This is a genomic window from Streptomyces sp. CHD11, from assembly GCF_018638295.1.
Classification (GTDB): Bacteria; Actinomycetota; Actinomycetes; order Streptomycetales; family Streptomycetaceae; genus Streptomyces.
On record NZ_JABTTS010000042.1, the window covers coordinates 1 to 41,245 of the forward strand.

The window sequence follows — 41,245 nt, forward strand, 5'->3', positions numbered from 1 at the left end:
GTGCTGCCGGAGTACATGGTGCCGTCCGCGTTGGTGGTGCTGGATGTGTTGCCGTTGACGGTGAACGGCAAGCTGGACCGCGGGGCGTTGCCGGCTCCGGGGCGCGAGCCGTCCGGTGCCGGGCGGGGTCCGGCCACGGCGCGGGAGGAGATCCTCTGTTCGGTGTTCGCCGGGGTGCTGGGCGTACCCGGTGTCGGTGTGGAGGACAACTTCTTCGAGCTGGGGGGTCATTCGCTGTTGGCGACCCGGCTGGTGAGCCGTATCCGGTCGGTGTTCGGGGTGGAGGTGGAGATCCGGGCGCTGTTCGAGGCGCCCACTCCGGCCGCGTTCGCGGGCCGGCTGTCCACTTCGGCGGCGAGGCGTCGGCCGCTGGTGCCGGTCGAGCGGGCGGACCGGGTGCCGTTGTCGTTTGCGCAGCAACGGTTGTGGTTCCTGGGTGAGTTGGAGGGTCCGTCGGCGACCTACAACATTCCGGTGGCTCTGCGGCTGGCCGGTGACCTGGATGTCGGCGCGTTGCGGTCGGCGCTGGGTGANGAGTTGGAGGGTCCGTCGGCGACCTACAACATTCCGGTGGCTCTGCGGCTGGCCGGTGACCTGGATGTCGGCGCGTTGCGGTCGGCGCTGGGTGACGTGGTGGGCCGGCACGAGGTGTTGCGGACGGTGTTCGCCACGGTGGAGGGGCAGCCCTGTCAGCGAGTCCTTCCGGGTGAGGAGGTGTCGTTGTCCCTGGTCGCCGAGCGGGTGGCCGACCTCGAATCCGCGATCGAGGCGACCGCGGGGCACCACTTCGANGAGTTGGAGGGTCCGTCGGCGACCTACAACATTCCGGTGGCTCTGCGGCTGGCCGGTGACCTGGATGTCGGCGCGTTGCGGTCGGCGCTGGGTGATGTGGTGGGCCGGCACGAGGTGTTGCGGACGGTGTTCGCCACGGTGGAGGGGCAGCCCTGTCAGCGAGTCCTTCCGGGTGAGGAGGTGTCGTTGTCCCTGGTCGCCGAGCGGGTGGCCGACCTCGAATCCGCGATCGAGGCGACCGCGGGGCACCACTTCGACCTCGCCGACGAGATCCCGGTGCGGGCCCGGCTGTTCGAGACCGGACCCGGCCACCACGTCCTGGTCCTGGTGGTGCATCACATCGCGGGTGACGGGTGGTCGATGGTCCCGCTGGCGCGCGATCTGTCGGCCGCCTACACGGCACGCTCCACCGGCCGCGCGCCGACGTGGGAAACGTTGTCAGTGCAGTACGCCGATTACGCGTTGTGGCAGCGTGAGGTGCTCGGGGAGGAGGCTGCTGCGGGCAGTGTGCTGGGCGAGCAACTGGCGTTCTGGCGGGGGGTGTTGGATGGGGTGCCGGAGGAGTTGGTGCTGCCGTTCGACCGGCCGCGTCCGGCGGTGGCGTCGCATCGGGGCGGTCGGGTGGAGATCCGGGTGCCTGCCGGGGTGCATGCGCGGGTGGTGGAGCTGGCCCGTGCCGAGGGTGTGACGGTGTACATGGTGCTCCAGGCCGCGCTGGCGGTGTTGTTGTCCCGGGTGGGTGCGGGCACCGACATCCCGGTGGGTACTCCGGTGGCGGGGCGTACCGACGAGGCGCTGGACGACCTGGTGGGCTTTTTCGTCAACACGTTGGTGATGCGTACCGATCTGTCCGGTGACCCGACGTTCGCCGGTGTGCTGGAGCAGGTGCGGGAGAGTGGTCTGGCGGCGTTCGCGCATCAGGACGTCCCCTTCGAGCGGCTGGTCGAGGACCTCGCGCCGGCCCGGTCGATGGCCCGTCACCCGCTTTTCCAGGTCATGCTCGCCCTGCAGAACACCGCTCCCGCCGTCCTCGACCTCCCCGGCATCCACGCCGAACCCTTCCTGGTCGGCGATCCGGTGGCGAAGTTCGATCTCTCCTTCGTCCTGGCCGAGACCTTCGACACCGACACGATCGGTACGGGCGGCGGTGGAGGTGGCCGCCCCGCGGGCCTGCGGGGCGCTGTCGACTTCGCCCTCGACCTGTTCGACCACGCGACGGTGGAGGCCCTGGCGGAACGGTTCGTGCGCGTACTGGAGAGCGTGACCGCCGACCCCCGGGGACGCGTCGCCGCAATCGACGTGCTGGATCCGGCGGAGCGCAGGCGGGTCCTGGTCGAGTGGAACGACACCGCCCGTGAGGTGCCCGCCGCCACGCTGCCGGAGCTGTTCCAGGCGCAGGCCGCCCGCACGCCCGCTGCGACCGCGGTCGTGTTCGGGGAGGAGGAGCTGAGCTACGCGGAGCTCAACTCCCGTGCCAACCGCCTCGCCCGGCTGCTGGTCGAACGGGGTGTGGGTCCCGAGTCGCTGGTCGCGGTCATGCTGGAACGCTCCGTCGAGCGGGTCGTCGCCTTCCTCGCGGTGACGAAGGCGGGCGGGGCCTGTCTGCCCGTCGACCCTGACTACCCGGCCGAGCGGATCACCTACGTCCTCACCGACGCCCGGCCCGTCCTGGTCGTCACCAGCACGGGCCTGACGTCCCGCCGCACCGATGACCACCCGCCCCACATGGCCGTCGACGACCCCCTGACCACCGCCGCACTCGCTCCTCTCGCCGCCACCGACCTCACGGACGACGACCGTCGCAGCGCCCTGTTGCCCGCTCATACCGCCTACGTCATCTACACCTCCGGGTCCACGGGACGGCCGAAGGGTGTGGCCGTCACCCACCAGGGCCTGCCGAGCCTGGCCGCAGCGCAGGCGGAGCAACTCGCGCTCACGGCCGGCAGCCGGGTGCTTCAGTTCGCCTCGGCGAGTTTCGACGCGGCGGTGTGGGAGACGGTGATGGCCTTGTGCAACGGGGCCTGTCTCGTCTCGGCCCCGTCGCACGATCTCCTCCCGGGCCCGGCTCTGGTCCGCCTGGTCGCCGAGCGTTCCGTCACCCACGCCCTCCTGCCGCCCGCTGTGTTGGCGCTGCTCGATCCGGACAGCCTGCCGTCGATCACGACCCTCATCAGCGGTGGTGAAGCCCTCAGCCGTCGCCTCGCCGCCGACTGGTCGGACGGCCGTCGTCTCGTCAACGCCTACGGTCCGACGGAGTCCACGGTCTGCGCCACCGCCACCGGCACCCTGTCCGCGGACGCGGCCACCGCCCCGCCCATCGGCACGCCCGTCACCAACACCCGGGTGTACGTGCTGGATGCGGCGCTGCGGCCGGTCCCGCCGGGCGTGGCGGGGGAGTTGTACCTCGCCGGCGCGGGTCTGGCGCGCGGTTACCTGGGCCGGGCGGGGCTGACGGCGGAGCGCTTCGTCGCCGATCCGTTCGCCCCGGGGGAGCGGATGTACCGCACCGGCGACCTGGCCCGGTGGAACGCCGACGGGCAGCTCGAGTACCTGGGCCGCACGGACGACCAGGTGAAGGTCCGGGGTTTCCGGATCGAGCCGGGCGAGGTGGAGGCGGCGCTGGGCGCGCACCCGTCCGTGGCGCATGCCGCCGTGGTGGTGCGGGAGGACCGTCCCGGGGACAAGCGCCTGGTCGGCTACCTCGTTGTCGGCACCGGTCACACCGGTGTCGACACCACTGCCCTGCGCGCCCATGTCGGCGCGCTACTGCCGGAGTACATGGTGCCGTCCGCGCTGGTGGTCATGGACGCGCTGCCGTTGACGGCGCACGGCAAGCTGGACCGCACGGCGCTGCCCGCTCCCGAGCACCGGGCGTCCGAAGGCCACCGGCCGCCGGCGACGGTGCAGGAGGAACTCCTGTGCTCCGTGTTCGCCGAAGTGCTGGGCCTCCCCGCGGTCGGCGTGAACGACAACTTCTTCGAACTGGGCGGCCACTCATTGCTCGCGGTGCGGGTGATCGAGCTGCTGCGCGCCCGGGGGATGTCGGTCGACGTGCGGTCCCTGTTCGCGGCGCCCACGGTCGCCGCACTGGCGGCGTCGGGCGGCCGGGCCGAGGTGGTGGTACCGGAGAACCGCATCCCTGAGGGTGCCCTGACCCTCTCTCCCGACATGCTGCCCCTGGTGGACCTGACCCCCGGCGAGATCGACCGCATCGTGGCCCGCGTCCCCGGCGGGGCGGCCGGTGTGGCGGACGTCTACCCGCTGGCCCCGCTCCAGGAGGGCATCCTCTTCCACCATCTGATGGGCGACCCGGCCGGCGGAACCGACGTGTACGTATTGCCGGTGCTGCTGGGGTTCGACTCCCCGCAGCGGCTCGACGGGTTCGTGGCCGCGCTGCAGAAGGTTGTCGACCGGCACGACATCCTGCGGACCGCCGTCCTGTGGGAAGGACTGCGCGAACCCGTCCAGGTGGTGGTGCGCCGCGCCGCCATCCCGGTGGAGAGCGTCGACCTGCCCGACGGACCCGACGACGAGGCGGCCGACCGGATGTCGGCGGCGTGCCCGGGATCGATGGACGTCGGCCGGGCGCCCCTGATCCGCGTGTACACGGCCGCCGCCCCGGTCGACGGCCGGTGGCTCGCACTCGTTCAGGCCCACCACCTGGTCGCCGACCACACCACCCTGGACGTGCTGCTGGCGGAGGTGCGCGCGTTCACCACCGGCCGCGAGAACACCCTGCCCGCGCCCCTGCCGTTCCGGAACTTCGTCGCCCAGGCCCGCCTGCGCGTGGCGCGGGAGGAACACGAGAGGTACTTCGCCACCCTGCTGGGTGATGTCACCGAGCCGACCGCGCCGTTCGGCCTGTTCGACGTCCGCGGTGACGGCACCGGAGTGACGGAGTCCCGCCGCGTGATGGACGCGGAACTCGCGCGGCGGCTGCGGGACCGGTCACGACTGCTGGGCGTGAGCCCGGCCACGGTCCTGCACGTCGTGTGGGCGCGGGTGCTGGCCGCCACCTCGGGCCGGGACGACGTCGTCTTCGGCACGGTCCTCTTCGGCCGTATGGCCGCGGGCAGCGGAGCCGACCGTGTCCTGGGCCTGTTCATCAACTCCTTGCCTCTGCGGGTCAGGACACAGGGCGCACGGGTGATCGACACCGTCCGGTCGGTGCAGGATCAACTGGCGGACCTGCTGGTCCACGAACACGCCCCCCTGACACTCGCCCGGCAGGCCAGCGGCATCAAGGCGGACTCCCCGCTGTTCACCTCCCTGTTCAACTACCGGCACTCCGGGAGCGCCGGGCCGGCGGGCACGGACGACGGCCTCGACGGCGTCGAGGTGCTGTACGAGCAGGAGCGGACCAACTACCCGATCGCTCTGAGCGTCGACGACACCGGCGACGGGTTCGCGTTCACCGTGCAGGTCGCCGAACCCGTCCCGGGCGCCTTCCTGTGCTCCCTGGTCCACACCGCCACCGAAGGCGTCGTCACCGCACTGGAGACGGCACCGCATCAGCGGATCAGCACGGTGGACGTCCTCGGCCCCGCGGAACGGCACCGGGTCCTGGCCGAGTGGAACGACACCGCCCGTGAGGTGCCCGCCGCCACGCTGCCGGAGCTGTTCCAGGCGCAGGCCGCCCGCACGCCCGCTGCGACCGCGGTCGTGTTCGGGGAGGAGGAGCTGAGCTACGCGGAGCTCAACTCCCGTGCCAACCGCCTCGCCCGGCTGCTGGTCGAACGGGGTGCGGGTCCCGAGTCGCTGGTCGCGGTCATGCTGCACCGCTCGGCCGACCTCGTCGTCGCCTTCCTCGCGGTGACGAAGGCGGGCGGGGCCTGTCTGCCCGTCGACCCTGACTACCCGGCCGAGCGGATCACCTACGTCCTCACCGACGCCCGGCCCTCCCTGATCCTCACCGGCGAGGATCTGGCCTCCCGTCCCACCGGGGGAGAGGTGCCGCACCTGGTGGTCGACGATCCCCGGACCGTCGCCGCACTCGCGGGCGCCGAGGACACCGACCTCACGGACACCGATCGCCGTATCCCGTTACTGCCCGCTCATACCGCCTACGTCATCTACACCTCCGGGTCCACGGGACGGCCGAAGGGTGTGGCCGTCACCCACCAGGGCCTGCCGAGCCTGGCCGCAGCGCAGGCGGAGCAACTCGCGCTCACGGCCGGCAGCCGGGTGCTTCAGTTCGCCTCGGCGAGTTTCGACGCGGCGGTCTGGGAGACGGTGATGGCCTTGTGCAACGGGGCCTGTCTCGTCTCGGCCCCGTCGCACGACCTGCTCCCGGGCCCGGCGCTCGTCCGCCTGGTCGCCGAGCGTTCGGTCACGCACGCCACGTTGCCCCCCGCCGCACTGGCGCTCCTCGAACCGGAGAGCCTGCCGACGATCACGACCCTCGTCACCGCGGGAGAGGCCCTCAGCCGCAACCTGGCCGCCGACTGGTCGGACGGCCGTCGTCTCGTCAACGCCTACGGTCCGACGGAGTCCACGGTCTGCGCCACCACCAGCGCGCCCCTGTCCGCGGACGACCACGACACCCCGCCCATCGGCACGCCCGTCACCAACACCCGGGTGCATGTGCTGGATGCGGCGCTGCGGCCGGTCCCGCCGGGCGTGGCGGGGGAGTTGTACCTAGCCGGCGCGGGTCTGGCCCGCGGCTACCTGGGCCGGGCGGGGCTGACGGCGGAGCGCTTCGTCGCCGATCCGTTCGCCCCGGGGGAGCGGATGTACCGCACCGGCGACCTGGCGCGATGGCGGCCGGACGGCGTCCTGGACTTCCTGGGCCGCACGGACGATCAGGTGAAGGTCCGGGGTTTCCGGATCGAGCCGGGTGAGGTGGAGGCGGCGCTGGGCTGGCACCCGTCCGTGGCGCATGCCGCCGTGGTGGTGCGTGAGGACCGTCCGGGCGACAGGCGCCTGGTCGGTTATGTGGTCCCGGCGAGTGGCCCCGGCGACGTGGACGTCACCGCGGTGCGTGAGCACGTGCGGGAGGTGCTTCCGGAGTACATGGTGCCGTCCGCGCTGGTGGTGCTGGACGTGTTGCCGTTGACGGTGAACGGCAAGCTGGACCGCGGGGCGTTGCCGGCGCCGGGGCACGAGCCGTCCGGTGCCGGGCGGGGTCCGGCCACGGCGCGGGAGGAGATCCTCTGCTCGCTGTTCGCCGGGGTGCTGGGCCTGCCCGCGGTCGGTGTGGACGACGACTTCTTCGTGCTGGGCGGCCACTCCCTGCTCGCGGTGCAGCTGACCAACAGGATCCGGTCCGCTCTGGGTGTGGAAGTAGCGATGCGGGTGCTCTTCGAGGCACCGACCGTGGCCGGACTCGCCCAGCGTCTGACGGACTCCGGTACGGCACGCCCCCCTCTGGTGCCGATGGCACGGCCCGAGGCGCTCCCGGTCTCGTTCGCTCAGCAACGCCTCTGGTTCCTGGAGGAGTTGGAGGGTCCGTCGGCGACCTACAACATTCCGGTGGCTCTGCGGCTGGCCGGTGACCTGGATGTCGGCGCGTTGCGGTCGGCGCTGGGTGACGTGGTGGGCCGGCACGAGGTGTTGCGCACGGTGTTCACCGCCGATGAGGGCAGCCCGTACCAGCGGGTGCTCCCCTCGCCCGCCTCTTTCGACCTGAAGGTGGTCGAGGTGGACCGCGGCGATGTGGCGCACACGGTGGCCGAGCTGGCGGGGCGCCCGTTCGACCTGGCGGCCGAGATACCCATGCGGGCCTGGCTGCTGCGGGTGGAGCCAGGTGACTTCGTGCTCGTGCTGGTGGTGCATCACATCGCGGGCGACGGATGGTCGATGGGCCCGTTGGGGCGGGATGTGTCGGTGGCGTACCGGGCTCGTGTGGCGGGGCGGGAGCCGGAGTGGGTCCCGTTGTCAGTGCAGTACGCGGATTACGCGTTGTGGCAGCGTGAGGTGCTCGGGGAGGAGGCCGTTGCGGGCAGTGTGCTGGGCGAGCAACTGGCGTTTTGGCGGGGGGTGTTGGGTGGGGTGCCGGAGGAGTTGGTGCTGCCGTTCGACCGGCCGCGTCCGGCGGTGGCGTCGCATCGGGGCGGTCGGGTGGAGATCCGGGTGCCTGCCGGGGTGCATGCGCGGGTGGTGGAGCTGGCCCGTGCCGAGGGTGTGACGGTGTACATGGTGCTCCAGGCCGCGCTGGCGGTGTTGCTGTCCCGGGTGGGTGCGGGCACCGACATCCCGGTGGGTACTCCGGTGGCGGGGCGTACCGACGAGGCGCTGGACGACCTGGTGGGCTTTTTCGTCAACACGTTGGTGATGCGTACCGATCTGTCCGGTGACCCGACGTTCGCCGGTGTGCTGGAGCAGGTGCGGGAGAGTGGTCTGGCGGCGTTCGCGCATCAGGACGTCCCCTTCGAGCGGCTGGTCGAGGACCTCGCGCCGGCCCGGTCGATGGCCCGTCACCCGCTCTTCCAGGTCATGCTCGCCCTGCAGAACACCGCTCCCGCCGTCCTCGACCTCCCCGGCATCCACGCCGAACCCTTCCCCACCGGTGAACCACCCGCGAAGTTCGACCTGTTCTTCAGCCTGAGCGAAACCTTCGGCACCGTCATCGACGGCGATGGCGGTGGTGCCCGCCCCGCGGGCCTGTACGGAGGCGTCGACTACGCCCTCGACCTGTTCGACCACGCGACGGTGGAGGCGCTGGCCGAGCGGTTCGTCCGCGTCCTGGACACCGTCACCAGGCAGCCGCACCAGCGGGTCGGCGGTGTGCAGGTGCTGTCGGCGGCGGAGCGCAGGCGGATCCTGGCCGAGTGGAACGACACCGCCCGTGAGGTGCCCGCCGCCACGCTGCCGGAGCTGTTCCAGGCGCAGGCCGCCCGTACCCCTGATGCGACCGCGGTCGTGTACGGGGACGAGGAGCTGAGCTACGCGGAGCTCGACGGGCGGGCGAACCGCCTTGCCCGGTCGCTGATTCGCCGCGGTGCCGGTCCGGAGGGCATCGTCGCGCTGGCCCTGCCCCGCTCGGCGGACCTGGTCGTCGGTCTGCTGGCGGTGCTGAAGACGGGTGCCGGTTACCTGCCGGTCGACCTGGAGTATCCGGCCGAGCGGATCGCCTTCATGCTGGCCGATGCCGATCCCTCGCTGACGCTGACCACCCGGGAGGCCGCCGGGCTCGTGGCCACCGGGCCCGTACTGCTGCTGGACGACCCGGCGGTGGTCGCCGAACTGGACGCCCTGCCCGCCGACGCCCCGGGCGACGCGGAACGCACCTCCCCGCTACTGCCGCAGCACCCGGCGTACCTGATCTACACCTCGGGTTCGACCGGTCGGCCCAAGGGGGTGGTGATGCCCTGCGGCGCGCTGGTCAACCTGGTGTCCTGGCACGCCTCCGCCGTCCCCGCCGAGGCCGGCTCACGGGTCGCCCAGTTCACGGCGATCAGCTTCGACGTGTCGGCCCAGGAGATCCTCTCCGCCCTCCTGGACGGCAGGACGCTCGTGGTGCCGGACGCCAAGACCCGGCAGGACCCGGAAGCGTTCGTGGCCTGGCTGAGGGACCGGAGGGTCACTGAGCTGTACGCCCCCACCATGATGCTGGACGCTCTCGGTGAGGCCGTGGCGGAGCAGGACACGGACCTGCCGTGGCTCCGCCACGTCTCCCAGGCGGGCGAGGCCCTCGTGGTCGGCCACCGGGTCCGTGACCTGTGCCGGACGTCCGGGACGGTGCTGCACAACCACTACGGCCCGTCCGAGACCCATGTGGTCACCTCACACACCCTGCCGGCGGACCGGGAGGCATGGCCCACGGGCAGCGCCCCCATCGGCGGCCCGGTGGCGAACACCCGCGCCTACGTCCTGGACGCGGCTCTGCGGCCGGTGCCGGCGGGTGTCGCGGGCGAGCTGTACGTGTCCGGTGCCCAGCTGGCCCGCGGCTACCACGCCCGGCCCGGACTGACCGCGCAGCGGTTCGTCGCCGACCCGTTCACGCCGGGGGAGCGGATGTACCGCACCGGTGACCTGGCCCGCTGGAACACGGCGGGACAGCTGGAGTACCTGGGCCGTACGGACGACCAGGTGAAGGTGCGCGGGTTCCGGATCGAGCTCGGCGAGGTCGAGGCCGCGCTGACCACTCACCCGTCCGTGGCCCGGGCGGCGGTGACGGTGCGCGAGGACCGTCCCGGCGACAGGCGCCTGGTCGGCTACCTCGTGCCCGCCGCCGGCCACACCGGCGATGTCGGCACCACCGCCCTGCGCGCCCACCTCGGTGCGATGGTGCCGGAGCACATGGTGCCGTCCGCATTCGTGGTCCTGGCGGAACTGCCACTGACGGCCGGCGGGAAACTGGACCGACGCCGGCTCCCGGCACCCGAGCACACCGCCTCCGCGCCGAGCAGGGAACCGGCCTCGGTCCAGGAAGAGATCCTGTGCGGGATCTTCGCCGAAGAGCTGGGCGTGCCGCACATCGGCGTCGACGACAACTTCTTCGAACGCGGCGGCCATTCCCTCCTGGCGGTCAAGCTGGTGCGCCGCATCCGTACGGTCATGGGGGTCGGCGTGTCCCTCCAGACACTGATGGAAGCGCCCAGCGCCGCCGGACTCGCCCATCGGCTCAGCCTTCCCACGACGAAGGAGTCCCTCCGCACGCTCCTCCCCATCAGGACCCACGGCAGCCGGCCACCTCTCTTCTGCGTCCACCCGCGCTCCGGACTGAGCTGGTGCTTCGCCCCGCTCGCCGCGGTCGTCGACCCTGACATCCCCCTGTACGGCCTTCAGGCACGGGACACCGACGGAGCGGGGACGCTGCCCGCGTCCATCCGGGACATGGCGGCCGAGTACGTCGAAGAACTGCGCACCGTGCGGCCGTCGGGCCCCTACCACCTGCTGGGGTGGTCGATGGGAGGCCGTGTGGCGCAGGAGATGGCCGTGCAGCTCCAGGAGAGCGGCCATCAGGTGGCACTCGTCATCATGGGAGGCTACGCACCCGCCCCGGTCGAAAGCCTCGATCCGGACGGGTCCGGCCGGGAATCCGCCGACGCCCTCCGCCGGGCGATGCTGGAACGCGCAGGGCGCGGCGGTGAGGGCGACACGAACGTCTCGGACGACCTCGACGAGGCGCCCGCCCTCCGTGATCTTGCCGGACTGCCGCACTACTTCCGCAGCGAGATCACGGACGCGGAGGCCGAAGCGCGGGCGAGGATCATCGCCAACAACACACGCGTCTATGTGAGCCACCAGCCCCGCAGATTCCACGGCGACGTCCTCTTCATCTCGTCGGACGAACTCGAGGACGGGTGGGGACGCGCCATGTGGCAGCCCTATGTCTCCGGCGACCTGACCGAGTCACGGCTGCCCTGCTCCCACGACGACATGGCCGATCCCCCCATGCTCGCACTGCTCTGGAACGCCGTCGCGGACTGGCTTTCCAGGACACACGGCGGAGATACCCCCGCCTGAACCGCAGTCGGCGCCCGGATCGCCCGGCCCCGGCTGACTCCACCAGGAACGACGACAGACAGGAGTGAATGATGACGAACCCATTCGAGGACGAGGGTGCCGCCTTCCTGGTCCTGAAGAACGAGGAAGACCAGTTCTCGCTCTGGCCGGCCTTTGTGGACGTACCCGGAGGGTGGGAGACGGTCTTCGGGGAGGCCGCTCGCGCCGAGTGCCTCGACTTCATCGAGAAGACCTGGACGGACATGCGCCCCAAGAGCCTGGTGGACGCCATGAACGCGGCAACGGCTACCCGAACGCGGTGATGTCGGATGGGATTCCACCCGTCGGCTCCGCGCCCGGCCTCACGTTTTCACGAGGCGGGGGTGTCCGGGATGTGATCAGACAAGCGGAGAGTGCTCCCGGCCGGCCTCGTGACTGGTGCTGAAAGCGTCCGAGCGGGATACCCGTCAAGCAGAGGAGAACGGCGGGCAGCGGCGTGCACGGTATGAGGCGCCGCGTGGCCAGAGAGGCGAGGTGAGCGATGCGTGCACTGACCGTGCGGCCCGGCGAGAAGGATTCCCTGGAGGTACGGGAGGTGCCCGACGCCGTCCCTGCCGACGGCGAGCTGCTGGTACGGGGACTGGCGGTGGGGGTGTGCGGAACGGACAGGGAGATCGCCCGCGGCGAGTACGGCTGGGCCCCGCCGGGCCGTGATCGGCTGGTACTGGGGCACGAGTCCCTCGGGCGGGTGCGGCAGGCCCCGCCCGGCAGCGGCTTCTCGGCCGGTGACCTCGTCGCCGGGGTGGTGCGCCGGCCGGACCCCGAACCGTGCGGGGCCTGTGCCCGCGAGGAGTTCGACATGTGCCGCAACGGCCGCTACACCGAACGCGGTATCAAGGAGAGCGACGGTTACGGCGCACAGATGTGGTGCGTGGAAGCCGGCTACGCGGTGAAGCTGGAGTCGCGTCTGGAGCGCGTCGGTGCGCTCATGGAGCCGGCCACCGTGGTGGCGAAGGCATGGGAACAGGTCGAGCGTGTCGGTGGCCGTTCGTGGTTCGAGCCGCGTCGCGTCCTGGTGACGGGAGCGGGGCCCATCGGGCTGCTGGCCGCCCTGCTGGGGGCAGAGCGCGGGCTGGAGGTGCATGTCCTCGACCGGGTGACCGAAGGACTCAAACCCGCTCTGGTCCGGGCATTGGGCGCGACCTACCACGCGGAGGACGCCGAGCGGGTCGTCTCCGCCGTGTGCCCGGACATCGTCATCGAGGCCACGGGCGCGAACGAGCCCGTCCTCGCCTCCCTGACGGGCACCGCACCCTACGGAGTGGTCTGCCTGACCGGCGTGTCACCCGCCGGCCGCAGGATGACCGTGGACGCCGGCGCCCTCAACCGGGAGATCGTGCTGCAGAACGACGCGGTGGTGGGCTCGGTCAACGCCAACCTGCGTCACTACCGCCAGGCCGCCGAGGCGCTGGCACGGGCCGACGGGTCGTGGCTCGAGCGCCTGATCACCCGGCGGGTGCCGCTGGAGCGCGCGAAGGAGGCGTTCACGCCGCGACCCGACGACGTCAAAGTGGTCGTCGAGCTGTAGGCGCCACGGTACGGAGGAAGGGCTTCGGATGTCTCATCACACTCACACTGCTCCCCTGGTCGTCGTCATGGGCGTGTCGGGTTCGGGGAAGACCACGGTGGGCCGACTGCTGGCACGGCACCTCGGCGTCCCCTACACCGAGGGAGACGACTTCCACCCCGCGCCCAACGTGGCGAAGATGCGAGCGGGCCACCCGCTCGACGACGAGGACCGCCGCCCCTGGCTGGACGAGATCGCACGATGGCTGGCCGGCCATGCGGACGGCGGAGGCGTGGTGACGTGCTCGGCGCTCAAACGCCGCTACCGTGACCGGCTGGCCTCCGCCGCGCCGCGCGTCTTCTTCCTCCACCTCGACGGCTCGCCCGAGCTGATCGCCGCACGGATCACCGCACGACAGGGCCACTTCATGCCGCCCGAGCTGCTCCGTACACAGTTCGCCGACCTCGAACCACTGGGCGACGACGAAACCGGCGCGGCCGTCCCGGTCGACGGTACGCCGCGGGAGACGGCGGCTCTCGCGCGTGCCGCCGTCACCGCGACCTGACCCCTGTGCCATCGGCACACATCGCACCGGCGGCCTGCCCGGCGGCTTTTCCGCGGCCGTCGCGCAGCTTGCCGGTCGGGAACCCTTCCTGAGGTGTCAAGCCCCGGCTGAATCAATATCTGTTCCCGGGGGGTCAGATTTTGGGGGCCCGGGCAGCGGGGGTTTTTGCCGCGAAGAACAGAGTGGAATTATCCACCGCACGTGGGCCGTTCCGGCGTGCTACTGTCTATCTCAGTTGCAGTTGTGGTTCCCAAAACTTCAAGTGCCTCCACCAGGCTTTGCCGGTCGGGAGCACTTTTGTATTTCCGGTCATTTCCGGGCGGGGTAATCATCGCGGCGACACGGTGTCCGTGTGGTGCGGAGCCGATGTACTGCCCCAAAGGAGATATGACATGGCTGCTGGTACCGTGAAGTGGTTCAACGCGGAAAAGGGCTTCGGCTTCATCGAGCAGGACGGTGGCGGCGCCGACGTGTTCGCCCACTACTCGAACATTGCCGCGCAGGGCTTCCGTGAGCTGCTCGAGGGCCAGAAGGTGACCTTCGACATCGCGCAGGGCCAGAAGGGCCCCACGGCCGAGAACATCGTTCCGGCCTGACGCTCACGCGCAATCCGTAGCTGGGGCCCGTATCCCTCGGGGTGCGGGCCCCAGCTACATGCGTATCCCGCAGCGGATTTCACCTGCGGGACGCCCCGGAGGAATCCGCGGTACCGCCACAAGCGGCTCCCCCCCAGGACGCAGACGCATCCTGAAGCGCTGCACCGCAGCCGGCGCCCGGATCGCAAGGTCCCCGTCGCGCCCCTCCCATTTCAGCACCTGCGCCAGAGACGTTTCCGCCGGCCAGATCTGCTTTCTTTTCATCACCGGTCCATACTTGTAATTCTCCATGCCACTCATCGCAGCGGGAATTCCTTGATATGTGCCACATCGAGGAAGGTTCCGCATGAACCGCACGTACACGAACGACCGCCCCGCCCGCTCCCGTGACGGCCGTGCCGACACCGGAAGGCGCGGCGGCTACGGCTCGCAGGCACGCCGTACCGGCGGGCCCGTCCGCTCCGGCGGTTACGGCCGTCGGCCCGCCGCAGTGCAGGGTGAGTTCGCGCTGCCCAGGACGATCACTCCCGCGCTGCCGGCAGTGGAGGGCTTCGCCGATCTCGACATGCCCGAGCAGCTGCTGGCCGAACTCGGCAGGCAGGGGGTGACCGTGCCGTTCCCGATCCAGGGAGCGACGCTGCCGAACTCGCTGGCGGGCCGTGACGTGCTGGGCCGCGGACGCACGGGCTCGGGCAAGACGCTGGCCTTCGGCCTCGCTCTGCTCGCCCGGACCGCTGGTCAGCGTGCTGAGCCCCGCCGGCCGCTGGGGCTGATTCTCGTACCGACGCGTGAGCTGGCACAGCAGGTGACCGACGCGCTGACCCCGTACGCCCGATCCGTGCGGCTGCGGCTGGTCACCGTGGTCGGCGGCGTGTCGATCGGCAGGCAGGCCGGCGCGCTGCGCGGTGGAGCCGAAATCGTCGTCGCGACGCCGGGGAGGCTCAAGGACCTCATCGACCGCGGCGAATGCGGGCTGGACCACGTGGCCGTCACGGTGCTGGACGAGGCCGACCAGATGGCCGACATGGGCTTCATGCCCCAGGTCACCGCGCTGCTCGACCAGGTGCGCCCGGAGGGGCAGCGGATGCTGTTCTCCGCCACCCTGGACCGCAACGTCGACCTGCTGGTGCGACGCTACCTGACCGACCCCGTCGTGCACTCCGTCGACCCGTCGGCCGGTGCGGTCACGACGATGGAACACCACGTCCTGCACGTCCACGGCGCCGACAAGCACGCCGCCACGACCGAGATCGCCGCCCGCGACGGCCGCGTGATCATGTTCCTGGACACCAAGCACGCCGTCGACCGGCTGACCCGGGACCTGCTCGACAGCGGGGTGCGGGCCGCCGCGCTGCACGGCGGCAAGTCGCAGCCCCAGCGCACCCGCACACTGGCACAGTTCAAGACGGGGCACGTCACCGTGCTGGTGGCGACCAACGTCGCGGCGCGCGGCATTCACGTCGACAACCTCGACCTGGTCGTCAACGTCGATCCGCCGACCGACCACAAGGACTACCTGCACCGCGGCGGCCGTACCGCTCGTGCCGGCGAGTCCGGCAGCGTCGTCACCCTGGTCATGCCCAACCAGCGCCGAAGCATGGTCCGCCTGATGTCGGACGCGGGAATCCGGCCGCAGACCACTCAGGTCCGCTCGGGTGACGAGGCCCTGAGCCGGATCACCGGAGCCCAGGCCCCGTCAGGCATCCCGGTCGTCATCACCGCACCGGTCGCGGAACGCCCCAGGCGCAGCGCCACCTCGCGTGGCCGCCGCCGCCCTGCTTCGGCGAGCCGGCGCGCCTCCGTACGCCAGTCCGCCCTCGGCGCGGCGGCCTAGACACGGACCGTGGCCGCCTGGGTGACATCCTCGGCGACCACGGCTCCTTCACCTCACCCGTGACCACGACGGCCGAAGCCGGGCACGCGATGCGTACCCGTCGGCTCGGTGTCCTGCCGGTGGCCGACGAGCAGGGCAGCGCCCTGGGCATCCTCGCCCTCTCCCGCTGAAACACCTCGCCCCTGGCCGGGCCGTTCTTCCCTCTTCTCTCTGTGAGGCCACATGCGTTGCGTCATCGCCCGCTTCCCCTTCGAACTCACCAAGGGGGGCGTGCTGGAATCGATGAAGGGCGTCAAGCCCGAGCCGGTCACCGGAGCATCGGTGATCATCGGGCGCCGTCACTACCCCGCCAAGCAGGTCGGCCAGGTCCTCACACGCCAGGACCGCCGTGACTTCAGCGCCGCCGAAGTCGTCCGGGCCATGGCTCAGCTCGGCTTCACCTGCCGCACCGGGCCCAAGGCAGCGCCGCTGGGCGTTCTGGAACCGATGCGGCACGCCTCCGCGATGCCAGGCACCCCCGTCGCGGTCTGACGGGGTGGACAGACACGCGCCGGCACCCGGCCGGCAGTGTGGGCCCGACCGGTAAGCCGGTCGGGCCCACACTGCGTGCAGCCGGTTCCCGCCGGCGTCGCCCAGTGGTCGTCACAGCTGAAGGCCCCCACGGTCCAGGTGCCGATGTCCTCGATCCCGGTCCCTCCGCGGGGCAGGCCGGCGGCGAAGAGCTCGGACACGACCGGGACCTCGGTGCGCCGTACGGGGCTTCGGAGCCGCTCGACCAGCCATGGACCGGCCGGAGGTGGGACCGGTCGAGGAGATTTACTTCACCTACGGGAGCCCGGAAATCTATGCCGGCGGGAGTAGACATTGGGTGGCGTCCTGGTTATGGTTTCCCGCGTAGCCGAGATCGAGCGAGCCCGGCAGAGACGAACTGCCGGGCGGTAGTACCGCAGGTGCAGTGCGCAGTACGGTGCGGTGGTGGAGTTCCGAAGCCAGAGCGGTTGCAGGACGGTGACGGGACTGACGACCGGACCGGGTGGCCCGCAGTGATCAGGGGCCGCCATGAGCAGTACCGCAGTGGCAGTACCCGCAAGGAATGGTTCGCAGTACCCAGCAGTACCCAGCAGTGAAGGCAGTGAGCGGTACCTCGGTGAAGGCGTCGGCTGCGGGCGCGCGCACCGGGGGTTCGGCAGTGGGGTTCCAGGCCGGAGCAGACGCAGGACGGGCCACGGAACCGGCTGCCGAGGAGTGGCGCTGTTCAAGGCCCCCAGCAGGGCCGGCAGACGGCGTAGCGGTTCCTTCGGGGCCCTGGTGCCGGTACGGCACCAGGGCCCTTCCCTGTGTCCGGCGGAGTGGAGCAAGGACAGCAGACGACACGTTCGGCCGTCCCGACGACGACCGTCCGCCCGCCCACACCATGGGCCGGGCCGCCGCACCGCTCGGCACCACACGGGGTTTTCGGACGCGCGGACAGCGTCGGCGGGCATCGCACGCACGGTCTCGGTGTGCGAACTGATCATTTCCTATGGTGACGCGGTGTGTAGGCGTGTAGCGTCTGTGTCAGCTGTCGTGGTTCGGAATCTCCTCTTGCTCACGCTTCTGGTGTGGGCGTTCTGCTGTGCTGTGCCGCAGGGACCAGGGCGATCACCTCCGTCTGCCACGAGGAGTGGCAGACGTTCATCGACTGGAAGGCATAAGACATGGCAACGGGAACTGTGAAGTGGTTCAACGCGGAAAAGGGCTTCGGTTTCATCGCGCAGGACGGCGGCGGCCCGGACGTCTTCGCGCACTACTCCGCGATCAACTCCACAGGCTTTCGTGAGCTCCAGGAGGGCCAGGCCGTGACGTTCGACGTCACCCAGGGCCAGAAGGGTCCGCAGGCCGAGAACATCAACCTGGCCTGACCTCACGGACGAGGGGCCGCGCAGCCGTTGCTGCGCGGCCCCGTTTCGCATGTTGGCCATCGGTGCGGTGGTTCCGGTCGCCGACTTCGTCCTCCCCGGCCCGCACCTGGCCCGCCGTCGCAGGGCCTGGAGGGCCCTTCAGCCGCGCGGCTCATCGGGGAGGAACGTCACCTGCGGGGCGCCCGTGCGCGGATGGGGGGCGACTTCCGCCGCCACTCCGTAGACCTCGGCCAGAAGCCGCGGGGTCAGGATCTCGGCGGGTGGGCCGGAGGCGGTGACCGCGCCGGCGTGCAGGACGTAGAGGCGGTCGCAGTAGTAGGCGGCCAGGTTGAGATCGTGCAGGGCGAGCAGCACGGTGGCGGGCAGGCGGCGCAGAGTACCGAGCACGGACAGTTGGTGCCGGATGTCGAGGTGGTTGGTGGGCTCGTCGAGGACGAGCAGGGTGGGTTGCTGGGCGAGGGCGCGCGCGATGAGGACCCGCTGGCGTTCGCCGCCGGAGAGCCGGTCGAAGGGTCGGTCGGCCAGGTGGTCGGCGTCGACCGCGAGGAGTGCGGAGTCGATGAGGTCGGCGTCCTCGGGGGTGTCACCGGCGAGGAGCCGTTTGTGCGGGGTGCGCCCCATGGCGACGACCTCGCGGACGGCGAGGTCGAAGTCGGCTGCCGAGTCCTGGACCACCGCCGCCACGGTGCGGGCCAGTTGCCGCGCCGGCAGCGACCAGGCGTCACCTCCGTCGACCCGGACCTGACCGGTGACGGGGCGCAGGACCCGGTAGACGGTGCGCAGGAGGCTGGACTTGCCGCTGCCGTTGGGGCCCACGAGCCCGATGGTCTCGCCCGGGCGGGCGGCCAGGGAGACGTCGCGCACCAGATGGCGGGCTCCGGCGGTGAGCGTGACGCCGTCGACGTCCAGTTCGGTCGCGGTCACGCCACTCCTCGGTCGGTGCCGCGCCGGGCGTCCCGGCGCATCAGCCACAGGAAGAACGGCCCGCCGCACAGGGCCGTGAGGACGCCGACGGGTATTTCCATCGGCGCGGCGATCGTCCGTGCGGCGATGTCGGCCCAGATGAGGAAGACCGCTCCGCCGAGTGCCGCCGTCGGCAGGACCCGGCGGTGGTCGCCGCCGACGAACAGGCGCACGATGTGGGGCATCATCAGGCCGACGAAACCGATCGGTCCGGCCGCCGCGACCAGTACGCCCGTGACGAGGGAGAGCAGCACGAACAGCTGGGCGCGGAACCGGGCCACGTCCAGCCCCATCGTGGCCGCCGCCTCCTCGCCGGCCAGCAGCAGGTTCAGGTTGCGGGCCTGCGCCATGAGGATGCCGACACCGAGCAGCAGGGCCGCGCTCGGCAGCCACAGGGTGCCCCAGTTGACACCCCCGAGGCCGCCGAGGGTCCAGGCGAGGACGGCGCGGGCCTCGTTGCCGCGGTCGGTGGTGAGCAGCAGCAGATCGAGGACCGCGGTGAGCACCGCCGCGATCGCCACCCCCGACAGCACCAGCCGCGATGAGGTGATGCGTCCGCCGGTGCGCGCGGTGGCGTACACGAGCAGGAGCGCGCCCAGGGCGCCCACGAAGGCGGTCACCGACAAGGAGACCGGCCCGAAGAGGGTGACCCCGAACACGATCACGGAGACCGCGCCGAGGGACGCACCGGAGGAGACGCCGAGCAGGTAGGGCTCGGCGAGCGGGTTGCGCACCAGGGCCTGCAGGGCGGTGCCGATCACCGCGAGGCCGGCGCCGGTGACAGCGCCGAGCAGCACCCGCGGCGCCCGCACGTCCACCACGATGGTCTCCCGGGCCCCCGACCAGTCCGGCTCCTGCCAGTCGGCACCCAGCGCGTGCGTCACGATGCCCCACACCTGGCCGGGTGGCACCCGGACGGAGCCGATCGCGAGGCCCGCCATGGCGGAGACCATGAGCAGGGCGGTGAGCACGAGCAGCGTGACGGTCAGCCGTGTGCGGCCCGCTTCCGCCTCCTCGGCCTTCCGCCGTCGGACCGTCCGCTCAGTGGGCGTGCCGGTGGCGGACTGGGTCACCGGAAGCTCTCGGGGTGCAGCCCGCGGGCCAGGTCCTCGACCGCGTAGGCCGAGCGGATGCCGATCAGGGTGGCGGTCAGCGGCAGGACGACGAACCGCTCGTTCCTGACGGCGGGTACGCCGGCGAGCGCCGGCTGGGAGAGCAGGAACCTCTTCTTCTCCTCGGCGCTTCCGGCGCCGGCGTAGTCGTAGAGGGCGATGACCTCCGGCCTGCGCTCGACGACCTGCTCCCAGGAGACGTCGCCGAAGACGTCGTCGAGGTCGGCGAAGACGTTCCTGCCGCCGGCCAGCCGGATCAGCTCGGTGCCCAGACTCTTGCCGCCCGCGGTGAAGGCGCTCCCGTCGCCGCTGTCGTAGACGAAGACGGGTGTCCCGGGCTCGCCTTCGACCTCGGCGGCGGCCTTGCCGACGCGGCTCTCGAGGTCGGCGACCAGCTTGTCGGCCCGGTCCGGGACACCGAAGATCCTGCCGATGGTGCGGATCTCGTCGTAGGTGTCCTTCATCGTCACCTGTTTCCTGCCGCAGTACTCACGGTTGAGGTAGGTGTCGATGCCGGCGTCGGCGAGCGCCTTGCGCGAGCGGCCCTCGCTCTCGGCGAAGGCGCTGCCGTAGCCGCCGTAGACGAGTTCGGGTCCGGCGTCCAGGATCTCCTCGAACGACGGCTCTCTCTCCGCCAGTTCGGGGATCGCCTCGTAGTCCTTCTTCAGCTCGGGCAGGACGGCGGAGTCGGGGAAGGCCGTGCCGACCATGCGGTCCTTCAGACCGAGGGCGAGCATGAGTTCCGCCGGGTGCTGATGGATGGTGACCACCCGCGACGGCGGCCTGTCGTACGTCGTCTTGACGCCGCAGTTGTCGATGGTGACCGGGAAGCCCGTGGGCACGGCCGCGGTGGCCTCCGCACCGCCGCCCTCGTCGGACGCACCGCAGCCGATGGTCAGCGGCAGCGACGAGAGAGCCACGGCGGCGGCCGTGGCACGAAGGAACCCGCGCGTGCGGGCAGGGGTGAACAAGGGGGACACGTGAAGCCTCCTGGAGTCCGCGCTCCTCGGATCGGGCCCGCGACGGACCAGTGTCCTGACTCCCGGATCGACGTTCCCTCCGCCTTCCCGCGCACAGCGCAGTGGCATGTCGGAGGGGCGCTCCCCGGTCACAGTGGCGGGACCGTGCCGGATTCGCACCGGCTTCCTGTCTCCCGTCGCGGCGATGACCAGGTGATCCTACGGTCCCCTGGGCCGACGGCAAAAGGGCGTGCGGACGCGGCCGTACGCCCCGCCTTCTCACGCTTCGCGGACAGCCCGGAGGACGAGCCGCTCGGAACGGGTTGCTTCTGGGTGACGTCGGTGCAGTGGACGTCCTTGTCCGGCAGGTGGCCGGTGGCCAGGAAGCCGGCGGTGGCCTTGTCGGCGCAGGGGGAGGCTTCGCCGTAGACGGAGTGCCCGCCGTTGTCGACGCCGGCGAAGGCGGAGCCGTCGCCGAGGGACTTGCGCGGCCCGAGGCCGCCTTCCGCCGCGGGATCAGGGTGTTGCGCGGGCCCGGAGGGACTGCCGGTCAAACAGCCGCCGTCGCCCCCGCGGGCTTCGCGCACCCGCCCGGGGCGGCTGCCGCAGCCTTCGGGCGGATCGGGCGGGACGCTGTGCCCCCGGACCACCCCGGCCGCCGGCTCCCGGTTTCCGGCACGCGGTGAGAGGGAGGCGGCGGCACATGTCGTACGGAGCCGTGGTTCGGACGGTCACGCGGTCCGTCGGCCGAGGGGACCACGGCTCCTGAAACCCGTTCCCGTCTTGCGTCCCAGATGCCCCATGCCGACCAGGCCGTTCAAGGAGCGGGCCGGCTCGAAGTCCTCGGTCCCGAAAGCCTCGTGCAGCCGCTGGAGAATGGCGAGCGAGACGTCCAGCCCCACCGTGTCCAGGAGGCCGAAGGGACCCAGCGGGAATCCCAGCAGCGACTCGACGGCGGTGTCGACCTCTTCCACGCCGAGGGACCCATCGAGTTCCAGCGCTCGGACAGCGTGGTTCAGATAGGGGAAGAGCAGGAAGTTGACGATGAATCCCGTCCGGTCGGCGCAGTCGACGGCGGTCTTGCCCAGGCGCTCGCAGAGGGCGTGGGCGGTGGCGTGGGCCGCGTCACTCGTCGCCCCGGTGCGCACGACCTCGACGAGACGCATCACCTGGGCCGGGTTGAAGAAGTGCATGCCGATCACGGCTTCGGGCCGGCTGGTGGCGGCTGCGCAGTCGGCGACGGAAAGACTGGACGTGCTGGTCGCGAACACCGCGCCCGGACGGCACACCTTGTCGAGTTGTTCGAAGACGGACCTCTTGACGGAGACGTCCTCGGCCACCGCCTCGATGACGAGGTCGCAGTCGGAGAGGGCCGTCAGGTCGTGGTCGCCCTGGATACGGGCGAGCGCCGTGTGCGCGGCGCCGGAGTCCAGCCGGCCCCGCTCGACGGCTCGTCGAAGAGACGAACCGATGGCCTCACGCGCCGAATCGGCCCGTTCGTCGGTACGGCCCACCATCGTGTTCTCCACACCGGCGAGAGCCAGGGTGTGCGCGATGCCACGTGCCATGGTGCCGGTGCCCACGATCCCCACGTGTCCGATGGCCGGAGCCTGGCCGGAGGGACGGTCCTGCGGCTCCGCCACGACGCGTCGGCCGGTCCCGTCGTAGGCGTGGTAGCCCTGTCCGCTCTTGCGCCCCAGCCGTCCGCTCGCGATCATCCGCTCCAGTGACGAGGGCGGGCGGTGGTACCCGCGGCCGGTACGCCGGTGCAGGTCGCCGAGTTCCCTGTGCACCGTGTCCACGCCGACGGCATCGAGCATCTCGAGAGGGCCGGCGGGCAGGGCGCACCCGAGCCGCATCGCGTTGTCGATGTCCTCGGAAGACGCGTAACCCTCCTCGTGCAGGGCGGCGGCGCGGCCCAGGTAGGGGAGGAGCAACCTCCGTGCGACGGGTGTGTCGACACCGGGCGGAGCAACCGCGGGTCCGAGCAGCGACAGCAGTTCCCCGGCTGCCCGCACCGCCTCGGGCGCGGTCATCGTCGTACGCACGAGTTCGGCTCCCGCCCGCGGGGACAGGGGCAGGGCGAAGCGCAGTCCCACGAGGTGGGCCGGACGGCCGGACGCGATGGCGAGCGAGGGAACCGACAGTGAGGCCGTCGTCGTCACCAGTGCCGTGACACCCGGGCACTCCGCACCCGAGCGGCGCAGCACGTCTTCCTTGACGCCGGCGTGCTCGGACACGGCTTCGATGATCACGTCGGCCGCGCGCAGACGCTCGAACCGGCCGCTCACATCCGCCGTACCGGAACGCGTGCGCGCTCTTTCGACGACGGCCGGATCGCTGTCGACACCGATCACGCGCGTACCGCTCGCGTCGAGGGCGTGCAGCAGTGCCTGCCCCGTCGAGCCCAAGCCGACTATGCCGACCACCATGTGTTGCTGAACCACGTCTTCAGTCCCCTCGAGTCGAGTGCGGGAATCGATCGGCATACGGGCGGCGGTGACGCACGGGACCGGCGGGGACGCTTCTGTCGCGTCAGGCCGGCGTTCGCGCGGCCCGGGTCCCGCCGCCGCGTACGGTCAGTTCCCGCCGGTCGCCGTCCCGGCCGCGCTGCCGTCGGTCCCGGGAGAGGCGCGAAAGCGGTTGATGGCGTCGAGGTTCCCGGCCCGCAGGGCGTGGTCGCGGACCCCCGTGCCTTCGGCGGGGGCGAGGGCGAGAACACCGATCTTGCCCTGGTGCACGTTGTGGTGGACGTCCCACGCCGCCTGGCCGGTGTCGTCGAGGCGGTACGTCCTGGACAGGGTCGGGTGGATCCTGCCCTTGGTGATGAGACGGTTGGCCTCCCATGCCTCGCGGTAGTTGGCGAAGTGCGAGCCGACTATGCGCTTGAGGGACATCCACAGGTACCGGTTGTCGTACTCGTGCAGGTACCCGGAGGTGGACGCGCAGGTGACGATGGTGCCGCCCTTGCGCGTGACGTAGACGCTGGCGCCGAAGGTCTCGCGGCCGGGGTGCTCGAACACCACGTCGACGTCTTCACCGCCGGTGAGTTCGCGGATGCGCGAGCCGAACCGTTTCCACTCCTTGGGGTCCTGCGTCCGCTCGTCCTTCCAGAACCGGAAGCCCTCCGCAACGCGGTCGATGACGGCGGTGGCACCCATGGCCCTGCACAGCTCGGCCTTGCGCGCACTGGACACCACGCAGATCGGGTTGGCACCCCCGGCCAGTACCAACTGTGTCGCGTACGACCCCAGGCCGCCGCTCGCTCCCCAGACGAGGACGTTGTCGCCCTGCTTCATGCCCGCGCCGTTGCGGGAGATCAGCTGGCGGTAGGCAGTGGAGTGGACCAGCCCGGAACTCGCGGCCTCTTCCCAGGTCAAGTGCTCGGGTTTCGGCATCAGTTGGTTCGACCTGACGAGCGAGAGCTCGGCGAGGCCGCCGAAGTTGGTCTCGTAGCCCCAGATCCGCTGCTCGGGATCGAGCATCGTGTCGTTGTGGCCGTCCGAGCCCTCCAGGTCGACGGAAAGGCAGTGCGCCACCACCCGGTCACCGGGGTGCCACCGTCGCACGCCGGGGCCGGTGCGCAGGACGACGCCGGCGACATCGGAACCGATGGCGTGGTAGTCCCGGTCGTGCCGTGCGGCCGAACCGCCGGTCCGTGCGTAGCGTTCCAGCAGCGCGAAGGTGGACACGGGACTGGCGAGTGCGCTCCACACGGTGTTGTAGTTGATGGCACTCGCCATGACCGCGATCAGCACCTCGCCGACCTCGGGCTCCGGAGTGGGGACCTCCGCCAGGTGGACGGACTTCGTCGTGTCACGGTCCTCCAGGGGAATACCGTCGAATATGTCACGCTCGTCACGGAACAGTACGGCGGCCTTGTGGGACTCGGGAATCTCCAGTGCGGCGAAGTCTTCAGTGACGGCGTCGGGTGACTCGACCGCCTCGAGGATGTGCTGCATCACGGACCTTTCTGTCGAGCTTCGGCCAGGCTTGGGACAGGTGATGGCTGCGGCGGCATGCCGAATGCGTGGACGTCCTCTGCTCGGCGGGTCGGCGCGACCCGAGAAAACGCGGTGCGTGGATGACACCGCCGTACGGTTCGAAGTGTGTGGGTGAGGGGCCGCTTGTGGAGACGCGCGGTGCCGCCGTTACGTTCCTGTTCGCAGGGAAGTCTACGAATAGGGGAACGCATGCCGGACACACCGGCCTGGAAGAGGAAAGCAGAGCCACGTGGCAGCGGAATCCGCGGCTGGGTGTTGTTGCGACACGCATGGCTACGCTAGCAGCGGCCGGTGAGCGTGAACAAGCATGCTTCCTGTGGACGCGGACGTCGTTCAGGGATCGGCTCCATGAACGATCGGGGAGAAGCGAGGCCACCGCTGGTTCATCCGCGTGTATGCAACGGCGTGGCTTTGCATACACGCTCCGGAAGGATTTCTCGGTAACCGGGTCTCCGGTGAGCCGCACGGCGGGCACGGCTTGCGCGCCTGCGGACGCGGACCTACCGGCCGGCGTCGCCGCCGTGTCGATCCTGTGCGCCCGGCGGAGCGTTACGTCCGTGTGGCCGCTGAAGACCTGCGCCAGCGAGCCAAATTTCACCGAAGGTCTTGGTGGCTCGTCCCTACGTTCCTTTCAGGAGTCCTCCTTAGACTCCGAGGAGTGGCTGATGTGAGGAGTCGGTTATGGTTTCCCCGTTTAGTGCGATGGATTTCCGGCGTACTCTCGGCCAGCTTCCGACCGGGGTAACGGTAATCACCACCAAGGGGCCGCTCGGCCGCCCCGTCGGCATGGCGTGCAATTCCTTCATGTCGGTGTCGCTGGACCCTCCGCTGGTCCTGCTCTGCGTCGGAAACGCGTCATCGACGCTGATTGATCTTCAACGGAGTGGTGCGTTTTGCGTCAACATTCTGGCCAGCGATCAGGCACAGCTGTGCCGGCAGTTCTCGGTCAAGGGCATCGACCGGTTCGCCGGCGTCCCGTGGACCGAGTCCGCCGCCGGGCCGGAACTCACCGAAGCGATCGGCTGGATGTCGTGCTCGATCGAGTCCGAGCAGGTCGCCGGCGATCACCTCATCGTCATCGCCAGGGTGACCGGACTGCGGATGAACCAGGACGAGCCCGCGCCACTGGTATTCCATCGCGGCAGGCTCGGTTCGTTCGCCGAAGCCGAGGAACCACTGACGGCGGTCGGCGCGCCGTCCTGGACCGGGCGGGGCGGTGCTGTGCGCAGACCGATGGCCGCACCGGGAACGTTCATGTGAGGGGGACGCGCCGGTCCGCCTCCTCGTCGGCGCTCCTCGCGCCACGGGCGGGAGTCCGGGGCAGGCACAGAAAGCCCACTCAGGTCTTTCCGGGCATGTCGGTCTAAGCGTAAAATACCGCTCGGGTATCATTCGCGGGAAGTTGGCGGAATGAATCCAAAGTTCACTTGGAGCGGTTTTGTCTCCCAGGCCGGGTGTCGGAATATTTGAAGTTTATGAATGGAGTTTGGGCAGGGACGACTTCTCTGCCGAGGATGTGGCGAAGGAGTGGGACCTCGATGGTCCTGGTGAGGGTGAGGAGATCGTCACCAAGCTCCTGGAGCTCCGCCTCGTTCAGCCGCCGGACAATCAGGGTGACCGGTATGTCCCGGTAGATCCGAGTGCCGCCTCGTTCCAGCTCCTGACCAGGAGTGAACTGGAGCTGCTCGAACGGAAGGTCGCCATCGGCCGGCTCCGGGACGACCTCGCGCGCATGTCGGTGCTGTTCCAGTCGAGCAGGTTCGGCAGCCAGGTCGCGAATTCGTTCGACATCGTGAGATCCCGTGAGGCCGTCGGGCTGCTCCTCTCCCGCGCGGCGGCGAACAGTTCGCGCGAAGTCCTCTGCATGCAACCGGGGAGCGGGTGGTCGGTCGAGGAGCTGGGCGAGGCGCGGAACCGGGAACTCGAGATGCTCGATCGCGGCGTCTGCCTGCGGGTTCTGTACCAGCACACCGCTCGGTTCGACATGCCGTTCCGTGAGCGCGCGGCGAAGCTCACCGAGTCCGGTGCCGAGGTGCGCACGGCGGGGGCGCTCTTCGGCAGCCTCTTCATCTTCGACCGTGCCACGGCTTACATCCTCCTGAGCGACGAGGAGGGCGGTGCCGTGGTCGTCCAGGAAAGTTCGCTCGTCAACTTTCTGTACTCCTGTTTCGAGCATGTCTGGGCGACCGCCAAGGAGTTCGACATCCGCCGGGCCGAAACGGAGGTCATCAGTCGTGACATGAAGCAGGAGATCGTCAAGATGTTGATCTCCGGCGTCAAGGACGAGGCCATTGCCCGGCGTCTTGGCGTGTCGGTCCGTACCTGTCGCAAACACATAGGTCAGGTCATGCAGATGTTCGGTGCGACGAGCAGATTCCAGTTCGGCTATCTGGTCAAGGAAGCCAATCTCGACGAGGACGTGTAAGGACCGCTGATTTCAGCCTGCCGGCAGATGGCCCTCCCGGGTGCCTGCCGGCATCCGTGTGTTCGCTCGTGCTCGGCTGCACGGATGTGCTGCCATTCTCCGATGCAGCCATGTGTACATGGCCAGGGGGTGGCGGTGCTCATCAAGTGGAAGTGCAGCTTGTGGAGTGGTTCATGGACTGGATCCTGGCCCGTTTATGACGCAGGCTTTTAGCCATTGGACTGCTACAGCGATCCAATGGTTCAACGTTTGCTGCACACTATTGGGGGGGCGCATCACCACGGGTCGGTCCTCGTGCCATTCGACCAACCGGCACGGTGCGTCCTGAGGCGATTGCGCCGGGGCGTGTTGTACGTGGGGACACCTATACGAAATAATTACGGGATATGCTCCTCGGAGCCGGTACTCCTGAAAGTCATCCTGGTGGGTACCGTTTATCGTTGCCGTTGTGATGGTTGTGCGAATGCCGACCTGACGGTGTATTCACGTGTGCGCGTGTCCGCCGCAGCGTGCGTGTTTCCGCAATCATGGACAATTTTCCTCCGAAATCCCTCTGAACGTAAAGCTGAGGTAGTTATGAGCGGGTCTGTCGTTCGTGACATCAGTCGGGAGCCGGTATCGCCCTCCCCTGTTCCGGGGCGGCCGGGCGTGATCGGCCGATGACGGACAACAGGGGTGCGCCGCGGCTCGCGGTGTTCGGCGCAGGAGTCATGGGTATCGGTATCGCGACCCTCGCCGTCGGACGAGGAGTGCCGGTCACGCTGGTGGACGTGGACCAGGCGCGGCTGGGTACGGCACATGAGCGCGTCCGCGGCGAGCTCCGGCTCGCCCACATGATGGGAGCCCTGCCGCGGGGCGGACCGATCGGTGAGCTGCAGGTCGCCGAGTCCGCGGTGGTGGCGGCGGACGCGACCTGGGTGATCGAGGCGATCACCGAGGTCGCGGAGCTGAAGGCCAAGGTGCACAGGGAGATCGCCTCCGCGGTCGCGCCTGGGACGCTGCGTGTCACCAACACCTCGTCCATCCCTGTCGATGAACTCGCCGGCCAGGTCTCCTCCCCCGAGAGCCTGGTCGGCGTCCACTTCATGAATCCGCCGTACCTCATCGGCACGCTCGAGGTGATCCGCGGTCCGCGCACCGGCGAGGCGGCGATGTCGTCCGTCCGTGACCTCCTGTCCATCCTGGACCGGAAAGGGATCGTGGTCGCCGACGGACCGGGCTTCGTCACCAGCCGCGTACTGCACCGGATGATCAACGACGCGGCGAACGTCGTCGAGGAGGGCCGGGCCGGCGTCGAGGACGTCGACGCCCTGATGGAAGGCTGCCTGGGACACCCGACGGGTCCGCTGAGGACCGCCGACCTGATCGGGATCGACAACCTTGTCGACTCCCTCCTGGTGCTGCACGAGCGCACCGGAGACGAAGGCTGCCGCCCGAGCGAGCTGCTCCTGCGGATGGTCGCTGAGGGCAATCACGGTCGCAAGACCGGACGTGGCTTCTACGAATACGGAGCCCACTGATGGCCGGTCAGGTGCAGATCGACGAGCGCTTGCTCGACTACGTGCAGTCGGTGTCCCTGCGGGACGACGAGATCCTGCGCGAGCTGGTTGCCGAGACGGCGTCCATGCCGGCGCTGAACGCCATGGTGACCATGCCCGAGGAGGGGCAGCTGCTCTCCATGCTGGTCGGACTGACCGGCGCCTCCCAGGTGCTGGAGATCGGCACGTTCACCGGCTACAGCACGTTGTGCATGGCCCGGGCGCTGCCGCCCGGCGGGCAGATCGTCACCTGCGACATCAGCGAGCGCTGGACCAGGGTCGCCCGGCGGTACTGGGAGCGCGCGGGGGTCGGCGACCGCGTCGAACTGCGGCTCGGGGACGGCGCGGAGACCATGGGGACCCTGCTCTCCGAACGCGGTCCGCAGACCTTCGACCTGGTCTTCATCGACGCCGACAAAACGAGCTACGCGCGGTACTACGAAGAGGCGCTGACGCATCTGCGCCCCGGCGGCCTGATCGTGCTCGACAACACGCTGTACTTCGGCCGGGTCGCCGATCCGGAGGCGGACGATCCCGACACCCGGGCCATCCGTGAACTCAACGCCTCGCTGCTCGATGACAGCAGAGTGGAACTCTCCCTGCTCGTCATGGCGGACGGCATCACATTGCTGCGCAAGAACAAGGTGCACCAAGAACAAGAAGGGGACTTCTCATGACGGACTCGACAACCGAGCTGTCCGTGGCCGCCATCGAGCAGCGCATCGGAGAGTTTCTCGAGGCGAGGACCAAGAGGACGTGGGAGCCGGAGGTGGACCTGTTCACCTCGGGCGCGGTCTCCTCGCTCTTCGCGATGGAACTGGTGGTGTTCGTGGAGAGCACGTTCGGCGTCGCCGTGGAGAGGGGCGACCTCGCCATGGACAACTTCCGCACGGTGCGGACCATGAGCACACTGGTGACCCGGCTGCGCGGTGGTGTCATAGATGCTTGATGCCCTGACCGCGCTGGTGACGGAAACGGTCGCCGACGCCGCGAGCGAGTGGGACGTGGCGGGCGAGATCCCGATCGGCGTCCTCAGAGGGCTGGGCTCCAAGGGCGTGCTGTGCGCCGAGGTGAACCCGGTGTTCGGCGGCCTCGGCCTGTCCGGTACCGACAACGCGGAGCTCACCGCGCACACCGGCGCGCTCTGCAGTTCGCTGCGCAGTGTGATGACCTCCCAGGGGATGGCCGCGTGGACGATCCAGCGGTTCGGCGACAAGGCGCAGCGGGCGGAGTACATGAGCCGGCTCACCGGCGGTGACCTGGCCGCGGTGGCGTTCAGCGAGCCGGGTGCCGGGAGCGATCTCGCCGCGATGAGCACCGAGATCCGGCGGGAGGGCGACGAGGTCGTCGTCAACGGCACCAAGACCTGGATCACGGTCGCCGCCTACGCCGACTGGATCATCGTGTTCGGCCGGTACGCGGGCGGGGGCGCCGCTGTCGTGGTGCCCGCGTCGGCTCCCGGGGTCCGGGTGACGAAGGTGGCCGACCCTCTCGGCTGCCGCGCGGCCGGGCACGCGACCGTGGTCCTCGAGGACGTGCGGCTGCCCGCGGGGAACCTGCTCGCGGTGGCCGGCCAGCCGGTCGTCATGCTGATCACCATCGCGCTGACCTACGGCCGTCTTTCGGTGGCCTGGGGATGCGTCGGGATTCTCCGCGCCTGCGTCACGGCGGTCGCCCGGCACGCCGGGAACCGCGAGCAGTTCGGCCAGCCCCTGGTGCGGCACCAGCTCGTCGCCAGGCACCTGGCCGAGCTCTACGCGGCGGAACGGACGGCGACGTTCGCCTGCGAGCGGGCGAGCCACAGCTGGGACAGCGGTTCACCCGAGCAGGTGCCCGCGTCGGTCCTCGCCAAACACGTCGCGGCCGGGAACGCCGCCCGTGGCGCGGCGTCGGCGGTGCAGGTCCTCGCCTCCGCGGGCGCGGCGGGCGGGCACGTGGTGGAACGGGCTTATCGCGACGCGAAGTTGATGGAGATCATTGAGGGCAGCAACGAGATCTGCCAGCTGATCCTCGCCGAGCACGCGGCCTCGACGGTGGCCTGACCGGTCCGCATGGAATGGAGTTGGCATGTCCAAATCTCAACAGATCGTGAAGTGCCTGGTCTGGGACCTCGACAACACCCTCTGGAAGGGCACGCTCGTCGAGGACGGCCATGTGGAGGTCGACGAGACGATCCGCAAGATCGTCACCGAACTTGACGCGCGTGGAGTGCTCCAGGCCGTGTCGAGCCGCAACGACCACGACGAGGCGTGGGCACGGCTCGAGGAGCTGGGCCTCGCCGAGTACTTCATCCTGCCGCACATCAACTGGGGCCCCAAGTCCGAGTCCGTGCGGAGGATCGCCGAGCGGCTGAACTTCTCGCTGAGGACGATCGCGTTCATCGATGACCTGCCGACCGAGCGCGCCGAGGTCGAGTACCACCTCCCCGACGTCCGGTGCTACCCGGCCGAGGACGCCGACACGCTGCTCGGTCTGCCCGAGTTCGACCCGCCGGTGGTCACGGTCGACGCCCGTCGACGCCGTGAGATGTACCAGGCCGGCTTCGAGCGCGAGCTGGAGCGGGAGAAGCACGAGGGCGCCGACGAGGAGTTCCTGCGCTCGCTCGACCTGGTGATGCGGATCGGGAAGGCCAGGGACGAGGAGATCACCCGGGTCGAGGAACTGACCCTGCGGACCAGCCAGATGAACGCGACCGGCGTGCACTACTCCGATGCCGCGCTGCGCTCGCTGCTGTCCGACGAGCGTCACGAGGTGCTCGTGGTCTCGCTGGCCGACCGCTTCGGACCGCACGGCGCGGTCGGGGTCATGCTGATCGAGAAGACTCAGCGGGCCTGGCGTATCAAGCTGCTGGCGACCTCGTGCCGTGTCGTCTCGTTCGGCGCGGGCGCGGTGCTGCTGCGGTGGCTCACCGACGCCTCCGCGCGGGCCGGTGTACACCTCGTCGCCGACTTCAAGCGCACCGAGCGCAACCGGATGATGGAGGTGGCGTACCGGTTCGCGGGGTTCACCGCCGCGGAATGCGCCTGTCTCGTCCCGTTCGCACCGCCGGAGGGGACCGAGTGCCTGCACCTGGAGGCCGTCCGACAGGACCCGCCGACCACGATGCGCGTCTTCGCTCCGGAACCGCTGGTCGGTGGTCCGGAAGCGGAGTGGCTGTAGACAGCGATCTGTCGCCGGCCTGACGGGAACACGAACGATATACGGGGGCTTCCTTGCAGTTGCTGGTGCTTGGCTCGTTAAAACTGATGGTCGACCAGACACCGATCGCGCTCGGCGGAGACCGGCGCCGGGCCACACTCGGTCTGCTGCTGCTCAACGCCAACCGCGAGGTGGCGACCAGCAGACTCCTGGAAGGACTGTGGAAGAGCGAGGAGACCCCGCCGACGGCGAGGAAGATCCTGCAGAACGCCGTACGGGGCCTGCGGGTCGTGTTCGCCGAGCACACCCGGGCGGACAACCGTCCGCCGGCCCTGCTGACATGCCCGCACGGGTACCAGCTCCAGGTGGGCCCGGAGCAGGTCGACATGTTCCGGTTCCACCGCGAGGCAGAGGCGGGCCGCGCGGAGCTGGCGGCCGGCCGGCCCGGCGCGGCGGCGGTCATCCTGCGCGAGGCACTGGCCCTGTGGCGCGGGCCGGCACTGGCCGACCTGGTGGAGGCCGGTCACTCCTGGACGGAACTGACGGAGCTGCAGAGCGCCCGGCTGGACGTCATGGAGGACTACTACGAGGCCGAGTTGGCCAACGGCCGTCACCAGGCCGTCCTGGGCGCCCTGGAGGCGATGGTCACGGCCGAACCGCTGCGGGAGCGGGCGTGCAGTCAGCTGATGCTCGCGCTCTATCGCAGCGGCAGGCAGGCCGACGCTCTCGCCGTCTACCGCAGGGTGCGGCAGCGACTGTCCCGGCAGATCGGTCTGGAGCCCGGCCGGGAGCTTCGGCTGCTGCAGCACGCGGTCCTGGTGCACGACCCGTCCATAGCGGCCCCCGTCGGGCCGGTGCGACCGGTGGTGATCTCCGGGTCCTGCTCCGGGCCGGAGCAGCGCGAGGGCTTCGTCCCCCCGTCCGCTCCGCAGGCGGACGGCCGTGCCGGAGACAGCGTCAGCGCCGTGCTGATCCGCACGGACTTCGGGACCGGAAACCGGGGTGCCGACCTCGGAGAGGCCATGGAACGTACCGCGAGAACGGTGCGGGAAGAGGTGGAGCGGTTCGGTGGTGTCATCGCCGGGGCGACCGGCTCGGTCACGCTCGCCCTGTTCAAGCCCGTGTCCCCGCAGGAGGGCGTCACCGACCGGGCCGCCGGACGGGCGGTCCGCGCCACGATGTCGCTGCGGCAGCGGATCTGCTTCGACCTGTCGGACGGCGAGCGGCCCGAGCTGCGGGTCGCCGTGTCGACGAAGGACGTTCCCGCCCGTCCCGGTGAGCCCCATCCGGGGCCGCTGCCCGTCAGGGGATCCCTCCTCGTCGGCTGCGAGTCCCTGCTCCGGTTCGCCGAGTCCACGGAGATCGTGGTCTGCGACCGCACCAGGAGGCTGACGGCCTCGGCGATCAGCTACGGCCGGGAGGACGGGCCGCGTTCGCGCTGGACCGTCAGGGGACGGTGCCACGAGGCGGCCGCCCAGCCCACGGCCCTCGACCGTGAACCCGAACTCGCCATACTGAGCAGCCTGCTGGAGCGTGTCCGGCACCGCGCGCGCCCGCATCTCGTCCTGGTGCTGGGTGGCCCGGGGATCGGGAAGACACCGCTGCTCGAGGAGTTCGAACGGCGGGTGGAGAACGCGGCGACCGTGCGGCTCGGCCAGGGCGGGTTCATGACCGCACCGGAAACGACGATGCCCGCCGGGCCACGCCCCCTCGTGGTGTTCGTCGACGATCTGCACCTGGCCGACAACGTTGTACTGGAGACCATCGAGGATCTCCTCGACCCGCCGATGCCGATGCCGGTGCTGGTGGTCGTCGCGGCCCGGCCGGAACTGTTCGTCAGACGCCCTGGCTGGGGGGCGGGCCAGCAGCACGTCAGCAGGATGACCCTCGAGCCGGCCACGCCCGCCGCGCCCGCCGGAGCACTGGTCGGACGCGACATGCGCAGACTCTGCCAGTCCGTCGGCTGACCACGGTTCGGCCGTTGGTCCGGGGAGCCAGTTTTGCCGCCCGATCTGAGGCTCTCGAACCCGGCTGACCGCCACCTGCGCACGCTTAACTGACGAAGCCGAGTATTCGACCGGAGGAGCAACGGGACGATGGAGAACGAGGCCAGGCTGCGCAACTACCTCAAGCAGGCCGTCGGGGAGTTGCAGGAGACCCGTGACCGTCTGCACGAGATGCAGCGGGCCGCCGTCGAGCCGATCGCGATCGTCGGTATGGCGTGCCGCTTCCCGGGCGGAGTCGTCTCGCCCGACGGGCTGTGGGAGCTGGTTGCCGACGGGCGGGACGCGATCGGGGACTTCCCGACCGACCGGGGATGGGACATCGACGGCCGGTACGACCCGAACCCCGGCGTGCCGGGCAGCTTCTACGCCCGTGGCGGTGGATTCCTGTACGAGGCCGCCGAGTTCGACGCCGAGTTCTTCGGGATCTCCCCGAGGGAGGCCCTGGCGATGGACCCCCAGCAGCGACTGCTGCTGGAGACCGCATGGGAGGCCCTGGAGCGGACCGGGATGGACCCGCAGTCCCTGCGGGGCAGCGACGCCGGAGTCTTCGTCGGGCTGATGGGCCACAGCGGCCAGCACTACGGACTCGGTGCCGAGGAGTCCGGACAGGGTGGTGACGGGTTCGGTGGGACCGGCAGCGCGGGCAGTGTCGCCTCCGGCCGGATCTCGTACCTGCTGGGCCTGGAGGGGCCGACGCTCACCGTCGACACGGCGTGCTCGTCGTCGTTGGTCACCACGCACCTGGCCAGCCGGGCCCTGCGCGCGGAGGAGTGCTCACTCGCCCTGGCCGGCGGAGCCGCGGTCATGCCCAGCCTCGATACGTTCGTGGACTTCTCACGCCAGCGCGGACTGGCCGAGGACGGCCGGTGCAAGGCGTTCTCGGCGGCGGCGGACGGCACGGGGTGGTCCGAGGGCGCGGGCATGCTGGTGCTGGAGCGGCTCTCGGACGCCGTGCGGCTCGGACACCCCGTCCTCGCCGTGATCAGGGGCAGCGCGGTCAACTCCGACGGCGCCTCCAACGGCCTGACCGCGCCGAACGGACCGTCCCAGCAGCGGGTCATCCGCCGTGCCCTGGCCGACGCCGGCCTCGCCCCGGCCGAGGTGGACGCCGTGGAGGCGCACGGCACCGGAACCAGTCTCGGCGACCCCATCGAGGCGCAGGCCCTCCTGGCGACCTACGGCCGGGAACGGTCCGCGGAACAGCCCCTGTGGCTGGGGTCGTTGAAGTCCAACATCGGGCACTCCCAGGCCGCAGCCGGTGTCGGCGGTGTGATCAAGATGGTGCAGGCGCTCCGGCACGGTCTGCTGCCGAGGACGCTGCACGTGGAGGAGCCGACACCCGCCGTGGACTGGGAGTCCGGCCCGGTGGAACTGCTCACCGAGGCACGGGCCTGGCCCGAGACAGGCCGGCCCCGCAGGGCCGCGGTGTCGGCCTTCGGGATCAGCGGCACCAACGCCCACCTGATCATCGAGCAAGCGCCCGGACCCGAGCCCGTACCGCAGGCCGGACAGGCTCCGGAGCCGGCGCCCGCGCACGCGGCGGTTCCGCTGCTGCTGTCCGCCTCCTCGACGACGGCGCTCGCGGCCAGGGCGGAGCAGCTGCACGCCCACATCACCGCACGCCCCGACGCGCCCGTGGCCGCCGCGCTCGCCACCTGCGCCCCGCGGTTGCTCCACCGCGCGGCCGTGACCGGCGACGACCCGCTGCCGGGACTGCGGGCACTCGCCGACGGGCGGCCGTACCCGGACGTCCTGCTCGGCACCGCGCGCCCGCACGGCAAGACGGTGCTCGTCTTCCCGGGGCAGGGCTCGCAGTGGTCCGGCATGGCACTGGACCTGTACCGCGAGTCCGACGTCTTCCGCGCGCAGCTCGACGGCTGCGCCGCCGCCCTCGCCCCCCACGTCGACTGGAACCTCCTCGACGAACTCGCCGGGCCGCTCGACCGGGTGGACGTCGTACAGCCCGCCCTGTGGGCCGTCATGATCTCCGTGGCCGCGCTGTGGAAGCACCACGGGGTGGCCCCCGACGCCGTGATCGGCCACTCCCAGGGCGAGATCGCCGCCGCGTACGTGGCCGGCGCGCTCTCCCTCGAGGACTCCGCCGCCGTCGTCGTCCTGCGGAGCAAGGCCATCACCCGCCTCGCCGGCACCGGCGGCATGGGGTCCGTGCAGCTCTCCGCCGCCGAGACGGCGGTGCGGATCGAGCGGTACGACGGCGCGGTGGAGATCGCTGCGGTCAACGGGCCCGGCAGCACCATCGTGTCCGGCACGGTCGCCGGACTGGAGGCTCTCGTCGCGGACTGCGAGACCGACGGCGTACGCGCGCGGCTCATCCCCGTGGACTACGCCTCGCACTCGGCGCACGTCGAGGCCCTGCGGGACGAGATCGTCACGGCCCTGGCCGGCATCACCCCCCGCTCCACCCGGATCCCGTTCCACTCGACGGTCACCGGCGAGATACTGGCCGGCCCGGAACTGGACGCCGATTACTGGGTGCGCAACCTGCGCCACACCGTCAACTTCGCTGCGGGCACCCGCTCGCTCCTCGACCAGGGACACCGGGTGTTCGTCGAGGTCAGCGCGCACCCCGGGCTGACGACCGCCATCGCTGCGACGGCCGAGGAGGCGGAGATCCCCGACGTGGCCGTCCTGGACTCGCTGCGCCGGGACGACGGCGGACCGGCACGCTTCCGCGCCGCGCTGGCCAAGGCGTACGTGCACGGCGTCGGCGTCGACTGGCACATCCCGGCCACCCGGGCGGAGCTGCCGACGTACCCGTTCCAGCGCTCTCGTTACTGGTTGAAGGAGACCGCCGGGACCGGTGACACCGCCGCGCTGGGCCTGCGGCCGGCGGACCACCCGCTGCTCGGCGCCGCCCTGCGCACGGCGGACGCGGACACGCTCGTCCTCACCGGACGGCTCTCCCGCACCGCCCAGCCCTGGCTGGCCGACCACGGGATCGGCGACTCGGTGCTCCTGCCCGGCACGGCGATGGTCGAACTCGCCCTGCACGCCGGGGACCGCGTCGGCCGCGGGCACCTGGCCGAGCTGACCATGCACGCACCGGTCGTCCTCGACGCCGACCTGGACCTTCAGGTACTGGTCGGCCCGGACACCGGGAACGGCCGGCCGGTGAGCGTGCACACCGCCCCGAGCGGCAAGGACGACTGGACCCGGCACGCCGACGGCGTCCTGACCGCCGAAGAGCCCGCGGAACCCGGGGACCTGGCCTCCTGGCCGCCACCGGACGCGACAGCCGTGCCGGTGGACGGGTTCTACGCGTCCCTCGCCGACCGCGGCTACACCTACGGCCCGGCCTTCCAGGGCCTGCACGCCGCCTGGCAGGACGGAGACGTGGTCTACGCGTCGGTCGAGCTGCCGGAGGAACAGGAGACCACCGGCTTCGGACTGCACCCCGCGCTGCTCGACGCTTCGCTGCACGCGGCGGGCCTGGTCGAGGCGGACAGCGTCCGCATACCGTTCAGCTGGACCGACGTGCACCTGTACGCCACCGGCGCCAGGACGGTCCGGGTGCGTCTCTCCCCGGCCGCATCCGGCTCGATCGCCGTACTGGTGACCGACGAGTCCGGACAGCCGGTGGCCTCCGTCGGGGAACTGGCGCTGCGGCCGGTGGACACGGCGGCGCTCGGACGGGCGCGCGCGGACCTCTCGTCGCTGTTCAGCCTGGACCTGGCGCCGGTCGAACTGCCGGACCCGCCCGCGGAACAGGGCTGGGTCACACTCGCGGCCGACGGCCGGGACCGCCCGGACCCGTCGTCGCCGACGACGGCCGCCCTGTGGGCCTGCCCCACCGGAGACCTCGAAGACGTCGTCGCCCGCACGCTCGACGTGGTGCGGGACTGGCTCGCCGAGGAGCACCTCGACAAGGTCCCGCTCACCGTGCTCACCCGGACGGACGACCTCACCCACCGTGCCGTCTCCGGTCTGCTGCGCACCGCGCGTACCGAACACCCCGGCCGGCTGCGCCACATCGACGCCGACGACCATCCGTTCACGCGGAGCGCGCTGCCCGCCGCGATGGCCGCCGGCCATCCGGAGCTGGTCCTGCGCGGTGGACTCGGCGCGGTGCCGCGACTCGTCCGCGCGTCCGCGTCACCGGCGCTGGTGGCGCCGCGGGACCAGCCGTGGCAGCTGTCCCTCACCTACCGCGGTGAACTCGACGGGATGTCGCTCAGCGCCTGCCCCGAGATGCTGCGCCCCCTGGAGACGGGCGAGGTGCGGATCGAGGTACGGGCGGGGGGCCTGAACTTCAAGGCCGTCCTGCTGGAGCTCGGCATGGTGGCGCGCGACGAGTGGTCGTCACTGGGCGAGGGCGCGGGAATCGTGCGCGAGGTGGGTCCCGGGGTCACCGGACTGCTGCCGGGCGACCGGGTGATGGGCCTGTTCACCGGCGGCCTGGGGTCGGTCACCGTCTCCGACCGCAGGCTCGTCGTCCCGATGCCCAAGAAGCTCTCCTTCGCGCAGGCCGCCGGCGTTCCGGTGGTGTACCTGACGGCGTACTACGGCCTCGCCGACCTGGCCCGGCTCCGGTCGGGCGAATCGCTGCTCCTGCACGCCGCGACCGGCGGGATGGGCTTCGCCGCCCTGCAACTCGCCCGGCACTGGGGCGTCGAGGTGTTCGGCACCGCCAGCTCCGGCAAGCGCGACGTACTGCGCGACTGGGGCTTCGACGACGACCACCTCGCCGACTCCCGCAGCCTGGGCTACGCCGGCCACTTCAACTCCACCACCGGCGGCCGCGGCGTGGACGTGGTGCTCAACTCGCTGGCGAACGAGCACGTCGAGGAATCGCTGGCCCTGCTGCCGCGCGGCGGCCGGTTCGTGGAGATGGGCAAGACCGACATCCGTGACCCCGAGGAGATCGCCGGGCGGTTCCCCGGCGTGCGCTACCAGGCGTTCGACGTGATGGATGCCGGCCTGGACCGTCTGGGCGAGATGCTGGAGGAGATCCGCGTCCTGTTCGACGAGGGCGCGCTCCGGCCGATGCCACTGACCACGTACGCCGTGCACCGTGCACCGGAGGCGTTCCGGTACCTCAGCCAGGCACGGCACGTGGGCAAGATCGTCATGACGCTGCCCGCACCGCTCGACCCGGACGGCACGGTACTGGTCACCGGCGGGACCGGAGTGCTCGGCGGGCTCGTCGCCCGGCACCTGGTGGCCGAACACGGTGTACGCCGCCTGCTGTTGACGAGCCGGCGCGGTCCGGCGGCCGAAGGAGCGGCCGAACTGGCCGAGGAGCTGCGGGCGGCGGGTGCCGACGTCTCGGTGGTGGCGTGCGATGTCACCGACCGCAAGGCCCTGACGGACCTGGTCGGGTCGGCCCACCGGCTGACCGGGGTGATCCACGCGGCCGGAGCACTCTCCGACGGCGTACTGGAGGCCCTGACCCGGGACGACCTCGACACCGTCCTGCGGACGAAGGCACGGTCGGCGTGGGTCCTGCACGAGCTGACCCAGGAGCACGATCTCTCCATGTTCGTGCTGTTCTCCTCGGCTGCCGGCGTGCTGGGCAACGCGGGCCAGGGCGGGTACGCCGCTGCGAACGCCTACCTCGACGGTCTCGCGGAACACCGGCGCGGCATGGGACTGCCCGGCACGTCGATCGCCTGGGGCCTGTGGCAGCAGGTGAGCGCGATGACCAGTCATCTGGGCGACGCCGGCCGGGAACGGGTGTCCCGGATGGGCCTGGACGCCATCACCGACGAGCAGGGACCGGCCCTGTTCGACGCCGCACTCGCACTCCACCGCTCGCTGGCGGTCGCGGTGCCGATCGACGTGACCCGCCTGCGGCAGAGCGGTCACGCGGTGCCCGACGTGCTGTCCGCCCTGGATCCGGCGACACCGGTCCGGCGACGGGTGGTGGAGCCGGCGGCCGCGACGACACAGCGGGACCGGCTCCTCGAACTGCCCCCGGCGCAGCGGCGCAAGGAGCTCCTGCGACTGGTACGGGAGTCCGCGGCGGTCGTACTCGGGTACAGCACGGCCGAGGCGGTCGACGGGGACGGCACGTTCAAGGAGCTCGGGTTCGACTCCCTGACCGCGGTGGAACTGCGCAACCGGCTGAGCAACGCCACCGGGCTGCGGATGCCGCCCACCGTCGTGTTCGACCACCCGACATCGGCCGAACTCGCCGGGTTCCTGGACGAACAGCTTCTGCCCACCGAAGGGACGACCGTGCGGTCGGTCGTGGCGGAACTCGACCGGCTGACAGTGGTGCAGCTCGACGAGAGCGAACGGGGTGAGCTCACCAAGCGGCTGCAGGAAGTACTGCGCCGACTGGCGGCGCCCGCCGACGCCGGAGAGGAGCGGGACCTCGCCGCGGCCTCCGACGACGAACTTTTCGACTTCATCGACAGCGAGCTCGACACCGCCTGATCTTGCGTGTCCGAAGGAAAGAGGACTGCCCGGAATGTCCACCAACGAGCAGAAGCTTCGAGAGTACCTGCGGCGGGTCACGACGGACCTGCAGCGAGCCCAGCGAGAGCTGCGCGACGCCGACGCGGCTGCCCATGAGCCGATCGCGATCGTTGGTATGGCCGGCCGTTTTCCGGGCGACGCCGGCACCCCTGAGGAACTGTGGGAGCTGGTCCGGGACGGTCGGGACGCCCTCACCGACTTCCCGGCCGACCGCGGCTGGGACCTCGACCGGCTGTTCGACCCCGATCCCGACGCGCCGGGCACCACATACCTCGCACGGGGCGGGTTCCTCTCCGACGCGGCCGACTTCGACGCCGAGTTCTTCGGGATCTCGCCGCGCGAGGCCCTGGCGATGGACCCGCAGCAGCGGCTGCTGCTGGAGACCTCGTGGGAGGCGCTGGAGGACGCCCGCATCGACCCGGCGTCGCTGAAGGGCACCGACACCGGTGTGTTCGTGGGCGTGGTCNTTCTTCGGGATCTCGCCGCGCGAGGCCCTGGCGATGGACCCGCAGCAGCGGCTGCTGCTGGAGACCTCGTGGGAGGCGCTGGAGGACGCCCGCATCGACCCGGCGTCGCTGAAGGGCACCGACACCGGTGTGTTCGTGGGCGTGGTCCCGCAGGAGTACATGCCCCGTGCGGGGGAGGCCCCCGAGGAGCTGGAGGGCTTCGTGCTCACCGGCGGCACCACCAGTGTCGCCTCGGGCCGGATCTCCTACACCCTGGGGCTGCTGGGACCGACGATGACGCTGGACACGGCGTGCTCGTCGTCGCTGGTGTCGATCCACCTGGCGGAGCAGGCCCTGCGGGGCGGCGAGTGCGACATCGCCCTGGCGGGCGGCGTCACGGTGATGTCCGGGCCCAGTGTGTTCGTGGGCTTCTCCCGGCAGCGCGGGCTGTCGCGGGACGGGCGGTGCAAGGCGTTCGCGGCCGCGGCGGACGGGACCGGGTTCTCCGAGGGCGTGGGGATGCTGGTGCTGGCCCGGCTGTCGGTGGCGCAGGAGCGCGGACTGCCGGT

Annotated in this window: 23 protein-coding genes, 2 pseudogenes and 1 riboswitch; of the genes and pseudogenes, 19 read left to right on the forward strand and 6 right to left on the reverse strand. The window is 70.6% G+C overall.

The genetic code is table 11. The features are described from left to right. The first annotated feature begins 162 nt into the window (after window positions 1-162). The 9 genes and pseudogenes from HTV45_RS31125 (at window position 163) to HTV45_RS31160 (ending at window position 17,644) form a co-directional block, all read left to right on the forward strand. Complete coding sequence (locus HTV45_RS31125) at window positions 163-11,202, forward strand: non-ribosomal peptide synthetase (protein ID WP_215209258.1); 11,040 nt, start codon at window positions 163-165, stop codon at window positions 11,200-11,202. Window positions 11,203-11,273: 71 nt separating this feature from the next. Continuing rightward, entirely contained in the window at window positions 11,274-11,504 is a 231-nt protein-coding gene (locus tag HTV45_RS31130) for an MbtH family protein (RefSeq protein ID WP_285899709.1), read from the forward strand. A 218-nt stretch (window positions 11,505-11,722) separates the two neighbouring features. After that, window positions 11,723-12,769 (forward strand): glucose 1-dehydrogenase, encoded by a 1,047-nt coding sequence (locus tag HTV45_RS31135; protein WP_215209260.1) that lies wholly within the window; start codon window positions 11,723-11,725, stop codon window positions 12,767-12,769. A 28-nt stretch (window positions 12,770-12,797) separates the two neighbouring features. Further along, complete coding sequence (locus HTV45_RS31140) at window positions 12,798-13,313, forward strand: gluconokinase (protein WP_215209261.1); 516 nt, start codon at window positions 12,798-12,800, stop codon at window positions 13,311-13,313. Window positions 13,314-13,705: 392 nt separating this feature from the next. Further along, the gene (locus HTV45_RS31145; RefSeq protein WP_023586116.1) at window positions 13,706-13,909 is read left to right on the forward strand and encodes a cold-shock protein; all 204 of its coding nucleotides are present in this window, start codon (window positions 13,706-13,708) and stop codon (window positions 13,907-13,909) included. 346 nt (window positions 13,910-14,255) lie between these two features. Further along, a complete protein-coding gene (locus tag HTV45_RS31150) occupies window positions 14,256-15,743 on the forward strand; it encodes a DEAD/DEAH box helicase (RefSeq protein ID WP_215209262.1) in 1,488 nt (495 codons plus the stop codon). Between the two features lie 222 nt (window positions 15,744-15,965). Then, window positions 15,966-16,274 carry an SCO5918 family protein gene (locus HTV45_RS31155; RefSeq protein WP_215209263.1) on the forward strand — a complete coding sequence of 103 codons (309 nt, stop codon included), beginning with the start codon at window positions 15,966-15,968 and terminating at the stop codon, window positions 16,272-16,274. Window positions 16,275-17,103: 829 nt separating this feature from the next. Then, window positions 17,104-17,199, forward strand: a pseudogene (locus HTV45_RS34620) (MerR family transcriptional regulator); the annotation flags it as partial. 241 nt (window positions 17,200-17,440) lie between these two features. Continuing rightward, window positions 17,441-17,644: a cold-shock protein gene (locus HTV45_RS31160; RefSeq protein WP_030052720.1), complete on the forward strand. Its 204-nt coding sequence runs from the start codon at window positions 17,441-17,443 to the stop codon at window positions 17,642-17,644. 138 nt (window positions 17,645-17,782) lie between these two features. On the opposite strand, the gene HTV45_RS31165 is transcribed toward HTV45_RS31160, so the two are convergent. The 6 genes from HTV45_RS31165 to ccrA all read right to left on the reverse strand — a co-directional run bounded on the left by HTV45_RS31165 (window position 17,783) and on the right by ccrA (window position 24,640). Continuing rightward, on the reverse strand, window positions 17,783-18,568 hold the full coding sequence (locus HTV45_RS31165; RefSeq protein ID WP_215209264.1) for an ABC transporter ATP-binding protein: 786 nt from the start codon (window positions 18,566-18,568) through the stop codon (window positions 17,783-17,785). After that, window positions 18,565-19,680, reverse strand: coding sequence for an iron ABC transporter permease (locus tag HTV45_RS31170; RefSeq protein WP_215209265.1), 1,116 nt, complete (start codon window positions 19,678-19,680; stop codon window positions 18,565-18,567). Before HTV45_RS31170 ends, HTV45_RS31165 begins: the two co-directional genes overlap by 4 nt. Next, window positions 19,677-20,699, reverse strand: a complete 1,023-nt coding sequence (locus HTV45_RS31175) for an ABC transporter substrate-binding protein (protein ID WP_215209266.1) — start codon at window positions 20,697-20,699, stop codon at window positions 19,677-19,679. The genes HTV45_RS31170 and HTV45_RS31175 overlap by 4 nt, the downstream gene beginning before the upstream one ends. Window positions 20,700-20,747: 48 nt before the next feature. After that, window positions 20,748-20,869, reverse strand: a riboswitch (cobalamin riboswitch). Next, the gene (locus HTV45_RS34625) at window positions 20,828-21,232 is read right to left on the reverse strand and encodes an alpha/beta hydrolase (RefSeq protein ID WP_251693188.1); all 405 of its coding nucleotides are present in this window, start codon (window positions 21,230-21,232) and stop codon (window positions 20,828-20,830) included. Its footprint overlaps the riboswitch before it by 42 nt. A 177-nt stretch (window positions 21,233-21,409) precedes the next feature. Continuing rightward, window positions 21,410-23,125, reverse strand: a complete 1,716-nt coding sequence (locus HTV45_RS31185) for a 3-hydroxyacyl-CoA dehydrogenase family protein (RefSeq protein ID WP_308309796.1) — start codon at window positions 23,123-23,125, stop codon at window positions 21,410-21,412. A 132-nt stretch (window positions 23,126-23,257) separates the two neighbouring features. Continuing rightward, a complete protein-coding gene (gene ccrA / locus HTV45_RS31190) occupies window positions 23,258-24,640 on the reverse strand; it encodes a crotonyl-CoA carboxylase/reductase (protein WP_215209267.1) in 1,383 nt (460 codons plus the stop codon). A 723-nt stretch (window positions 24,641-25,363) separates the two neighbouring features. On the opposite strand from ccrA, the gene HTV45_RS31195 reads away from it, so the two are divergent. The 10 genes and pseudogenes from HTV45_RS31195 to HTV45_RS31240 all read left to right on the forward strand — a co-directional run. Next, window positions 25,364-25,942 carry a flavin reductase family protein gene (locus tag HTV45_RS31195; protein WP_215209268.1) on the forward strand — a complete coding sequence of 193 codons (579 nt, stop codon included), beginning with the start codon at window positions 25,364-25,366 and terminating at the stop codon, window positions 25,940-25,942. Between the two features lie 226 nt (window positions 25,943-26,168). Further along, a complete protein-coding gene (locus tag HTV45_RS31200; RefSeq protein WP_215209269.1) occupies window positions 26,169-27,107 on the forward strand; it encodes a helix-turn-helix transcriptional regulator in 939 nt (312 codons plus the stop codon). A 659-nt stretch (window positions 27,108-27,766) separates the two neighbouring features. After that, window positions 27,767-28,627 carry a 3-hydroxyacyl-CoA dehydrogenase family protein gene (locus tag HTV45_RS31205; protein ID WP_215209270.1) on the forward strand — a complete coding sequence of 287 codons (861 nt, stop codon included), beginning with the start codon at window positions 27,767-27,769 and terminating at the stop codon, window positions 28,625-28,627. Further along, the gene (locus tag HTV45_RS31210) at window positions 28,627-29,322 is read left to right on the forward strand and encodes an O-methyltransferase (RefSeq protein ID WP_215209271.1); all 696 of its coding nucleotides are present in this window, start codon (window positions 28,627-28,629) and stop codon (window positions 29,320-29,322) included. Before HTV45_RS31205 ends, HTV45_RS31210 begins: the two co-directional genes overlap by 1 nt. Then, a complete protein-coding gene (locus HTV45_RS31215) occupies window positions 29,319-29,594 on the forward strand; it encodes an acyl carrier protein (protein ID WP_215209272.1) in 276 nt (91 codons plus the stop codon). Before HTV45_RS31210 ends, HTV45_RS31215 begins: the two co-directional genes overlap by 4 nt. Next, window positions 29,587-30,687, forward strand: a complete 1,101-nt coding sequence (locus HTV45_RS31220; protein WP_215209273.1) for an acyl-CoA dehydrogenase family protein — start codon at window positions 29,587-29,589, stop codon at window positions 30,685-30,687. Before HTV45_RS31215 ends, HTV45_RS31220 begins: the two co-directional genes overlap by 8 nt. 25 nt (window positions 30,688-30,712) lie before the next feature. Further along, on the forward strand, window positions 30,713-31,804 hold the full coding sequence (locus HTV45_RS31225) for an HAD family hydrolase (RefSeq protein WP_215209274.1): 1,092 nt from the start codon (window positions 30,713-30,715) through the stop codon (window positions 31,802-31,804). Window positions 31,805-31,890: 86 nt separating this feature from the next. Continuing rightward, window positions 31,891-33,750 carry a BTAD domain-containing putative transcriptional regulator gene (locus HTV45_RS31230; protein WP_215209275.1) on the forward strand — a complete coding sequence of 620 codons (1,860 nt, stop codon included), beginning with the start codon at window positions 31,891-31,893 and terminating at the stop codon, window positions 33,748-33,750. 129 nt (window positions 33,751-33,879) lie between these two features. Then, window positions 33,880-40,188 carry a type I polyketide synthase gene (locus HTV45_RS31235; protein ID WP_215209276.1) on the forward strand — a complete coding sequence of 2,103 codons (6,309 nt, stop codon included), beginning with the start codon at window positions 33,880-33,882 and terminating at the stop codon, window positions 40,186-40,188. Window positions 40,189-40,222: 34 nt separating this feature from the next. Continuing rightward, window positions 40,223-41,245, forward strand: a pseudogene (locus HTV45_RS31240) (beta-ketoacyl synthase N-terminal-like domain-containing protein); the annotation flags it as partial.

Coding starts and splice junctions, on each gene's coding strand:
- HTV45_RS31145 (WP_023586116.1), top strand. CDS start 13,706: ATGGCTGCTGGTACCGTGAAGTGGTTCAACGCGGAAAAGGGCTTCGGC.
- ccrA (WP_215209267.1), bottom strand. CDS start 24,640: ATGCAGCACATCCTCGAGGCGGTCGAGTCACCCGACGCCGTCACTGAA.
- HTV45_RS31160 (WP_030052720.1), top strand. CDS start 17,441: ATGGCAACGGGAACTGTGAAGTGGTTCAACGCGGAAAAGGGCTTCGGT.
- HTV45_RS31150 (WP_215209262.1), top strand. CDS start 14,256: ATGAACCGCACGTACACGAACGACCGCCCCGCCCGCTCCCGTGACGGC.
- HTV45_RS31135 (WP_215209260.1), top strand. CDS start 11,723: ATGCGTGCACTGACCGTGCGGCCCGGCGAGAAGGATTCCCTGGAGGTA.
- HTV45_RS31195 (WP_215209268.1), top strand. CDS start 25,364: ATGGTTTCCCCGTTTAGTGCGATGGATTTCCGGCGTACTCTCGGCCAG.
- HTV45_RS31235 (WP_215209276.1), top strand. CDS start 33,880: ATGGAGAACGAGGCCAGGCTGCGCAACTACCTCAAGCAGGCCGTCGGG.
- HTV45_RS31130 (WP_285899709.1), top strand. CDS start 11,274: ATGACGAACCCATTCGAGGACGAGGGTGCCGCCTTCCTGGTCCTGAAG.
- HTV45_RS31230 (WP_215209275.1), top strand. CDS start 31,891: ATGGTCGACCAGACACCGATCGCGCTCGGCGGAGACCGGCGCCGGGCC.
- HTV45_RS31140 (WP_215209261.1), top strand. CDS start 12,798: ATGTCTCATCACACTCACACTGCTCCCCTGGTCGTCGTCATGGGCGTG.
- HTV45_RS31210 (WP_215209271.1), top strand. CDS start 28,627: ATGGCCGGTCAGGTGCAGATCGACGAGCGCTTGCTCGACTACGTGCAG.
- HTV45_RS31205 (WP_215209270.1), top strand. CDS start 27,767: ATGACGGACAACAGGGGTGCGCCGCGGCTCGCGGTGTTCGGCGCAGGA.
- HTV45_RS31225 (WP_215209274.1), top strand. CDS start 30,713: ATGTCCAAATCTCAACAGATCGTGAAGTGCCTGGTCTGGGACCTCGAC.
- HTV45_RS31215 (WP_215209272.1), top strand. CDS start 29,319: ATGACGGACTCGACAACCGAGCTGTCCGTGGCCGCCATCGAGCAGCGC.
- HTV45_RS31220 (WP_215209273.1), top strand. CDS start 29,587: ATGCTTGATGCCCTGACCGCGCTGGTGACGGAAACGGTCGCCGACGCC.
- HTV45_RS31155 (WP_215209263.1), top strand. CDS start 15,966: ATGCGTTGCGTCATCGCCCGCTTCCCCTTCGAACTCACCAAGGGGGGC.